43 protein-coding genes (1 of these 43 running past the window's edge) are annotated in these 48,815 nt (G+C 62.9%); 30 read left to right on the forward strand and 13 right to left on the reverse strand.

All coding sequences use genetic code 11. The annotated features are described in order from the left end of the window. The 21 genes from aroB to ABI582_RS05750 form a co-directional block, all read left to right on the forward strand. Positions 1-152, forward strand: the end of a protein-coding gene (gene aroB / locus ABI582_RS05650) for a 3-dehydroquinate synthase (protein ID WP_442118589.1). It extends 946 nt beyond the left edge of the window; only the last 152 of its 1,098 coding nucleotides appear in the window; its start codon lies beyond the left edge, outside the window; its stop codon occupies positions 150-152. 15 nt (positions 153-167) lie between these two features. Beyond that, entirely contained in the window at positions 168-1,772 is a 1,605-nt protein-coding gene (locus ABI582_RS05655; RefSeq protein ID WP_241799554.1) for an SPOR domain-containing protein, read from the forward strand. Between the two features lie 129 nt (positions 1,773-1,901). Continuing rightward, positions 1,902-2,126 carry a hypothetical protein gene (locus ABI582_RS05660; RefSeq protein ID WP_338745505.1) on the forward strand — a complete coding sequence of 75 codons (225 nt, stop codon included), beginning with the start codon at positions 1,902-1,904 and terminating at the stop codon, positions 2,124-2,126. Between the two features lie 19 nt (positions 2,127-2,145). Continuing rightward, entirely contained in the window at positions 2,146-6,591 is a 4,446-nt protein-coding gene (gene gltB / locus ABI582_RS05665; RefSeq protein ID WP_442118590.1) for a glutamate synthase large subunit, read from the forward strand. 123 nt (positions 6,592-6,714) lie between these two features. Beyond that, complete coding sequence (locus tag ABI582_RS05670; RefSeq protein ID WP_442118591.1) at positions 6,715-8,133, forward strand: FAD-dependent oxidoreductase; 1,419 nt, start codon at positions 6,715-6,717, stop codon at positions 8,131-8,133. 147 nt (positions 8,134-8,280) lie between these two features. Next, a complete protein-coding gene (locus ABI582_RS05675; RefSeq protein WP_442118592.1) occupies positions 8,281-9,783 on the forward strand; it encodes an amidase family protein in 1,503 nt (500 codons plus the stop codon). Between the two features lie 134 nt (positions 9,784-9,917). Next, positions 9,918-10,982: a uroporphyrinogen decarboxylase gene (hemE, locus tag ABI582_RS05680; RefSeq protein ID WP_442118593.1), complete on the forward strand. Its 1,065-nt coding sequence runs from the start codon at positions 9,918-9,920 to the stop codon at positions 10,980-10,982. Positions 10,983-11,180: 198 nt separating this feature from the next. Continuing rightward, positions 11,181-12,611: an N-acetylglucosamine-binding protein GbpA gene (gene gbpA / locus ABI582_RS05685; protein WP_442118594.1), complete on the forward strand. Its 1,431-nt coding sequence runs from the start codon at positions 11,181-11,183 to the stop codon at positions 12,609-12,611. A 51-nt stretch (positions 12,612-12,662) separates the two neighbouring features. Beyond that, positions 12,663-13,172 carry a cytochrome b gene (locus tag ABI582_RS05690; RefSeq protein WP_442118595.1) on the forward strand — a complete coding sequence of 170 codons (510 nt, stop codon included), beginning with the start codon at positions 12,663-12,665 and terminating at the stop codon, positions 13,170-13,172. Between the two features lie 86 nt (positions 13,173-13,258). Beyond that, the gene (locus tag ABI582_RS05695; RefSeq protein ID WP_442118596.1) at positions 13,259-13,675 is read left to right on the forward strand and encodes a type II secretion system protein N; all 417 of its coding nucleotides are present in this window, start codon (positions 13,259-13,261) and stop codon (positions 13,673-13,675) included. Beyond that, positions 13,672-15,513 carry a type II secretion system secretin GspD gene (gspD, locus tag ABI582_RS05700; RefSeq protein ID WP_442118597.1) on the forward strand — a complete coding sequence of 614 codons (1,842 nt, stop codon included), beginning with the start codon at positions 13,672-13,674 and terminating at the stop codon, positions 15,511-15,513. Before ABI582_RS05695 ends, gspD begins: the two co-directional genes overlap by 4 nt. After that, entirely contained in the window at positions 15,510-16,973 is a 1,464-nt protein-coding gene (gene gspE / locus ABI582_RS05705) for a type II secretion system ATPase GspE (RefSeq protein ID WP_442118598.1), read from the forward strand. Before gspD ends, gspE begins: the two co-directional genes overlap by 4 nt. Before the next feature lie 5 nt (positions 16,974-16,978). Then, positions 16,979-18,181: a type II secretion system inner membrane protein GspF gene (gspF, locus tag ABI582_RS05710; RefSeq protein ID WP_442118599.1), complete on the forward strand. Its 1,203-nt coding sequence runs from the start codon at positions 16,979-16,981 to the stop codon at positions 18,179-18,181. 2 nt (positions 18,182-18,183) lie between these two features. After that, entirely contained in the window at positions 18,184-18,630 is a 447-nt protein-coding gene (gene gspG / locus ABI582_RS05715) for a type II secretion system major pseudopilin GspG (protein ID WP_442118600.1), read from the forward strand. Beyond that, a complete protein-coding gene (locus ABI582_RS05720) occupies positions 18,627-19,076 on the forward strand; it encodes a prepilin-type N-terminal cleavage/methylation domain-containing protein (RefSeq protein ID WP_442118601.1) in 450 nt (149 codons plus the stop codon). The genes gspG and ABI582_RS05720 overlap by 4 nt, the downstream gene beginning before the upstream one ends. Then, a complete protein-coding gene (gene gspI, locus ABI582_RS05725; protein ID WP_442118602.1) occupies positions 19,057-19,431 on the forward strand; it encodes a type II secretion system minor pseudopilin GspI in 375 nt (124 codons plus the stop codon). Before ABI582_RS05720 ends, gspI begins: the two co-directional genes overlap by 20 nt. Continuing rightward, on the forward strand, positions 19,418-20,011 hold the full coding sequence (gene gspJ, locus ABI582_RS05730) for a type II secretion system minor pseudopilin GspJ (protein ID WP_442118603.1): 594 nt from the start codon (positions 19,418-19,420) through the stop codon (positions 20,009-20,011). Before gspI ends, gspJ begins: the two co-directional genes overlap by 14 nt. After that, entirely contained in the window at positions 20,008-20,862 is an 855-nt protein-coding gene (locus ABI582_RS05735) for a general secretion pathway protein GspK (protein WP_442118604.1), read from the forward strand. The genes gspJ and ABI582_RS05735 overlap by 4 nt, the downstream gene beginning before the upstream one ends. Further along, on the forward strand, positions 20,859-21,971 hold the full coding sequence (gene gspL / locus ABI582_RS05740) for a type II secretion system protein GspL (protein WP_442118605.1): 1,113 nt from the start codon (positions 20,859-20,861) through the stop codon (positions 21,969-21,971). The genes ABI582_RS05735 and gspL overlap by 4 nt, the downstream gene beginning before the upstream one ends. Further along, positions 21,968-22,438 carry a type II secretion system protein GspM gene (gene gspM, locus ABI582_RS05745; protein ID WP_442118606.1) on the forward strand — a complete coding sequence of 157 codons (471 nt, stop codon included), beginning with the start codon at positions 21,968-21,970 and terminating at the stop codon, positions 22,436-22,438. The genes gspL and gspM overlap by 4 nt, the downstream gene beginning before the upstream one ends. 70 nt (positions 22,439-22,508) lie before the next feature. Then, positions 22,509-22,856, forward strand: coding sequence for a YgiW/YdeI family stress tolerance OB fold protein (locus ABI582_RS05750; RefSeq protein WP_442118607.1), 348 nt, complete (start codon positions 22,509-22,511; stop codon positions 22,854-22,856). A 35-nt stretch (positions 22,857-22,891) separates the two neighbouring features. Here the strand turns inward: ABI582_RS05750 and ABI582_RS05755 are convergent, their stop codons facing one another. Continuing rightward, positions 22,892-24,079, reverse strand: coding sequence for an MFS transporter (locus tag ABI582_RS05755; protein ID WP_442118624.1), 1,188 nt, complete (start codon positions 24,077-24,079; stop codon positions 22,892-22,894). Between the two features lie 165 nt (positions 24,080-24,244). On the opposite strand from ABI582_RS05755, the gene ABI582_RS05760 reads away from it, so the two are divergent. From ABI582_RS05760 to ABI582_RS05775, 4 genes are all read left to right on the forward strand, one after another. Next, a complete protein-coding gene (locus ABI582_RS05760) occupies positions 24,245-25,144 on the forward strand; it encodes a LysR substrate-binding domain-containing protein (RefSeq protein ID WP_442118608.1) in 900 nt (299 codons plus the stop codon). A 76-nt stretch (positions 25,145-25,220) separates the two neighbouring features. Continuing rightward, complete coding sequence (locus ABI582_RS05765; protein ID WP_016502033.1) at positions 25,221-25,994, forward strand: ParA family protein; 774 nt, start codon at positions 25,221-25,223, stop codon at positions 25,992-25,994. A 68-nt stretch (positions 25,995-26,062) separates the two neighbouring features. Further along, entirely contained in the window at positions 26,063-26,371 is a 309-nt protein-coding gene (locus ABI582_RS05770; protein WP_016502032.1) for a type II toxin-antitoxin system HigB family toxin, read from the forward strand. Continuing rightward, positions 26,361-26,717, forward strand: a complete 357-nt coding sequence (locus tag ABI582_RS05775; RefSeq protein WP_016502031.1) for a helix-turn-helix domain-containing protein — start codon at positions 26,361-26,363, stop codon at positions 26,715-26,717. The genes ABI582_RS05770 and ABI582_RS05775 overlap by 11 nt, the downstream gene beginning before the upstream one ends. Positions 26,718-26,720: 3 nt before the next feature. Here ABI582_RS05775 and trxC read toward each other — a convergent pair whose 3' ends face one another. The 7 genes from trxC to betI all read right to left on the reverse strand — a co-directional run bounded on the left by trxC (position 26,721) and on the right by betI (position 38,085). Beyond that, the gene (gene trxC, locus ABI582_RS05780; RefSeq protein WP_198751706.1) at positions 26,721-27,155 is read right to left on the reverse strand and encodes a thioredoxin TrxC; all 435 of its coding nucleotides are present in this window, start codon (positions 27,153-27,155) and stop codon (positions 26,721-26,723) included. A 129-nt stretch (positions 27,156-27,284) separates the two neighbouring features. Next, positions 27,285-28,745, reverse strand: coding sequence for a protein adenylyltransferase SelO (gene selO, locus ABI582_RS05785; protein ID WP_442118609.1), 1,461 nt, complete (start codon positions 28,743-28,745; stop codon positions 27,285-27,287). A gap of 45 nt (positions 28,746-28,790) precedes the next feature. Beyond that, complete coding sequence (gene mscK, locus ABI582_RS05790) at positions 28,791-32,099, reverse strand: mechanosensitive channel MscK (protein WP_442118610.1); 3,309 nt, start codon at positions 32,097-32,099, stop codon at positions 28,791-28,793. Between the two features lie 35 nt (positions 32,100-32,134). Next, entirely contained in the window at positions 32,135-33,877 is a 1,743-nt protein-coding gene (locus ABI582_RS05795; protein WP_019473139.1) for a potassium/proton antiporter, read from the reverse strand. Positions 33,878-34,141: 264 nt separating this feature from the next. Beyond that, on the reverse strand, positions 34,142-35,839 hold the full coding sequence (gene betA / locus ABI582_RS05800; RefSeq protein ID WP_442118611.1) for a choline dehydrogenase: 1,698 nt from the start codon (positions 35,837-35,839) through the stop codon (positions 34,142-34,144). 77 nt (positions 35,840-35,916) lie between these two features. Beyond that, on the reverse strand, positions 35,917-37,389 hold the full coding sequence (betB, locus tag ABI582_RS05805) for a betaine-aldehyde dehydrogenase (protein WP_016502024.1): 1,473 nt from the start codon (positions 37,387-37,389) through the stop codon (positions 35,917-35,919). 39 nt (positions 37,390-37,428) lie between these two features. Next, a complete protein-coding gene (gene betI / locus ABI582_RS05810) occupies positions 37,429-38,085 on the reverse strand; it encodes a transcriptional regulator BetI (RefSeq protein WP_019473137.1) in 657 nt (218 codons plus the stop codon). A gap of 536 nt (positions 38,086-38,621) precedes the next feature. On the opposite strand from betI, the gene ABI582_RS05815 reads away from it, so the two are divergent. Next, positions 38,622-40,568 carry a BCCT family transporter gene (locus ABI582_RS05815; protein ID WP_229609090.1) on the forward strand — a complete coding sequence of 649 codons (1,947 nt, stop codon included), beginning with the start codon at positions 38,622-38,624 and terminating at the stop codon, positions 40,566-40,568. Between the two features lie 210 nt (positions 40,569-40,778). On the opposite strand, the gene ABI582_RS05820 is transcribed toward ABI582_RS05815, so the two are convergent. The 4 genes from ABI582_RS05820 to gpmI form a co-directional block, all read right to left on the reverse strand. Next, on the reverse strand, positions 40,779-41,546 hold the full coding sequence (locus ABI582_RS05820) for a divergent polysaccharide deacetylase family protein (RefSeq protein ID WP_442118612.1): 768 nt from the start codon (positions 41,544-41,546) through the stop codon (positions 40,779-40,781). 8 nt (positions 41,547-41,554) lie between these two features. Beyond that, positions 41,555-42,871 carry a S41 family peptidase gene (locus tag ABI582_RS05825; RefSeq protein WP_016502020.1) on the reverse strand — a complete coding sequence of 439 codons (1,317 nt, stop codon included), beginning with the start codon at positions 42,869-42,871 and terminating at the stop codon, positions 41,555-41,557. A gap of 78 nt (positions 42,872-42,949) precedes the next feature. Then, positions 42,950-44,257, reverse strand: a complete 1,308-nt coding sequence (locus ABI582_RS05830) for a murein hydrolase activator EnvC family protein (RefSeq protein ID WP_442118613.1) — start codon at positions 44,255-44,257, stop codon at positions 42,950-42,952. Positions 44,258-44,487: 230 nt separating this feature from the next. Next, positions 44,488-46,023 carry a 2,3-bisphosphoglycerate-independent phosphoglycerate mutase gene (gene gpmI, locus ABI582_RS05835; RefSeq protein WP_442118614.1) on the reverse strand — a complete coding sequence of 512 codons (1,536 nt, stop codon included), beginning with the start codon at positions 46,021-46,023 and terminating at the stop codon, positions 44,488-44,490. Positions 46,024-46,229: 206 nt separating this feature from the next. On the opposite strand from gpmI, the gene ABI582_RS05840 reads away from it, so the two are divergent. From ABI582_RS05840 to secB, 3 genes are read left to right on the forward strand one after another with little or no spacing between them, the layout of a single operon-like run. Continuing rightward, positions 46,230-46,643, forward strand: coding sequence for a rhodanese-like domain-containing protein (locus tag ABI582_RS05840; RefSeq protein ID WP_284353155.1), 414 nt, complete (start codon positions 46,230-46,232; stop codon positions 46,641-46,643). A 1-nt stretch (position 46,644) separates the two neighbouring features. Further along, positions 46,645-46,899 (forward strand): glutaredoxin 3, encoded by a 255-nt coding sequence (gene grxC, locus ABI582_RS05845; protein WP_003249204.1) that lies wholly within the window; start codon positions 46,645-46,647, stop codon positions 46,897-46,899. 39 nt (positions 46,900-46,938) lie between these two features. Then, positions 46,939-47,424 carry a protein-export chaperone SecB gene (secB, locus tag ABI582_RS05850; RefSeq protein ID WP_016489596.1) on the forward strand — a complete coding sequence of 162 codons (486 nt, stop codon included), beginning with the start codon at positions 46,939-46,941 and terminating at the stop codon, positions 47,422-47,424. 154 nt (positions 47,425-47,578) lie between these two features. Here secB and trmL read toward each other — a convergent pair whose 3' ends face one another. Further along, positions 47,579-48,040, reverse strand: a complete 462-nt coding sequence (gene trmL / locus ABI582_RS05855) for a tRNA (uridine(34)/cytosine(34)/5-carboxymethylaminomethyluridine(34)-2'-O)-methyltransferase TrmL (protein ID WP_442118615.1) — start codon at positions 48,038-48,040, stop codon at positions 47,579-47,581. Here trmL and ABI582_RS05860 point away from each other — a divergent pair. Then, on the forward strand, positions 48,039-48,476 hold the full coding sequence (locus tag ABI582_RS05860) for a hypothetical protein (protein WP_338745491.1): 438 nt from the start codon (positions 48,039-48,041) through the stop codon (positions 48,474-48,476). The genes trmL and ABI582_RS05860 overlap by 2 nt on opposite strands. Positions 48,477-48,815: the final 339 nt, after the last annotated feature.

A 48,815-nucleotide genomic window follows, 5' to 3' on the forward strand; every position in this document is an offset into this window, starting at 1 on the left:
ACATGGCGGTCGACAAGAAAGTGATCGACGGTCGCCTGCGTCTGGTGCTGTTGCGCCAGATGGGCGAGGCCGTTGTGACCGACGACTATCCGAAAGAGATTCTTCAGGCCACGCTGTCGGCGGATTACCGCGCGATCGTGGCCCAGCTTTGAGGTTGTGACAGCGCAATGACCAGTTTGCATGCCGATGAGGCCTTTCTCGACCATTACCAGTTGAGCCACGATCCGTTCGCGCCCCGTGTGCCCGGCTTCAAGTTCTTCCCGGCCCAGCGCAAGCCTGTGCTTGGCCAACTGCACCACCTGGCCCGCTACAGTCAGCTGATGCTGGTGGTCAGCGGCCCGCTGGGCAGCGGCAAGTCGCTGCTGCGCCAGGCCCTGGTGGCCAGCACCAACAAGCAGGCTGTGCAGAGTGTGGTGGTGTCTGCCCGCAGTGCCAGCGATGCTTCCAGCATGCTTGCGCAGGTCGCTCAGGACCTGGGTGTGGCCCAGCCCGAAGTGCAGGCGATCCTGTCCAAGGTGGTGCAGCTGGCACTGACCGGGCAGGAAGTGTATTTGCTGGTGGACGATGCGGAACAACTCGACGAGTCGGCACTCCAAGCGTTGCTGGAGTTGGCGGCGGGGGTACCGGAAGGGCGCCCGCACGTGTTCCTGTTCGGTGAGCCTTCACTGATTGCCGGGCTGGATGAGCTCAATGTCGAGGAAGAACGCTTCCACATCATCGAACTTGCCCCCTACAGTGAAGAAGAAACCCGCGAGTACCTGGAGCAGCGCCTGGAAGGGGCTGGCCGGGGCATCGAGGTGTTCAGCCGTGAACAGATCGTCGATATCCATGAACACTCCGACGGCTGGCCTGGCAACATCAACCAGGTCGCCCGTGACACTTTGATCGAAGCCATGATCGCCAGCCGTTCGACGGTCAAGCGACCATCCATGGGGTTCAAGATGCCTAAAAAACATGTGCTCGCGCTGTCCGCTGTGGTCGTGGTCGCTGTTGCGGCCGCGGTGTTGATGCCCAAGAAAGGCGACAAGCCACCGGCTGAGGCGCCGGCCGCCCAGGCCCAGTTGCCGCTTGGCGACGGCAAGCAGGGTGCCAATATCGAGTTCTCCGGCTCTTCCCAGCCGATGCCGCTGCCGCTGGTTGGCCAGTCCCAGCCAGTAATGCGCGAACCGCTGGCCCAGGCCGCGGGCATGGGTGAGGGTGAAGAAGGCAGCCCGGCGGGTGACACTGCCCTGCAGCCTGGCAACCCGCCGCCAACCGTAACCACCATTGCGCCGCCGCAAGGTGTGCCGGCTGGCCCGGCGCCTGCGCCTGCACAGCCTGTGGCCACTGCGCCGGTGCAGCCGGTTGCGCCTGCGCCGAAGCCTGTTGCAACCCAGCCTGCGAAGCCGGTTGCACCTGCCAAGCCTGCACCTGCGCCAACCCAGGTCGCCGTGGCCAAGCCTGCCGCCAAACCTGCCGAGAAACCCGCCGCCACTGGCAGTGGCAACAGCGGCTGGTACTCCGGGCAGAAACCGGGCAATTACGTTGTGCAAATCCTGGGTACCAGCTCCGAGGCCTCGGCCCAGGCGTTCGTAAAAGCCCAGGGTGGCGACTATCGCTACTTCAAGAAGAACCTGCAGGGCAAGCCGCTGTACGTAGTCACCTACGGCAGCTTCGCCAACCGCGATGCAGCGGTTGCGGCAATCAAGAACTTGCCAGAGAAGGTCCAGGCTGGTAAACCTTGGCCACGTACCGTCGGCAGCGTCCAACAAGAGCTGGCCACGGCCCGCTGATACCTTCCGGGCGGCATCACCCCGCCGCCCAGTTGCTGAGCGATTACTGACTTTCGAATAGCCTGCTGCGTTTCAACGCGGCAGGCTTTTCTGTCCCAGACTGCCGGCCACAAGCCCCTAGTTGCAGTCATGGCTGAAACGCTTCAGACTCGAGCCAAGCCGCTATCACGGCGCATGGCGCAAAAACATTCAAAATTGCGACATAAATTTTCAATGGTGAGACATGAAAATTTGTGGGCATCGCTGTCGCTGTGCAACAATGGTTTTCCATGGCCACCGCAAAAAAGCTGGCGTTTGATCGGCGTGGATGGTAAGTGGTTGTTAAAAAAGAGATTTGCCTCCGTTGAGAGGTGAACCTGGTGAGAATGTGTCTATGAAAACAGGTCTGTACCATCCCGAAGAATTCAAGGACAACTGTGGTTTTGGCCTGATCGCCCATATGACGGGCGAACCGAGCCACCACCTTCTGCAAACCGCCATGCAGGCGCTGACTTGCATGACCCACCGCGGCGGTATCAACGCCGACGGCAAGACCGGCGACGGTTGCGGTCTGCTCATGCAGAAGCCCGATCAATTCCTGCGAGCCGTGGCCCAGGAACACTTCGCCGTCGAACTGCCCAAGCAGTACGCCGTCGGCATGGTGTTCTTCAACCAGGACCCGGTCAAAGCCGAAGCTGCCCGCGCCAACATGGACCGCGAAATCCTCGCCGCTGGCCTGAAACTGGTCGGCTGGCGCAAGGTCCCGATCGACACCAGCGTACTCGGCCGCCTGGCCCTGGAGCGCCTGCCGCAGATCGAGCAGGTGTTCATCGGCGGTGAAGGCCTGAGTGACCAGGAGTTCGCCATCAAGCTGTTCAGTGCCCGTCGCCGTTCGTCGGTGGCTAACGCCCACGACAGCGACCACTACATCTGCAGCTTCTCGCACAAGACCATCATCTACAAAGGCCTGATGATGCCGCGCGATCTCGCGGCGTTTTATCCAGACCTGGATGACGAGCGCCTGCAAACCGCGATCTGCGTGTTCCACCAGCGCTTCTCCACCAACACCCTGCCGAAATGGCCGCTGGCGCAGCCGTTCCGCTTCCTCGCCCACAACGGCGAGATCAACACCATCACCGGCAACCGCAACTGGGCCATGGCCCGTCGCACCAAGTTCGCCAATGACCAGATCCCCGACCTCGAAGAGCTCGGCCCGCTGGTCAACCGCGTCGGTTCCGACTCGTCGAGCATGGACAACATGCTGGAGCTGATGGTGACCGGTGGCATCGACCTGTTCCGCGGCGTGCGCATGCTGGTACCGCCAGCCTGGCAGAACGTCGAGACCATGGACGCCGACCTGCGCGCCTTCTACGAATACAACTCCATGCACATGGAGCCGTGGGATGGCCCGGCCGGTATCGTCATGACCGAAGGCCGCCACGCGGTGTGCCTGCTCGACCGCAACGGCCTGCGCCCGGCGCGCTGGGTGACCACCACCAATGGCTACATCACCATCGCCTCGGAAATCGGCGTATGGGGTTACCAGCCTGAGGAAGTGCTGGCCAAGGGCCGTGTCGGCCCAGGCCAGATCCTTGCCGTGGACACTGAAACCGGCCAGATCCTCGACACCGACGCCATCGACAACCGCCTGAAGTCGCGCCACCCGTACAAGCGTTGGCTGCGTCAGCACGCCACCCGTATCCAGGCGACCTTGACCGACGACCAGGGCGCGGCCAGCTACGACGCTGACCAGCTCAAGCAATACATGAAGATGTTCCAGGTCACCTTCGAAGAGCGTGACCAGGTGCTGCGCCCGCTGGGTGAACAGGGCCAGGAAGCCGTTGGTTCGATGGGTGACGACACGCCGATGGCCGTGCTGTCGCAGCGTGTGCGTTCGCCTTTCGACTTCTTCCGCCAGCAGTTCGCCCAGGTGACCAACCCACCGATCGACCCGCTGCGCGAAGCCATCGTGATGTCGCTGGAGATCTGCCTGGGAGCCGAGCGCAATATCTTCCAGGAATCCCCGGAGCACGCTTCGCGGGTGATCCTCAGCTCGCCGGTCATTTCGCCCGCCAAGTGGCGTTCGCTGATGAACCTGGAGCGCGAAGGTTTCGACCGTCAGCTGATCGACCTCAACTATGAGCAGAGCGTCGGCCTGGAAGCGGCCATTCGCAACATCGCCGACCAGGCTGAAGAAGCCGTGCGCGCTGGCAAGACCCAGCTGGTGCTGAGCGACCGCTACATCGCCCCGGGCAAGCTGCCGGTGCACGCTTCGCTGGCCGTTGGCGCGGTACACCACCGCCTGACCGAACAGGGCCTGCGTTGCGACAGCAACATCCTGGTAGAAACCGCTACTGCCCGTGACCCGCATCACTTCGCCGTGCTGCTGGGCTTTGGTGCCTCGGCTGTCTACCCGTACCTGGCGTATGAAGTGCTGGCTGACCTGATTCGTACCGGCGAAGTGCTGGGCGACCTGGACGAAGTGTTCAAGTACTACCGCAAGGGCATCTCCAAGGGCCTGCTGAAGATCCTGTCGAAGATGGGTATCTCCACCATCGCCTCGTACCGTGGTGCTCAGCTGTTCGAAGCCATCGGCCTGGCCGAAGAAGTGGTCGGCCTGAGCTTCAAGGGCGTGTCCAGCCGAATCAAGGGCGCGCGTTTCGTAGACCTGGAAAGCGACCAGAAGCTGCTGGCGGCCGAAGCCTGGAGCGCGCGCAAGCCGATCCAGCAAGGTGGCCTGCTGAAGTTCGTCCACGGTGGCGAGTACCACGCCTACAACCCGGACGTGGTCAACACCCTGCAAGCCGCCGTGCAGCAGGGCGACTACGCCAAGTTCAAGGAATACACCACGCTGGTCGACCAGCGCCCGGTGTCGATGATCCGCGACCTGCTCAAGGTGAAAGTGGCCGACCAGCCACTGGCGCTGGAGCAGATCGAGCCGCTGGAGGCCATCCTCAAGCGTTTCGACTCCGCCGGTATCTCGCTGGGTGCACTGTCGCCAGAGGCTCACGAAGCGCTGGCCGAGGCCATGAACCGCCTGGGCGCGCGTTCCAACTCGGGTGAAGGCGGTGAAGACCCGTCCCGCTACGGCACCATCAAGAGCTCCAAGATCAAGCAGGTGGCCACCGGCCGCTTTGGTGTGACCCCGGAATACCTGGTCAACGCCGAAGTGCTGCAGATCAAGGTTGCCCAGGGCGCCAAGCCGGGTGAAGGCGGCCAGCTGCCGGGCGGCAAGGTCAACGGCCTGATCGCCAAGCTGCGTTATGCGGTACCGGGCGTGACCCTGATCTCGCCGCCGCCGCACCACGACATCTATTCGATCGAAGACCTGGCCCAGCTGATCTACGACCTCAAGCAGGTCAACCCGCAGGCCCTGGTATCGGTCAAGCTGGTGGCAGAAGCCGGCGTGGGCACCATCGCCGCTGGCGTGGCCAAGGCCTATGCCGACCTGATCACCATCTCCGGTTATGACGGTGGTACCGGTGCTTCGCCGCTGACCTCGATCAAGTACGCCGGCGCCCCGTGGGAACTGGGCCTGGCCGAAACCCACCAGACCCTGCGCGGCAACGACCTGCGCGGCAAGGTTCGGGTACAGACCGACGGCGGCCTGAAAACCGGCCTGGACGTGATCAAGGCGGCCATCCTCGGCGCCGAAAGCTTCGGCTTCGGCACCGCGCCAATGATCGCCCTGGGCTGCAAGTACCTGCGCATCTGCCACCTGAACAACTGCGCCACCGGCGTGGCCACCCAGAACGACAAGCTGCGCAAGGACCACTACATCGGCACCGTCGACATGGTGATCAACTTCTTCACCTTCGTCGCTGAAGAAACCCGTGAGTGGCTGGCCAAGCTGGGCGTGCGCAGCCTGGGCGAGCTGATCGGCCGTACCGACCTGTTCGAAATGCTGCCAGGCGATACCGAGCGCCAGCAGTACCTGGACCTCTCGCCGCTGCTGGGCAGCTCGCACATCCCGGCAGACAAGCCGCAGTTCTGCGAAGTCGACAAGAACCCGCCGTTCGACAAAGGCGAGCTGGCCGAGAAGATGGTGGACATGGCCCTGCCGGCGATCCGCGATCAGGCCGGTGGCGAGTTCAACCTCGACATCTGCAACTGCGACCGTTCCATCGGTGCCCGTATCTCTGGCGAAATCGCCAAGCTGTACGGCAACCAGGGCATGGCCGCCAACCCGATCACCTTCCGCTTCAAGGGTACTGCCGGCCAGAGCTTCGGCGTATGGAACGCCGGTGGCCTGAACCTGCACCTGCAAGGCGATGCCAACGACTACGTCGGCAAGGGCATGACCGGTGGCAAGGTCACCATCGTGCCGCCAGCCGGCAGCCCGTTCGAAACCCAGCACAGCGCCATCGTCGGCAACACCTGCCTGTACGGTGCCACTGGCGGCAAGCTGTTTGCCGCGGGCACTGCGGGCGAGCGCTTCGCTGTGCGTAACTCCGGCGCCCACGCTGTTGTCGAGGGCACTGGCGATCACTGCTGTGAGTACATGACCGGCGGCTTTGTCTGCGTCCTGGGCAAGACCGGTTACAACTTCGGTTCTGGCATGACTGGCGGCTTCGCCTACGTGCTCGACATGGACAATAGCTTCGTCGACAAGCTCAACCACGAGCTGGTGGAAATCCAGCGTATCAGTGGTGAAGCAATGGAGGCCTACCGCAGCCACCTGGCGCGCGTCCTTGGCGAGTATGTGGAAGAAACCGGCAGCGAGTGGGGGCGTGAGCTCTCGGAGAACCTGGACGACTACGTGCGGCGCTTCTGGCTGGTGAAGCCGAAGGCAGCCAACCTGAAGCAACTGTTGTCCAGCACCCGTGCCAACCCGCAGTAAAAACAGCTGCAAGTGGCAAGCCTCAAGCTGCACGTAAAGGCAGTACGAGGTTTGCCCGGCTTAAGTGATCGTCTTGCGGCTTGCAGCGTGTAGCTTGCAGCTGCTGTAAAGAGGTTTTGAAAAATGGCTGAACGTCTGAACAACGACTTCCAGTTCATCGAAGTGGGCCGCAAGGACCCGAAGAAAAAGCTGCTGCGCCAGCGCAAGAAGGAGTTCGTGGAAATCTACGAACCGTTCAAGCCGCAGCAGTCTGTTGACCAGGCGCACCGCTGCCTGGGCTGCGGTAACCCGTATTGCGAATGGAAGTGCCCGGTGCACAACTTCATCCCCAACTGGTTGAAGCTGGTGTCCGAAGGCAACATCCTGGCGGCGGCCGAGCTGTCGCACCAGACCAACACCCTGCCGGAAGTGTGCGGCCGCGTGTGCCCGCAAGACCGTCTGTGTGAAGGTGCCTGCACCCTGAACGACGGCTTCGGCGCGGTGACCATCGGCTCGGTGGAGAAGTACATCACCGACACCGCCTTCGCCATGGGCTGGCGCCCGGACATGTCCAAGGTCAAGCCAACCGGCAAGCGCGTCGCCATCATCGGTGCCGGCCCGGCTGGCCTGGGCTGCGCCGACGTGCTGGTACGCGCTGGGGTAACCCCGGTGGTCTTCGACAAGAACCCGGAAATCGGCGGCCTGCTGACCTTTGGCATCCCTGAGTTCAAGCTGGAAAAGACCGTGCTCAGCAACCGTCGTGAAGTGTTCACCGGCATGGGCATCGAGTTCCGCCTGAACACCGAGGTGGGCAGGGACGTGACCATGGAACAGCTGCTCGCCGAGTACGACGCAGTGTTCATGGGCATGGGTACCTACACCTACATGAAGGGCGGCTTCCCGGGCGAAGACCTGCCGGGCGTGCATGACGCACTGGACTTCCTGATCGCCAACGTCAACCGCAACCTGGGCTTCGAGAAGTCGCCGGAAGACTTCGTCGACATGCAGGGCAAGAAGGTAGTGGTACTGGGCGGTGGTGACACCGCGATGGACTGCAACCGCACCTCGATCCGCCAGGGCGCCAAAGCGGTGACCTGCGCCTATCGCCGTGACGAGGCCAACATGCCGGGTTCGCGCAAAGAGGTGAAAAACGCCAAGGAAGAGGGCGTGAAGTTCCTCTACAACCGCCAGCCTATCGCCATTGTCGGCGAGGACAAGGTTGAAGGCGTTAAGGTGGTCGAGACCCGTCTCGGCGAGCCGGATGCCCGTGGCCGCCGCAGCCCTGAGCCGATCCCGGGTTCCGAAGAGATCCTGCCGGCCGATGCCGTGGTGATCGCCTTCGGCTTCCGCCCAAGCCCGGCACCATGGTTCGAGCAGCATGGCATCCAGCTGGACAGCCAGGGCCGTGTGGTAGCGCCGGAGAAGGGCAAGTTCAAGCACCAGACCAGCAACCCGAAAGTGTTTGCCGGTGGCGACATGGTGCGTGGTTCGGACCTGGTGGTAACGGCCATCTTCGAAGGGCGTACGGCTGCCGAAGGTATCCTGGACTACCTGGAGGTATAACCTGCGGTCGGGCACTCGGGGTGCCCGATCGGAGTGGCAGGGAACCTCGTCTGCCTGCTCTCGCTAGCGCTGATTCTCAAGACTGGATCATTCCATGAGGAATGATCCGTTTTTATTTGAGGCAGCGATATGAAGCGAGTTGCAAGTGTGTTGATCGTCACCAGTTTTTGCTGGGCAAATGCCCTGAGCGCCATAGCTGCGCCCGACGCCTTCGATGGGCCGAGCTTTGAATCCTTTATTCCCCCCGATACAAACGACTTCTCCGACGCCGGGGAGTTGCAGGCGCGCATGACGGACGGCGCTGTCACATCAGTGCAATTGGTGGAGCGTGCTTTGGCACGTATCCGAGCGCTTGATCGGGCAGGGCCGCACCTTAACGCCGTGGTTGAAATCAATCCTGATGCAATGTCCATCGCCAGTACGCTGGATCGGGAGCGCGCCGAGGGCGTGTTGCGTGGCCCTCTGCATGGGCTTCCGGTGTTGCTGAAGGACAATCTCGACACGGCAGACTCAATGCAGACCAGTAGCGGCTCCCTGGCCTTGATCGGGCAACCTGCACTTGAAGATGCAGTTGTCGTCAAACGCCTGCGTCAGGCGGGGGCGGTGGTGCTGGGCAAAGCCAATGGTGGTGAGCTGGCCGGGTTCCGGGATTGGGGCATTCCCATGGGGTGGAGTGGGCGCGGGGGGCAGGTGCGTAACCCATGGGGCCTTGATTTGCCTGTCTGTGGTTCAAGCGCTGGCCCGGCAGCGGCCGTTGCGGCAGGGTTCGCCCCCCTGTCGGTAGGTACCGAGACCAACGGTTCGATTATTTGCCCGGCCCATGCAAATCTGGTGGTGGGTTTGCGCCCGACCCTCGGCTTGTTGAGCCAGGCGGGGTTGGTCCCCTTGTCCAGCTGGCAGGATACGCCTGGCCCGATAGCGAGGACGGTCACCGATATCGCCTTGTTGCTGGGCGCGATGCGAGAAGGACAAGAGAGCACGCCAATGACGGTCTCTGGACAAGCTGTCGATGTGGATTATCTGGCCAAGCTTGATATCAACGCGCTGTTGGGCAAGCGCCTGGGCTACCCACACCTTCTTCCTGACGGGGCTCTGACGATTGATCACCCGCATTTCAGTTGGTTGGCCAAAGTGCTGGAGGCAGCAGGTGCTACGTTGGTCCCCATCCACCTCGCTATTCCGGATCTGTTCGAAGAGCAGATGGCAGTCCTCAATCATGGGATCAAGCGAGAGCTTGGCAGCTACTTGCAGGGGCGCCCGGGGATGGGGGTGCAGACTTTGGCTGATGTCATCAATTACAACCAGGAAAACCCAGGCCCCGAGGGTTATGGGCAACAACTCCTTGAAGACGCCCAGGCACAAGAGCTGGACGACCCCGCCTACTGGCTGATCGCCAACAAGCTGCGCAATGAACCCCGTCAGTTGCTCGACAATGCCATGCGCCAGCATGTCCTGGACGCGTTGCTCGACCTGCCGAGTGGCGAGCTGCGTGGCGCAGGTGCTCAGGCCGGATACCCAGGGCTGAGTGTACCTGCCGGGGTCGACGAGGCCGGGCAACCCGTTGGGCTCTACTTCCTGGGCATGCCATGGACTGAAGCCTCGCTGCTGTCGATGGGTTTTGCCTTCGAACAAAGCCTGAGGTCGAAGTAAGGCCAAAGGTTTTCTCGGTTGTATACAAAAACTATTGATTCAGGGCATGGCTATAGAGAAAAGGCACGGCGAACGGCCGTGCCTTTTCTGTGTGCGTCTGAGAAAATGCCCGCACTATTTTTCCGGATGCCGACATGACTGCCCTGAAGAACGACCGTTTCCTGCGTGCACTGCTCAAGCAACCTGTAGACGTCACCCCGGTGTGGATGATGCGTCAGGCCGGGCGTTACCTGCCGGAGTACCGCGCCAGCCGTGCCAAGGCTGGCGACTTCATGAGCCTGTGCATGAACCCGCAGTTTGCCTGCGAGGTCACCCTGCAACCGCTCGACCGCTACCCGCTGGACGCGGCGATCCTGTTCTCGGACATCCTCACCATCCCTGACGCCATGGGCCTGGGCCTGTACTTCGAAACCGGCGAAGGCCCGCGTTTCAAGAAGGTCATCAGCACCCCGGCCGACATCGAAGCGCTGCCGATCCCCGACCCGCAGAAAGACCTGGGCTACGTGATGGACGCAGTCAGCACCATCCGCCGTGAGCTCAATGGCCGCGTGCCGTTGATCGGCTTCTCCGGCAGCCCGTGGACACTGGCCACCTACATGGTCGAAGGCGGCTCGTCGAAGGACTTCCGCAAGACCAAGGCCATGGCCTACGACAACCCGCAAGCCCTGCACCTGCTGCTGGACAAGCTGGCCCAGTCGGTAACGAGCTACCTGAACGGCCAGATCCTGGCCGGCGCCCAGGCTGTGCAGATTTTTGACACCTGGGGCGGCAACCTGTCCGCGGCGGCCTACCAGGAATTCTCCCTGGCCTACATGCGCAAGATCGTCAGTGGGCTGATCCGCGAGCACGAAGGGCGCAAGGTGCCGGTGATTTTGTTCACCAAGAACGGCGGCCTGTGGCTGGAAAGCATCGCCGACGCCGGGGCCGACGCGCTGGGCCTGGACTGGACCTGCGAGATCGGCGATGCGCGCCGCCGTGTGGGTGACAAAGTGGCGCTGCAAGGCAACATGGACCCGACCGTGCTGTACGCCAGGCCCGAGGCCATCCGCCAGGAAGTGGCGCGCATTCTGGCCAGCTATGGCAAGGGTACCGGCCACGTGTTCAACCTTGGCCACGGCATTACCCCGGAAGTCGACCCGGAGCATGCTGGCGTGTTCATCAACGCTGTGCATGAACTGTCGGCGCAGTACCACAACTGAGTGAGTCGCTTGAAAGGTCTGGGCCTGCAACGGGCTTCGGACCTTTGATGCGGTTGCGAGAAACTACGTTTTTATAGGGATGTCCCTACATCCTCCGTTCCAGCGCCTCTCTAGCATTCTTGTCGTCTCTGCCGCCACCGTCAATCTTGCACGGCCTGGGCTGGCGAAGAGCCTTGAATCGTGTCTGGAGATTGTTTTATGAAACAAGCAGTTCTTCGAAAAGGACTCCTGGCGAGCAGTCTCTACGCTGCCATCGCCGGCGCGGCGCTGGTGCCGCAGGTTGCCAATGCCCATGGTTACATTCAGGACCCACCCTCCCGTGATTTCCTGTGCAAACAGGGCACGAACACGGGGTGTGGGTCGGTCGACTGGCCGCCAAGTGCCGGCGAATTCCCGCAGGGCTTTCCGGGCAGTGGCCCTGCTGACGGCAAGCTCGTAGGTGGCTCCATCTTCCCTGTCCTGGATGAGCAGAGTGCCAGTCGCTGGCACCTGCTACCCCTCGACAAGCACGAAATCGAGTTCACGTGGGTGTATACCGCAGCCCACGTTACCCGAAAGTGGGAATACTTCATCACCAGGAATGACTGGAATCCGAACACGCCGCTGGCGCGCGCATCATTCGAAAGCACCCCGTTCTGCTCTTTCGAGGGGCATGGCAAACCAGCCAACGATCCTGCGCTTCCCAAGCAAGTCTGCGCGGTTCCCGGTGACCGCTCGGGGCATCACGTTATCCTTGGGGTATGGAGTGTCGGTGATACGCCGAATGCCTTCTACAAGGCCATCGATGTCGACATACAAGTCGACGGCGGGCCTGCGCCGGAGTGGCGCCAGGTCAGCAGCATCAATCCGCTTCGTGACCTGAAAGTCGGCGACAAGGTCAAGGCCAGGGCATTCGTCGGTGGTGCAGAGTCCGAACCGTACAGTGCTTCCATCAGCATTGATACCGTCGAGGAAGGTGTTGGACCGAACTGGTCTTACAAGCTGGCCAGGCAAATCAATGACACCCAGGAACTGGTGGCTGCCGGGCAGAAGGATGTAGACGGCAACATCGAACCGGTGCACGGGTCCAACATTATTTTCGCCAAGCAGGAAAGTGGTGTGACGGGCTACGAATTGGGCTTTGAAGGCAGCCCGCCCGACGCCTACATGCACCTGCATGGCCTGAAACCGGAGTATGCGCTAAAGAATGGTGAAGCCACCGTCGACTTTTCGGTAATGACCAACCGCAGCCTGGAGGTCACCGCCACGCTGTTCGACGCGACCAACAAGCAGGTCGGCTTCCAGCGCCAGCAGGTGGACTCGACCACCAGCCCGTTCGCTGTTCAGGTCAACAGTGATGATGGCCAACACACGCTGAAGATCGTGGGCAAGAATGCCGACGAGGATATTCTTCTGCAGGAGGATCGCCCCGTGAGGCTGGTGACTCAGGAAGATGCACGCTATCCGACCTTCCCGCAGGGCCTCGCGGACTACACGGCAGGGACCAAGGTCTACGCGAGGAATGGCTTCGGTGTCTACGAATGCAAGCCATTCCCGTACTCCGGGTATTGCTCTCAGTGGAGCGAAAGCGCCACCCAGTACGAACCCGGCACGGGCTCGCATTGGCAGGTGGCCTGGGACAGGCACTGATGAAAAAGGGGCGCCCTTGTCGGGCGTCCCTTTTCATGTGCAGACATAGTCATGAATATCGAAAAGTATTGCTGGCAGCAGGTGATGCTCCACTGGTTCTCGGCGCTCGTCATCATTTGGGCGCTGGGCAGCGGCTTCACCGTTTCGTTGCTGGACGTGGAACCGAGCACCTTTGAGCGGGTGGCGCAGGTCAACTCGGTGGTGGGTACCCTGTTTATCCCCGTGTTCCTCCTGCGCTGCTACTTTCGCATCGCCGTGCGGTTACCCCGGGACGTCAATGGCGAAGGCCTGGCAGCGCTCGTCGCTCATTTCACCCACCTGAGCCTGTATGGGCTGACAGCCGTGGTGCTGTTGTCGGGGATCTTGATGATGGACCGTGGCATCGACCTGGGCGGGTTCACCCTCCCGGCCATGCTCAGCGACGATTTCTGGCTGAGCCTGTGGTTTGACGTGCACGTATTCAGTTGCGCACTGCTGGCAGGCTTGGTGTTGCTGCATGTGGTGGCTGTTATCAAGCATGAACTGTTGGGGCGCCGCATTCTGCAAAGGATGTGGTTTTGAACCGGGCGAGGTATCGACCTCGCGCGGTGTGGCTAGCGTTGCCTGTATTGGTTGGGGCGTTTTTGCTGTGGCGGGAGGGCCAGGCAGTGGCCCATTGGCAGATGCAGGTTCCAGCGTTGGTCGCGCCAACGACCGTCGAAGCACAGCCACCCTTGGCAGTCGCTGCGCTTGCGCTGGCATTCGGTTTTCAGGCCGCGGATGCACAGGCGTCCACGCGCTCGGATATCACCCTCAAGGCCAGTTTCGTTTCAAGCCTCGGTGAAGCGCGTGCGCTTGTCTCCAGCAATGCCAAGGACGCGATCTACCGCGTCGGTGATCGTTTGCCCGGCGGCGGTGTGGTACGGCGTATCGAATCGCGCGCAATCACGCTCTGGGTTGATGGGCGGGAAGAAACCCTAGGCCTGGCCGCTGCTACTGGCACCTTGCTGCGATCGGTCAGCATGGCGACGTCCCCGCAACCACCGTTGACCCCTTCACTTCACCTCTTGCGGAGCCCACTATGACTCTCCGGCGAAAGCTGCGGCTGGCCTCGCTCAGCGTATCTCTTTCCCTTTCCTGTGTGCTTGCCCACGCGCAGGACCAGGCCACCTGGCAAATGGCGATGAGCGACGCAGACGTGCGCGATGTCGTGCGTGAAGTCGGTGCGATTCTCGATCAACCGATCATCCTCGACCCCCGTGTACATGGGCGTATAACCGTTTTATCCAACGAGCAGTTGGACCGCGATGGCATTCGCCGGCTGTTCTACTCGGTGCTCAACGCCCATGGCTTCGCCGCTGTGATCGACGACGAGCGCTTGCTGGTGTTACCGGCCAGCGAGGCCAAGGCTTGGGCCAGCCAGCAACTGGAGGCGATTCCGGCGGCCTTTGCCACGCGCGTCTTCGTTCTTCAGGGCAGCCTTGCTGCCGACCTGGCAGGGCTGCTGCGCCCTTTGGTGTCGAGCAATGGCTACATCGGGCCGTCCAGCTCGGCCAATGCCCTGGTGGTGACCGACTCGCAGGCTAACCTCGAGCGGCTGGCGGCGCTGGTCGCCCAACTCGACAGCGGCCAGCGCCACGACCACGAGGTGGTTGTGCTTCGCCATGGCCAGGCCAGCGAGCTGCTGCCTGTGGTGGAGGCGGCAGCGGGTGGGCCGGAAAGTGGTGTACGTGTACTGGCCGACACGCGCAGCAACCGGGTGCTGGTGCTCGGCCCTGCTCAGTCCCGGCAACGCCTGGCGCAGCTGATACGTACCCTTGACGTGCCAAAACCGCAGGCTTCGCAGAACTGGCGGGTGGTGCGGCTTCAGCACAGCAATGCCGAACAACTGGCCGAAGTGCTGGCTGAGGTTGGTGGGCACCTGAACGGCAAGCCGGGCACGGAGCGTAAAGGTTTTGACAGCCTGCCGGAGAAAGCGGCGGTAAAAGCCGATATCAACCAGAATGCTCTGGTTTTGATGGGCGAGCCGGAAGTGTTGAGCGGCCTCGAGAAGATCATCCAGCAGCTTGACCAACCACGTGCCCAGGTACTGATCCACGCGGCCATTGTCGAAGTCAGTGGCAACATCAGCGAAGCGCTCGGGCTGCAATGGGGAGTGGACCGCGGCAGCCTCAGGGGCGGCATCAGCTTCCCCGACAGCGGTGCTTCATTACCCGCACTGCTGGGCGGTGAGGCTCTGCCTGCCGGGGCAGCGCTGGCGATCGGTTCCGATCGGTTCGCTGCACTGGTCAGCGCGCTGGCCATCAACACCCATAGCAACCTGCTATCCACGCCAAGCCTGGTGACCCTGGACAACCAGGAAGCGCAGATCCTGGTCGGGCAGAACGTGCCGTTCAAGTCCGGCAGCTATGCCACCCCCGGCAGCGGCGCCGACAACCCCTTCACCACCATCGAGCGCAAGGATATCGGCATCAGCCTGAAGATCCGACCCTACATCAATGAAGGGCGCAGCCTGCGCCTGGAAGTCGAGCAGGAAAGCTCGGAGCTGGCGCCCAGCACGCTCGAGAACGACCTGATAACCAACAAGCGCACCCTGAAGAGCACCATCCTCGCCGCCGATGGTGAAATCATCGTGATCGGTGGCCTGATCAAAGACAGCGTGCGCGCCGAACAACGCAGTGTGCCGTTGCTCGGCAGCCTGCCTTTGATCGGTGGCTTGTTCCGTTGGCAGCGCGAGGTCGAGGAGAAAACCAACCTGATGGTATTCCTGCGTCCGACCATCCTGCGCAGCCAGCAGCAACTGACCGAAGTTGGCCAGCGCGCCTACCGGGATGTCCGGGCCCCCGGCGCCCCGTCGTTGCCGGATGATGTGCGAAACCTGTTTGACACGCCCACGTCGGGCACTGGCGGCGAGCGCCCATGAGCGAGCTGCTGCCTTTTGCTTTCGCCAGGCGCCATGGCGTGCTGTTCGACCAGCACGCCACGCCGCCCGCCCTGCTGATGCGCGAGGATGCTTCACTGGCGTCGCTGTCCGAGGCTTGCCGCCTGGTGGGTGCGACCTGGGCGCTGCGCTACGTGGATGCCGAGGGCTTCGCCGAGCGCCTGGCCAGGTGCTACAGCAACGCCCAGGACGCCGCACACACGGTGGTGCAGGGCATCGACGAGCACCTGGACCTCGCGCGCCTGGCCGAAGAACTGCCGCAGACCAGCGACCTGCTTGACCAGCAGGATGACGCGCCGATCATTCGTCTGCTCAACGCCCTGCTCAGCGAAGCGGTCAGGTCGCGGGCCTCGGACATTCACCTGGAAACCTTCGAGCAGCAGTTGCGCGTGCGCATGCGTATCGACGGCGTGATGCGCGAAGTGCTGTCGCCGCCACGCGCGCTGTCGGCGTTGTTGGTGTCACGAATCAAGGTCATGGCACGGCTGGACATCGCCCAAAAGCGCATCCCCCAGGATGGCCGCATCAGCCTGCGCCTGGCCGGTCATGAAGTGGATGTACGCGTCTCGACACTGCCGGCGGCCCATGATGAAAGGGTGGTCCTGCGCCTGCTGGACAAACAGGCGGTGCGCCTGGATGTGGAGCACATGCAGATGCAACCGCAGACCCGCTCGGACTTCCTGAAACTGTTGCAGAAACCTCACGGCATCTTGCTGGTCACCGGGCCCACCGGCTCTGGCAAGACCACCACCTTGTACACCGCGCTGTCGGTACTCAACCAGGTGACGCGCAATATTCTCACCGTCGAAGACCCGATCGAATATCACCTGCCCGGGATCGGCCAGACCCAGGTCAACGGCAAGGTCGACATGACCTTCGCCAGGGGCCTGCGCGCGATCCTGCGGCAGGACCCGGACGTGGTGATGGTAGGTGAGATCCGCGACCGCGAAACCGCCGAGATCGCCGTGCAGGCCTCGTTGACTGGTCATCTGGTGCTGTCGACGTTACACACCAACAGCGCCTTGGGCGCCATCACGCGGCTGGCCGATATGGGCGTGGATACCTGCCTGCTGGCGTCTTCGCTGTCGGGGGTAATGGCCCAGCGGCTGGTCCGTCGGCTGTGCCCGCACTGCAAGGTCGCTGTCGACATGGACGCGGTCACCGCCGGGTTGCTCGGCCAGCCGCGAAAGTTGCCGGCCCAGGTCTATCGTGCGCAAGGCTGCGAGCAGTGTCAGCACGGCTACAGTGGGCGCCTGGCCCTGCACGAACTGGTGCTGGTTTCGCCGCCGCTCGCTGAGGCGATCCACAGGCGTGCATCGCAGGCGCAGATGCTCGAACACGTTCGCCAGACCACACCAAGCCTGTTCGAGCATGGCGTTCATCGCGTCTGCCAAGGACAGACCAGCGTCGAAGAGTTGCTGCGCGTGGCGGGGCAGGAATGAGCGGCATGCGGTTCAGGTACCACGCCCAGCCCAGCCATGGCGCAAGGCAGCGCGGCACGCTGGAAGCTGCCAGCGCTCGACAGGCTCGCCAGCTGCTGCGCGAGCGTGGCTTGCAGGTGCTGTCGATAAGGCCGGTGCGCTGGCGCTGGCCTGACGCCTGGCTACCCGGCAAGCGGCTCGGAGCGACTCAGCTGGCGATCATCACCCGCCAGCTGGCCACGTTGCTGCACGCTGGCATGCCTTTGTGCGATGCCTTGCAGGCGGTCGCCTCACAGACCGAGCAGCGCGGGGTCAGCCAGTTGTTGCGCGCGGTGAACGAGCAGGTAACCCAGGGGCACACGCTGGCTGATGCCCTGGGCCGATACCCACAGGCCTTCCCCATGGTGTACCGGGCCACAGTGGCGGCCGCCGAACGTTCGGGCTACCTGCCGGATGTGTTCGAACGCCTGGCCGACCATGGCGAGCGCCAGCAGGCGCTGCGCCAGAAGGTCCAGCTGGCGATGGTCTACCCGATGATCCTGTTGCTGGTGTCGTTGCTGGTGGTGGGATTCTTGCTGGGTTACGTGGTGCCCGACGTCGTCCAGGCATTTGCCAGGGACCAGGCGCAGCTACCGTTCGCGACGCGGTTGCTGATCGGCCTGAGCGAGTTCACCGGGCGCTTCGGGCTGCTCGTCATTGCGGCATTGCTGGCCTGTGTGCTGGCGACCCGCTGGGCGCTGCGCCAGCCCGCCAGGCGCGCGCGCTGGGACGCGCTGGCCCTGCGCCTGCCGATGTGGGGCGCTTTCATCCGTGCCAGCGATGCCGCGCGCTTCGTTGCCACCCTGGCCACTCTCGGGCGCAGCGGCGTGGCGCTGGTGGATGCCATGCACATTGGTGCCGCGGTCACCAGCAACCTGGCCTTGCGCGAACGCCTGGGCAGCGCCGCCCGGGAGCTGGCCGAAGGCGCCAGCCTGGCCACAAGCCTGGCACGTTGTGCGGCGCTGCCGCCGTTGACCTTGCACATGATCGCCAGCGGCGAAAGGGCCGGCGAGCTCGACGCCATGCTCGAACGTGCCGCAGACCTGCAGGAGAAACACCTCGCCTCGCGCATCTCCTTGCTGGTCAGTCTGTGCGAACCGTTGATGCTGCTGGTCATGGGCGCAATCGTGCTGTTCATCGTGCTGGCGATTCTGTTGCCCATACTCAACCTTAACCAACTGGTCACCTGAACATGTCCCCTCGCGCCTCTCGTCGCCGCCAAGGCGGTTTCACCCTTATCGAAATCATGGTGGTCGTCATCATCCTGGGCGTGCTCGGCGGGTTGGTATTGCCCAACGTCATGAGCCGTCCGGACCACGCAAAGGCGACGGCGGTGCGCACCGACCTGCAATCGATTTCCACCGCGCTGGAAATCTACCGGCTCGACAACGGCCGCTACCCCACCACCGCGCAAGGGCTGGAAGCGCTAGTGACACGCCCGACGCAAGCACCGCTGCCAAGGCTGTGGAGTGCCCAGGGCTACCTCAAGAGCATGCCATTAGACCCTTGGGGCACCCACTACCAGTACCTGAGCCCCGGCGCACGTTCCAACCAGGGCTTCGACCTGTACTCTTTCGGTGCCGACAGCCAGCCGGGGGGCGAGGGCCTGGACGCCGATATCGGCAACTGGTCCCCATGAGGGCGCGGCATGTTCGCGGTTTCACCCTGCTCGAGCTGCTGCTGGTCCTGGCGGTGCTAGGGGTGGTGATCGGCATGGCCGGCCTTGCGCCGGCGCGTAATCCCCAGCGCTTGGCGGTGCAGGAGGCGCAGTTGTTTCTGCAGTTCTTCGAGCATGTCCGTGAGCAGGCCGTGCTGCAAGGGCAGACCCTTGCTATCCAGCTCGATGAGCACGGCTATCGTCTGTCGAGACTGACCCAGCAGGGCTGGCATGCGAGTGGCAAGGTGCAGTCGAGCGAGCTTCTGTTGCGCCTGAAACTGGATGATGCGCAGGCCTCGGACGACCTGGCCCGGCTGGTGCTGGCCGGCGACGAGGAGCATGCACCGTTCACCTTGTATTTCAGCCAGGCCGGCGAACCCCTGGCCTGTGTCTTCAGCGATGGGCTCAATGCGCAACTCGGCTGCTGAGCGGGGCTTCACCTTGCTCGAGGTGATGGTGGCGCTGGCGATCTTCGCAGTGCTCGCGGCCGCTGCGAGCTTGGCCATGCAGCATGTACTGCAGCAGTCGCACCAGCTGCGCGACCGGTTGTATGCCAGTTGGGTGGTCGACAACCACCTGGCGCAAATGCGGCTTCTGCCCACGCCAGGGCCGGGGCAACGCACGCTCACCATCGACTTTGCTCAACAGCGCTGGCACCTGGAAGAGCGGCGCCAACGTGTGTCGGGCATGTTGCTGGTCGAGGTACGGGGCGCCCTTGCCGCAAAGGGTGAGGTACTGCATCAGGCCAATGGCTGGCTGGAGCTTGCCCATGAACCTCACTGACTTGCCAGGCAAGCGCAAGCAACGCGGTTTCACCCTGGTCGAATTACTGCTGGCCGTAGCGATTTTCGCCGTGTTGGCCGCAGGTTCCGCACGACTGTTCGATGCGCTGGTGCGTACCGACCAGGCCCGGCAGGTTGAGGCCAATGAGATTCGCAGCCTGGCCAGAGCCATGGGCCTGTTGCAGCGCGATGCCTTGCAAGGTGTATTTCCCCCGGTGCTCAAGCAGCACGACTATGCCCTGACATTGCAGATGCATCGGTTGAGCTGGCTGTCGAGCAACGGTCATGACAGCCACCTGCAGCCACGCAGCGACTTGCGCCTGACCCAATACTGGCTTGAAAACGGCGCGCTCTGGCGCCAGCGTTCCACGCTTGCGAGGGGTGAAGGGCGTGCGCAACGTCTGCTTGAGGGGGTTACCGCCCTGCGTTGGCGTGTGTACGTGCCGGGGCAGGGGTGGCAGGCCGATTGGCCTGGAGCCACGGCCGTGGACGTACCGCCCGCCGCTATCGAAATCACGCTGTCCACCTTGCGGGTGCAGCAGGTTCGTCGCGTACTGCCAATGGCAGGGATGCGGCTGTGAGTGCGAATCGGCAACAAGGTTTCGCGCTGATAACCATCCTGCTGATCATGGCGCTGGTGGTAATGCTGGTTGCCGGCATGTTGCGCAGTCACCAGTTGCTGATCGCCAGTGTTTCCCATCAGACCGAAGCATCGCGTGGTCTGCAATTGCTGATGTCCGCAGAACAACGGGCGCTGAGGTCTTTACGAGAGCGACTGCCCCAGGACATGCGGGTAATTCATCGTGGACAACCCTGGGCCCAGGCGCAGGTGTTCACGTTGGACGAGGTACACATGCGGATGCGTGTCGAGGACCTGGCGGCACGTTTCAACTTGGGTGCACTCACCCGCAACCGTAAGCCGGACCCGGTGCTGCTCGAACGCTGGCAGCGCTTGTGCCGCGCCCTTGGCGTGGAGCCGCCGGGCCTCGAAGCGCTGTACGGCCAGCCTTTATTCGACGTCAGCCAGTTACGCGACCTGCCAGGCGTGGATGCCCAGGTGCTGGAGCGCCTCAGGGCTTGGGTGACAGTGCTACCTGCGCAGGCCGGGTTGAACGTCAACACTGCCGATGGGCGTGTACTTGCTGCACTGGAAGGTGTGACGCCGGCTGTCGCCCAGCGGCTGGCAGAGGCGCGCCCCGAGGACGGCCATGCCAGCGTTCAGGCGTTTCTCGCAGACCCCTTGCTCGATGGCCGGGTCACCACGGGGCGCGGCCTGGGGGTAAGCAGCCGGTGGTTTGGCATGACCCTGCAGGCAGAGCTCGGAGCGTGGCACATGTACTTATACAGCGAAGTGGAGATGGATGTTGCCACGCAACGACTACGGGTGCTTCGGCGCGCGTTTTCCAGAGTACGACAGGCAGGTGTCGAATGAGTGAGTATGCAATCTATCTACTGCCCGAAGGGGTTGGGGCTGTGCAAGCTAGCTGGCCTGTCCTGATCCGCCAGCCTGATGGCTCGACGTACCGGGGTCGGCTGGATGCCTTGACGGCGCTGGCCGGGCAGCGCGTGACCCTGTTGCTGCCGATGGAGCTGTTCGGGTATTGCCAGACCGGACCGCTCCCTGGGCGCCGGCCTGGTCGAGATACCTTGGCCTTTGCGGTGGAGGAACGGCTCGCCACGCCCCTGGAGGAACTTCACCTGGCCTTCGGTGCGGCCGATGACACCACGTCGCGCCCCTGTCTGGCGATCGATCAGGCTTGCCTTGCGCAGCTGCTTAGCTGGCTCAGCGCGCAGGCCATCGAGCCCCTGGCAGTGCTGGTCGATGCTGACCTGCTGACATCGGCGGGTCCCACGGCGTTGTGGCTGGAAGGGCGTTGGCTGCTGGGCGGTAAACACCAACAGCGCCTGGCGACCAGCCCGGCGGGCGCTGCGGTGCTGGCCGCATCATTACCCGGTATGACGTGGCTGGCTGAGCCTGGTCAGGCATTTCCCGGGCTTGCCGTCCAGCCGGTGACACAGGCGTTTGCAATGCTCTGGGAGGGCCGGGCGCAGGCCATCGACTTGCGCCAAGGGGCTTTCGCGCCGGTACGCAAAGGTTGCGTACCTTGGCAGGGGCTGTTGGCCGGATGCCTGCTGGCCGGGTTGTTGTTGTGCCTGGCTGATTATTGGCGCGTCGGCTGGCTCCAACGCCAAGCCATGCAGTTGCAGCAAGACAACCTGCAAACCTTCCAGCGCTGGGCGCCTGGGCACCCACCGCGTGCCGATCTGGCACGCCAGGTAAGCGAACTGGCGCAACGGCCGATGCCGGCTACGGCGATGCAGCGCCTGGCGTCATTGAGCGAGCCTCTGGTGGAAAGCGGCGGCCTGTGGATCGAGCGTGCCGAGCGCATTGCCAATCAAGGGTGGCGCGTCGAGGTGATCGCCCAAGGGTTCGATGACCTTGAGCGGCTGCGTGAGCGCTTGCCCGGCCTGCAGGTCGGGCAGGCGCAGCAAGATGCGCAGCGGGTCAGGGCGACCCTGGTATGGGAGGCGGGGCAATGAAGGCAAGCAAGCGTGATCGGTTGGGCCGGGAGTGGCGGCAAATCCCGGCAAGCCGGCGCATGGTCATCAAGGCCGCTGCCTGGGGCCTGGCGCTGGTCGTAGTCTGGCAGGGTGTCTGGCTGCCGGGCCAGCAACGCCTGGAGCAGGCTGCTGCACGTTTGCACCAGGAGCGTGTGCTGGCCCGGCACTTGTTGAGCTTGTCGGGCACTTCTGCAGCCGCACAACATCCCGGCCCGGGGTTGACCGCCGCACGCCTGAGCGAGCGGGCACAGACGGGCAATGTGCAGATTGTCGACCTGCACAGCAACGGCGAACAGATTGCAATGAGCGTGCAAGGGTCGCCGCAAACCGTGATGGGTTGGGTGCACGGGTTGGAGCAGGATGGCGCGCAACTGAGCGAAATACGTTTGCAGGTTGTCGACGACCAGCTACAGGCGCGCATTGGCCTGGTGCTTGATGAGGGGTGACGGCCATTAAGCTTGGCTTCAGCCGATGTTGCTAGCCTGTGCTCATCGAAACCCTTGTAGGAGCTCAAGCATGAAAGCACGTTATCTCGCCCTGATCCTTGCCCCGCTGTTCAGCACCGCCGCACTGGCTGCGACCTATACCGGCCCCGGCGCCCAGTCGGTCACCACCGTGGCCGCTGCCAACAATGCTGCCGATGACACGCCGGTGGTGCTGACAGGCTTCGTGACCAAGAAGATCAACAACGATGACAGGTACGAGTTCAAGGACAACACCGGCACCATTACCGTCGAGATCGATGACGAAGACCTGCCGCCGACGCCGTTCAACGACAAGACCAAGGTGAAGCTGACCGGTGAGGTGGAAAAGCACCTGATGAGCCGGGAAGTGGATGTAGATATTGTCGAGATCATCAACTGATCTGATGGCCCAATCGCCGGCAAGCAGCCCCATGCTCAGGCTGTCTTGGGTGGTAACTTGCTCAGGTGCAGCGCCACCAGCAATGCCACCGCCAGCAAACTGCCAATGAACAGCCCGATGCCGTTCCAGCCCCACTGGTGCCAGAACACCCCGCCCGCCGTACCGGCCACGCTGGACCCTGCGTAATAGCTGAACAGGTACAGCGACGAAGCCTGCCCCTTGGCCTTCAGCGCCCGGCGGCCGATCCAGCTGCTGGCCACCGAGTGCGCGCCAAAGAAGCCGAAGGTGAACACCAGCATGCCCACGATCACCATCGCCAGCGGGCTGGCCAAGGTCATCAACAAACCACCCGCCATTACCACGATACTGGCCCAGAACACCTTGCGCCGACCCAGCTTGTCCGCCAGCGCGCCGACTTGCGCCGAGCTGTAGATGCCAGACAGGTAGACCACCGACAGCAAGCCGACCAGCGCCTGGTTCATGTGGTAAGGCTCGGCCAGCAAGCGGTAGCCGATGTAGTTGAACAGGGTGACGAAGGCGCCCATCAGCAGGAAGGCCTCGAGGAACAGCCAAGGCAGGCCGGCATCCTTGAAGTGCATGACAAAGCCGTCCAGCAGGCTGCGCGGGCTCATCATCTGCGGGCGGAAGTTGCGCGATTCGGGTAGCACCTTCCAGAACACCAGTGCGGCGACCAGGGCCAGGCCACCGATGGTCAGCATGGCCGTGTGCCAGCTGACGAAGTCGATCAGCACGCCGGTGATCAGCCGGCCGCTCATGCCGCCAATGGCGTTGCCGCCGATGTACAGGCCCATGGCCAGGCCGATGTGCTGTGGGTGGATTTCTTCGCTCAGGTAGGTCATGGCCACAGCAGCCAAGCCGCTCAGTGACAGGCCAACCAGGGCGCGCGTGGCCAGTACCAGTTCCCAGCTTGGCATCACCGCGCTGGCCAGGGTTGAGAGGGCGGCGCACACCAGGGCAAAGACCATCAACGGCTTGCGCCCGATGCGGTCAGAAATGGGGCCGGTGATCAACAGGCCGAACGCCAGCATGGCGGTGGACACCGACAGCACCAGGCTGCTCTGGGCCGCGTTGATGGAAAACTCCTTCGACAGCAGCGGCATCATCGGCTGCACGCAGTACAGCAGGGCGAAGGTGGCAAAGCCGCCGCTGAACAGGGCCAGCACGGTCTTCATGAAGGCGGGGGTGCCTTTTTCGATCCACATTTCGTTCAGTAGAGCAGGTTCTGGCTCGGCGGGAAGGGGGGCTACAGCAGTTTTCACGGACGGGTACCTCTGGCGCAATGAAAAAAGCATATAGCTGGCTAATGATTAGATCCAATATATTGTTCGACCTATTTAAGACGTTTTTCGAATCATTTGGAGCTGATCATGGAACTGCGTCATCTGCGTTACTTCATCGCCGTGGCCGAAGAGCTGCACTTTGGCCGCGCGGCCCAGCAGCTGGGCATTTCCCAACCACCCCTGAGCCAGCAGATCCAGGCGCTGGAGCAGGAACTGGGAGCGCGGTTGTTCGAGCGCACCAACCGTCGGGTCGAGCTGAGCGAGGCGGGGCGGCTGTTCCTTGAAGAGGCCCGCCAAGTGCTGTCGCAGGTGGAGAAGGCCGCAGATGTGGCCCGGCGGGCGCAGCTGGGTGAGCTGGGCGAAATGAAGATCGGCTTTACCTCGTCTGCGCCATTCACCTCCAAGATCCCCAAGGCCATCCATGCCTTCCGCCAGCGCTTCCCGGCGGTGCACCTGAACCTCAAGGAAATGAGCAGCCGCGATGTGGCCGAAGGGGTGTTCGACGAGTCCATCGAAGTGGGGCTGATGCGGCCGATGCCGTTGCCGGAAGGGTTGGTGGCCACCGAGTTGTTCCGCGAGCCGCTGGTGGCGGTGATCAACGCCTCGCATCCGCTGGCTGAAGGCACTGAGCAAGGGGTGTACATGGCGGCGTTGGCCCACGAGCCGTTCGTATTCTTCCCGCGCAGTTATGGCAGCGGCCTGCATGCCCAGTTGCTCAGCTTGGCGCGGCAGGCAGGCTTCAGCCCGCACTTTGCCCAGGAGGCCGGGGAGGCGATGACCATCATCGGCCTGGTGTCGGCGGGGCTGGGGGTGTCGGTGTTGCCGGCGTCGTTCCAGCGCATGCGCATCGAAGGCGTGGTGTACCGCACGCTGCTGGATGAGGGGGCGATGTCGGCGGTGTGGCTGGTGCAGCGCGAGCGCGGCAATTCGGTGATGGCCAAGGCCTTTGCCGAGCTGTTGACAGGGCAGGTGGTCGGCCAGGGGTAATGCAGGCCAAATGGCGCTGGCCATTGCCGCAGTGCCGCCACATACTCGGGCATTCGTTGAAACACGGAGGTCAATCATGCGGCGCGTGGTGTTCAATCAGAAAGGTGGCGTGGGCAAGTCGAGCATCGCCTGCAACCTGGCGGCGGTCAGTGCCAATGAAGGCTATCGGACCTTATTGATCGACCTGGATGCCCAGGCCAACTCGACCCAGTACCTCACCGGCCTGACCGGCGAGGACATCCCCATGGGTATCGCCGACTTTTTCAAGCAAAGCCTGTCCAGCGGGCCGTTCAGCAAGAAGAACAAGGTCGACATCTACGAAACCCCGTTCGACAACTTGCACGTGGTCACGGCCACTGCCGAGTTGGCGGATTTGCAGCCCAAGCTCGAGGCCAAGCACAAGATCAACAAGCTGCGTAAGTTGCTCGACGAACTGGACGAGGACTACGAGCGTATCTACATCGATACCCCGCCGGCGCTTAACTTCTACGCGGTTTCCGCGTTGATCGCCGCTGATCGTGTGCTGATCCCCTTTGACTGCGACAGCTTCTCGCGCCAGGCCCTGTACGGCCTGCTGGCCGAGATCGAAGACCTCAAGGAAGACCACAACGAAGACCTGATGGTCGAAGGCATCGTGGTCAACCAGTTCCAGTCTCGTGCCAGCCTGCCGCAGCAAATGCTCGACGAGCTGCTGGCCGAAGGCCTGCCGGTGCTACCGGTGTACCTGGGCAGCTCGGTGAAGATGCGCGAATCGCACCACGCCAGCCTGCCGCTGATTCACCTGGAACCGCGGCACAAACTGACCCAGCAGTTTGTCGAGTTGCACGATTTGCTTGAGCGCAGCGAATAGCGCCTGCCTGACGCTTGCACTGTATCCAAGTCCCAAGCATAATCTCCCAAAACGGGAGATTTGCTTGGATGCGCGTCATTGCCAAAAGCAGCTTGGTGAAGTTCTGGGAATTGCCTGGGCATGAAGATGCCAAAGCGGCCTTGGAAAGCTGGCACGATATGGCGCTCAAAGCTATCTGGCGAACGCCACAGGATGTAAAAGATCAGATTGGCAACGCCAGCATCTGCGGCAAGAACCGCGTGGTTTTCAACATCGGGGGGAACAAGTATCGGCTTGTGGTCGAGATGCAGTATCGAGCCGGTATTGCCTGGGTGAAGTTCGTAGGTACGCACAAGCGCTACGACGAGATTGACGTGGAGACAGTCTGTGAATATTAAGCCGATCCGCAATGATGACGACCTTCGAGCCGCGTTCCAGCGGCTCGAGGCCATTTTCCAGGCAGAAGCGGGCACGCCAGAAGCTGATGAAATGGAGGTGCTTGTGACACTGATTGAAGTGTACGAAAACAAGCACTATCCCATTCATCCCGCCAATCCCATTGAGGCCATCAAGTTCTGCATGGATCAGCAGGGCCTTACCCCACGTGATCTTGAGCCATATATCGGCCCAAGCGGCCGAGTATCGGAAGTATTGAATGGGAAGCGTGGGCTAAGCCTTTCGATGATCAAGCGCCTGCATGATGGCCTTCGTATTCCCTATGAGTCGCTACTGGCAAATGCCTGAGAATTAGACCCCTTGGCTACGCACCCACTCCAGCAACGACTGTAGTGGAAACGCCCCGGCTTGGCGGCTGATTTCTCGCCCGTTCTTGAACAGCAGCAAGCTGGGGATCGAGCGGATGCCCAGTTGCCCGGCGAGGTTGCGGTTGGCTTCGCTGTCGAGTTTGGCCAGGCGGCAGCGGCCGGCAAGTTGGCGGGCAGCCTGTTCGAAGGTGGGGGCGAAGGATTTGCAAGGGCCGCACCAGTCGGCCCAGATGTCGACCAGCAGCGGCAGGTCGCCTTTGATCTGGCTGGCGTAGCTGGCTTCGGTGAGCTCGAAGGGGGTGCTCAGCAGCACGTCCTGTTTGCAGCGGCCGCATTTCGGTGCATCGCCCAGGCGCTCGGCGGGCAGGCGGTTCAGGCCGTTGCAGTGGGGGCAGGGGATTACCAGTGGGTCGGACATTTCATCTCCTTGGGATTTTTGGGGCTGCTGTGCAGCCCATCGCGACGCAAGGCCGCTCCTACAGGGGAATGCGTGCTTTTTGTAGGAGCGGCCTTGTGTCGCGAAAGGGCCGCGCAGCGGCCCCAGGTTTCAGGAAGAGCAGCTGATTTCCAGGTGCTTGCCCCATTCCGGCGGCCGCTCGGCGTAGGCCTGCATCCCGGGCTGTGCTTCGAAGGGGCTGGTCAGTACCTGGTGCAATCGCCGCACTTCACTGTAGTCCCCCGCTTCAGCCGCTTCGATGGCTTTCTGCGCCAGGTAGTTGCGCAGCACATACAGCGGGTTCACCGCATGCATCCGTTCACGGCGGCCTTCGGCATTGCCGGGTTCACGTTCACTGCGGGCCAGGTAGTCAGCACCCCACTCATCGAAGCCAGCCAGGTCGATGAAGTCGTCGCGCACCACCTTCAGCGCATCGGCCACCGGCTGCTCACCGAGTTTTCGGAAGAACAGGCTGTAGTCCACGCCACCACGCTGCATGCACTGCAGCAGGCGCTCCACCAGTGCCATGTCGTCGTCCTCGGCAGTGGTCAGGCCCAGACGCCGGCGCATCAGGTCCAGGTAGTGGGCCTGGTACAGCGGCAGGAACAGCCCCAACGCTTCCTTCAACGGCTCAACCTCGATCACGGTGGTCAGTGCCTGGGCCAGCGCGCTGAGGTTCCAGTGGGCGATGGGCACCTGGTTGGCGTAGCTGTAGCGGCCACGGTCGTCGGAGTGGTTGCAGATGAAGTTGGCGTCGAAGTCGTCGAGGAAGGCGTAAGGGCCGAAGTCGAAGGTGATGCCCAGGATCGACATGTTGTCGGTGTTCATCACCCCGTGGCAGAAGCCATAGGCTTGCCAGCGGGCGATCAGTTCGGCGTTGCGCTCGACGATGGTGTGGAACATGGCCAGGTACGGTTGTTCGGCGTCACAACATTCGGGGTAGTGCTGCTCCAGGACATGATCGATCAGCACGCGTTGCTGCTCGGGCTGCTTGGTGTAGTAGAAATACTCGAAATGGCCGAAACGCACGTGGCTCTGCGCCAGGCGGGTGAGCATGGCGGCGCTTTCACGGGTTTCGCGCCACACCGCGGTGCTGGAGCCGATCACGCACAGCGCCCGGCTGCTGGGGATGCCGAGGGCGTGCAGGGCTTCGGAGCCAAGGAATTCGCGGATCGACGAGCGCAGCACGGCACGGCCGTCGCCCATGCGTGAATACGGGGTCTGGCCGGCGCCCTTGAGGTGCAGGTCCCAGTGCTCGCCTTTGTCGTTGAGCACTTCGGCCAGCAGCAGGCCGCGGCCATCGCCCAGCCGTGGGTTGTACGAGCCAAACTGGTGGCCGGAATAGACCATCGCCCGTGGGTCGGCTTCTTCCCACAGCTTGTGGCCGCTGAACAGCTCGGCGAAAACCGGCAGGTCGGCCTGGGCGGGGTCCAGGTCGAGCAAGGCCATGGCCGACTCGCTGGCTACCACCAGGCGCGGGTCTGCAATGGGCTCGGGCAGCACCTGGGTGGAGAACGCATCGCCCAGGCGGGCGAAGCGGTTGTCGAAGGTGAGTTGGTCGAGGGCTTTCACGGGCTGCTCCTGAGATTCAGCACAGAATAAAGCATTCGAGCCCACTCAGGCCTGTGCAGTGCCATCCGGTTTAGGTTGCTCCAGCGGAATCAGCTGCTGCTTGCCGCCCTTCTGGTCCATCAGGAACACCTCGACCTGGCGTACCGAGATCTTGATGTTGTGGGCCTTGAACTCGCGGTTGATGTAGCGGTTGATCTCGTCCAGCGTCGGGTTGCGGTCGCCCAAGTCGCGCACGTGCATGCGCAACTCGTGGTCCAGCGAGCTTTCACCAAAGTTGAGGAAGTACACGATCGGCTCCGGGTCCTTGAGCACGCGCGGGTTTTCGTGTGCGCCCTTGAGCAGCAGGTCCCGTACCAGGTCCAGGTCCGAGCCGTAGTCGATGCCCAGCTTCAGCGTTACCCGGGTGACCGTGTCGGTCAGCGACCAGTTGATCAGCTGGCCGGTGATGAAAGTCTTGTTGGGGACGATGATGTCCTTGCGGTCGAAGTCGGTGATGGTGGTGGCACGGATGCGAATCTTGCTCACCGTGCCGGACAGGTTGCCGATGGTGATGGTGTCGCCAATCCGTACCGGGCGCTCGAACAGGATCATGATGCCGGAGATGAAGTTGGCGAAGATTTCCTGCATGCCGAAGCCCAGGCCCACCGACAACGCGGCCACCAGCCATTGCAGCTTGTCCCAGCTTACCCCCAGGGTCGACAGGGTACTGACGATACCGATGCCGACAATGGTGTACGACAGCAGCGTGGTGGTGGCGTAGGCGCTGCCTTGGGCCAGGTTCAGGCGTGACAGCACCAGCACTTCCAGCAGGCCCGGCAAGTTGCCGGCCAGGGCGAAGGTGATGCCGACGATCACCAGCGCACCCAGCAGGTCGCCAAGGCTGATCGGCACCATGCTGGCGGCGGCCCCGGTGCCGCTGGTGTATTCGTACAGGACGAAATTGTTGAGGTAGGCGAACACCGAGATCAGGTCTGCCCACACCCAGTACAGGCCGGCGATGAAGCCGCCGAGCAGGGCCAGGCGGATCAGGCGCAGCGACTGCTGGTTGACCTGCTCGATGTCCAGCGTCGGCTCTTCGGTGATGACTTCGCCATCCAGCCCTTCCTTGGCCGCTGCCCGTTTGCTGAGTGCGCGCTGGTAGGCCAGGCGCCGTGCCGCCACCGAAAGGCCACGCACGAAGGCGGCCTCGATCACCAGCCAGAACAGCAGCAGGTACAGGGTGTAGATCAGCCGGTCGGTGAGCTTCAGCGCGGTGTAGTAGTAGCCGAAGCACACGGCGACGAACAGGGCGATGGGCAGTGCAGTGAACGCTACGCCCACGGCCCTGCGGAACAGCGAGGTGTCGCGGTGCGCGGGGCTGCTTAGCAGCAGGCGGCTGAGCAGCCAGGCCATCAGTGCGTAGCAGGTCAGCACCACGCCGATACCCAGCACGTCGTCGGCCAGCGCCGAAGGCTGGTGCTCGGCCACCGCCACCACGCCGACCAGCGCCAGCACCACGGTGCCCAGGCGGCGTACCCAGCCACGCAGGAACTCGACCTGCGGCTTGTGCCAGCGGAAGTGGATTTCGGCCACGCCACCGGGGGCCAGGATGCGGTAGGCGGTGTAGAACACCAGCCAGGCCTGGGCCAGTTGCCAGAGGGCGGCGCCCAGGTTGGCGTTTTGCCCGCGGGCGTCGATCTGCAGGGCGTAGCTGCACAGCGCCAGGCCAAGGCTGACCGGCATCGCCAGGAGGATGTTGATAAGGATCGCCTGGGGCGTGTGCCACTGGCTGTCACGGCGGAAGTGGCCGATGTCCTGGTGCACCTTGCCCAGCCGTTGATACAGGTACTTGCGCCGCCACAACAGCGCGCCGATCACCAGCAACAGCGGCAGGAACAGCAGCGGGCGCTGGCTCAGGCCGTCGGCCAGCTCTTTCAGGCCCGAGCCCCACGGCAGGTTGGCGATCTGGTCGGCCAGGCGCTCGGGTACATAGCTCAGCCAGTCCCAGTCCAGCGGCTTGTTGCTGGGAATCCAGAACATCTGCTCGTCTAGGGTGGTCCGCAGGTTCTGTGCAGTGCCCAGCAGTTGCTTCTGGTTCAGCTGCAAGGTGATCGATTCGTTGAGCAGTGCCGACAGTTCGCGGTTCAGCCGCTCCAGCAGGTCACTGCGGGTAATCGCCACGTCCAGCAAGGCCTTGCGCAGCTGCGGGTTCACGTCTTCCTGCGCCTGGGCGGCCAGCAGCTTGTCGACGTAGGTGACCGGGCTGCTCATCTGTTCGCGTTGCTGGTTGACCTCGAACTGGTACAGGCGGGTGTCGGCGATCTGGTCGGCCAGGTCGCGGTCGACTTTCAGGTGCGGCAGGGTCTGCTTCTGCTTGTAGAGGATCTTCGACAGCAGCAGGCTGCCCTTGAGCACGTTGATCTGTTCGTCCAGCGCCTGATCGGCCTGGGTCAGGCTGTCCAGCTGCTGCTTGGTCCGCAGGTTCTGCTGGGTCAGCTCGTTGAGGCGGTCGGTGCTTTTCAGCAGGTAGTCTGAGAGCTTGAGGTTGATCGCGCTTTCGGTGGCCAGCAGGCTGCTGCCACCGGCCTTCTGGGCCTCGATCGACTGCTGGGTGACCGCTTCCTGGGACTGGGCCAGGCGCTTGCCGTTGATCAGGGTCTGCAGGTCCTGGATTTCCTGCTCCAGGCGCGCGGCGCGCTCGATCAGCAAATCATGACGAGCATTGCCCAGGTCTTGCAGCAGGCTGTTGCCGGCCAGTTCCTGGCGGCGCAACAGGGTCAGCGCGTTGAGCGAGGCGAGTTCGGCATTGAACTGGTTGCGCTGGTCGGCGTTGATCGACTTGCCGCCGTCCTTGCCGGTTTTAAGGATGTTGTTGATCTGCTGGGCGCGGGCCTGGCTATTGCTGATTTCGGCCTGGGCGCGTTCCGGGCGGGTTTGCGAATTGATGATCAGGCTGTTGGCTTCAGACAGCGCCTTCTGCAACTCGCCCTGCTGGGTGTTGCGTTCGCTGAGCATTTGCTCGAGCTGTGGCACGCTGAGGGCGGCGTAGCGTTGAGCGACAGGCTGCGCCTTGCTTTCCTTGAGCCTGGCCAGTTCCTTCTGGCTGTCACTGGTTTCCTTGGGCGCACTGGTCAGCTGCTGCTTGAGCGCGGCGAGCTTCCTTTCGTTGTCTTCCTTGCTGGCAAGCAGGCTCAACGTCTGTTCGAGCACTTGCTGCAGGGCCTTCTGGTCAGCCTCGGGCAGTTTGCGCTCGGCGATCTTGTCGAGGCTGTTCTGGATGCTGGCGGTGGTCGGGGCCTCTGCTGCGGTGGCCGCAAAGGAAAGGGACAGGCACAGCCCGAGAAGGGCTGTGCGAAGGTACACGCGCAGGGACATAGGCAGACTACTTGTGGATCCGGCAGAAACGAAGTTTAGAGGAACAATCCTGGTCCGGGTCGCGTTCCTTCGGGGAATCTGACGCCCACTTTCTGGATCTTGTTCCCGTCCATGGTTGCCACGGTCCAGATCGTGCCATGCCAATCGACCTGGTCACCTACTACTGGAGCGCCTCCGACCTTCTGTCGGATGAACTGCGCCAGCGGCATTTTCGCGTCCAGGCCATCGAGTTTCAGGCCGTAAAGTGCTGCCACCGCACCCAGTTCGGCATCGCCTTCGAGCACGAAGTCGCCAAAGAACCGCAGGTCCAGGCCACGCTGTGGTGCCTGGCTGAACAGCTTGCCCAGCGCCGGCAGGTTATGCTCGTGGCCGATCACGCAAAGCATGTCGCCCACTTCCAACACGGTACTGCCGGACGGGTGCAGCAGTTGCTCGCCACGGAACAGGGCGGCAATCCGCGTGCCTTCGGGCATTTTCAGCTCGCGCAGGGCGGCACCGATGCACCATTTTTCGGCGCCCAGGCGATACACGAACATTTCCCACTCGCTGGTGATGTGCACTTCCAGGGCTGAGCGGGAGATCGGCGCCGGGTCTGGCGGCACGGTCACTTTCAGCAGTTTGGCCATCCACGGCAGGCTGGTGCCTTGCACCAGCAGTGACACCAGCACGATGAAGAACGCCAGGTTGAAGAACAGCTGGGCGTCCGGCAGGCCGGCCATCAGCGGGAACACCGCCAGAATGATCGGTACCGCGCCGCGCAGGCCTACCCAGGAGATAAAGCCCTTTTCACGGCCATGGAAGGCCTTGAACGGCAGCAATGCAGCGACCACCGACAGCGGCCGCGCCACCAGAATCATCCACAATGCCAGGCCTAGCGCGGGCAAGGCGATGGGCAGCAAGTCGTGGGGCGTGACCAGCAGCCCCAGCACCAGGAACATGCCGATCTGGGCCAGCCAGGCCATGCCGTCGAGCATGTGCAGGATGCCGTGGCGGCTGCGGATGGGCTTGTTGCCCAGCACCAGGCCGCACAGGTACACGGCGAGGAAGCCGCTACCGTGCAGGGCGTTGGTCAGCGAAAACACCACCAGGCCGCCGGCTACCACGAGGATCGGGTACAGGCCACCGGCCAGGTTGATGCGGTTGACCAGCTGCAGCATCACCCAGCCGCCACCCAGGCCCAGCAGCCCGCCAATGCCGAATTCGCGCAACAGGTGGCCCAGCAGGCCCCAGTGCAGGCCGGTCTGGCCGCTGGCGATCATGTCGATCAGGGTGACCGTGAGGAACACCGCCATTGGGTCGTTGCTGCCCGACTCGATCTCGAGGGTGGCGGTAACCCGCTCGTTCAAGCCTTTGCCGCCCAGCAGCGAGAACACCGCAGCGGCGTCGGTGGAGCCGACGATGGCGCCGATCAGCAGGCCCTGGATCAGGCTCAGGTTGAACAGCCAGGCTGCAACCAGGCCGGTGAGGGCGGTGGTGATCATCACCCCGACCGTGGCCAGCGACAGCGCCGGCCACAGCGCCACGCGGAAGCTTGCTACCCGCGTGCGCAGGCCACCGTCCAGCAGGATCACAGCCAGTGCCAGGTTGCCCACCAGGTAGGCGGTCGGGTAGTTGTTGAAGATGATACCGCCACCATCGACACCGGCGACCATGCCGACGGCGAGGATGATGACCAGAATAGGGATGCCCAGGCGCGATGACAGGGAACTGACCAGGATACTTGCGCCCACCAGCAATGCGCCGATCAAGAACAGGCTGTTGATGGTGCTTGCATCCAAAGGCAGGTACTCCGGGACAGCGCGGGGAAATAGGACTAGATAGCATGCTGCTAGCAGGTCGCGTGCCAATCGATTCTAACCTGATGAATTGGCAGCATGTAAAGCGTTTCTGCAGATGTAGAAAAGGCACCGCGGTGGGTGCCTTTTCCTGTGTTGCCTGGGCGGGCCTCTTCGCAGCGCAAGGCTGCTCCTACAGGGGAATGCGCATTCCTGTAGGAGCAGCCTTGTGCTGCGAATGGGCCGCACAGCGGCCCCGGGGTTTTATCAGGCCTGCTTCACTTCACGCATCGGCTTGCCTTTCACCGGCGCATCACCTGCCACATAGTACTTGGCAGTGCTGCGCGGCAGCGGCTTGCGGCCACGGATCTTGTCCGAGATCTTCTCGGCAATCATGATCGTGGTGGCGTTGAGGTTGCCGGTGATGATCAGCGGCATGATCGAGGCATCGACCACACGCAGGCCTTTCATGCCATGCACGCGGCCTTCGCCGTCAACCACTGCCATGTCGTCGGTGCCCATCTTGCACGAGCAGGACGGGTGGAAGGCGGTTTCGGCGTGCTCGCGGATGAACTTGTCCAGCTGCTCGTCGGTTTGCACGTCGGCGCCCGGGCTGATCTCGCGGCCACGGTACGGGTCCAGCGCTGGCTGGGCCATGATTTCGCGGGTCAGGCGGATTCCGTCACGGAATTCCTGCCAGTCCTGCTCGGTGGACATGTAGTTGAACAGGATGCTCGGGTGCTGGCGCGGGTTTTTCGACTTGGCCTGGATGCGACCACGGGCAGGCGAGCGCATGGAACCCATGTGCGCCTGGAAGCCGTGTTCCTTCACGCCGTTGGAGCCGTTGTAGTTAATGGCCACCGGCAGGAAGTGGTACTGAATGTTCGGCCACTTGAATTCAGGGCGGGTACGGATGAAACCGCCAGCCTCGAACTGGTTGCTGGCGCCGATGCCGGTGCCGTTGAACAGCCACTCGGCACCGATGGCCGGCTGGTTCCACCACAGCAGCGATGGGTACAGCGATACCGGCTGGGTGCAGGCGTACTGCAGGTACAACTCCAGGTGGTCCTGCAGGTTTTCACCAACACCCGGCAGGTCGTGTACAACCGGGATGTCGAGGCTTTCCAGCAGGTGACGCGGGCCGACGCCGGAGCGCTGCAGCAGCTGCGGCGAAGCGATGGCGCCGGAGCTGACGATCACTTCCTTGCGGGCACGGGCTTCAACACGCTCTTCGCTGTCGCCGACCAGGTAGGTCACGCCAACGGCGCGCTTGCCGTCGAACAGTACGCGGTCGCTCAGGGCGTGGGTGACGATGGTCAGGTTCGGGCGCTTCTTGGCCTGGTCCAGGTAGCCACGGGCGGTGCTGGAGCGGCGGCCGTTCTTGGTGACCGAACGGTCCATCGGGCCGAAGCCTTCCTGCTGGTAGCCGTTGAGGTCTTCGGTGCGCGGGTAACCAGCCTGCACGCCGGCCTCGACCATGGCGTGGAACAGCGGGTTGTTGCCGGCCTTTGGCGTGGCAACGCTGACCGGGCCTTCACCACCGTGGTAATCGTTCGGGCCGATGTCACGGGTTTCGGCTTTACGGAAGTACGGCAGGCAATCCAGGTAGGTCCAGTCTTCCAGGCCTGGCAGCTCTGCCCAGCCGTCGAAGTCCATGGCGTTGCCGCGGATGTAGCACATGCCGTTGATCAGCGACGAGCCACCCAGGCCCTTGCCACGGCCACATTCCATGCGGCGGCCGTCCATGTGCGGCTCCGGGTCGGTCTCGTACGCCCAGTTGTAGCGGCGGCCTTGCAGCGGGAAGGCCAGGGCGGCTGGCATCTGGGTGCGGAAGTCGAAGCGGTAGTCGGGGCCACCGGCTTCCAGCAGCAGTACGGTGACGCCGGCGTCTTCGGTCAGGCGGGTGGCCAGGGTGTTACCGGCCGAACCGGCACCGACGATGATGTAATCGAATTCTTGGGACATGAAAGTACCCTCGTGTTGGCGGTGATCAGGGAGCGGGAACGCCCGTGCACAGCGGCACGGGCGTGGCTAGACAGGGCTTAGAAAACCGAGTTGTAGCCGCCCAGCTCGACCTGGACCGACTTGATGCGAGTGTATTGAGCCAGCGAGCTGACGCCGTTCTCACGGCCGACGCCCGACTGCTTGTAGCCACCGACCGGCATTTCGGCCGGCGATTCACCCCAGGCGTTGATCCAGCAGATGCCGGCTTCCAGCTTGTGGATGATGCGGTGGGCGCGGGTGATGTCGTTGGTGCACACACCGGCGGCCAGGCCGTACTCGGTGTCGTTGGCACGACGGATCACTTCTTCTTCGGTCTCGTAGGACAGGATGCTCATGACCGGGCCGAAGATCTCTTCCTTGACGATGGTCATGTCGTCGGTGCAGTCGGTGAACACGGTCGGGGCCACGAAGGCGCCCTTGGCGAAGTCACCTTCGGTCAGACGCTCGCCGCCGCACAGTACGCGGGCACCTTCTTCTTTACCCTTGGCGATGTAGCCCAGCACGTTTTCCATGTGGGCGAAGCTGACCAGCGGGCCGAAGTTGGTGTTTTCGTCTTCCGGGTTGCCAACGCGGATGCGGGCAACACGCTCGGCGATCTTGGCTTCGAAAGCAGCTTTCATTTCAGCCGGGATGAACACGCGGGTGCCGTTGGTGCACACCTGGCCCGAGCTGTAGAAGTTGGCCATCATGGCGATGTCGGCGGCCTTGTCCAGGTCGGCGTCGGCGCAGATGATCAGTGGCGACTTGCCGCCCAGTTCCATGGTGACTTCCTTCAGCGAGGAGCTGGAGGCGCTGGCCATGACTTTCTTGCCGGTGGTGGTGCCGCCGGTGAAGGAGACTTTTTCGATGCGCGGGTGCTCGGTCAGCCAGGTGCCGACTTCGCGGCCGCTGCCGGTCAGCACGTTGAACACGCCATTTGGCAGGCCGGCTTCGGTGTAGATCTCGGCCAGTTTCAGGGTGGTCAGCGAGGTGACTTCCGACGGCTTGAAGATCATCGCGTTGCCGGCGGCCAGGGCCGGGGCGGATTTCCACAGGGCGATCTGGATCGGGTAGTTCCAGGCGCCGATACCCACGGTCACGCCCAGCGGCTCGCGGCGGGTGTAGACGAAGGACGATTCGCGCAGCGGGATCTGCTCGCCTTCGATGGCCGGTACCAGGCCTGCATAGTATTCCAGCACGTCGGCGCCGGTGACGATGTCGACATAGCGGGTTTCGGAGTATGACTTGCCGGTGTCCAGGGTTTCCAGCTGGGCCAGCTCATCGTTGCGCTCGCGCAGGATGTCAACGGCGCGGCGCAGGATGCGCGAACGCTGCATGGCGGTCATCGCAGCCCAGACTTTCTGGCCACGCTCGGCGCTTTCGACAGCTTTCTCGACGTCAGCCTCGGTGGCACGTTGCACGTGGGCGAGGACTTCGCCGGTAGCCGGGTTGATGGCTTCGAAAGTGGCATCGCTGCCAGCGTCGACGTAAGCGCCATCAATGTAGAGTTTTTGCGTTCCGAAACGGGCCATAGTGTCCTCGCAAGTGCAGTGTGTGGTTTGGCTTGCGCGTCACGCTCCTGCTGGGTTGGCAAGGGCCGTGCGTGCTGGTTCAGCGGCCTGGTCGTTTGTGCCCAGGGTGTGCTGTTTAGCCAGTTGTAGATCCATGTATTCGTAAGCAATCCGTATCGCCTGGTCGGTGTCGAATGCATCACCCGACAGGGCGCCACGCAGCCACAGGCCGTCGATCAGGGCTGCCAGGCCGCGGGCTGCCTTACGCGCATGGTAGAGCGGCAGGGCGCGGCGGAACTGGCAGCACAGGTTGGAATACAAGCGGTGGTCGTTGATCCGCTGCAACCTGTGCAAATCGGGCTGGTGCATGCTGGAAGCCCAGAAGGCCAACCAGGTTTTCATTGCCGGGCCGTTCACCTGGCTGGCATCGAAGTTGCCCTCGATGATCACTTTCAGGTGAGCGCGCGGGCTGTCGTCCGTCAGGGCCTGACGGCGTGCTCTGACGCCTTCGTTGAGCATGCTCATGATGTAACCCATCGTCGCTGCTATCAGGCCGTTCTTGTCCCGAAAGTAGTGACTGATGATGCCGTTCGACACACCGGCCAAACGGGCAATCAGCGCAATGCTGGCGTCCCCCAGACCGACCTGATCGACCGCCTGCAACGTGGCTTCGATCAACTGCTGGCGGCGGATGGGTTGCATACCGACCTTGGGCATCTTGCTATCTCCTCAGGCCTGCGAGCAGACGACGGGCGGCTGACTCGGCGAAGGCCAGTCTATTTTGTTTTGATTGAACGTTCAATCAATAAAGAATAAGCTCTGCGACAATTTGTGCCATTGACAGTTTTTCAGGCGGTCGAGAAGGCACGGATTGACACCCCAGGAAATCGTGTAACCCCCGGAATACAAGGCGTTGACGGGCATGAGCGATGCGAAATGCAGATTCTGCCGTACGGCCACGTGCCCTGCGACAGGCCCTTGGAGCGGGCGGGGTGATCTGTGACGAATGCGCGCACCTCTGCGGATGCGTGGGCATTTTCTGCAGGCCACCTGTCTGTTTTTTTGCAACGTATCGATTCGGGATCACGGTTTCCAGGGTGCTTTTATAACACCTGACGCAGTGGGGATATTCCACCAATTGCTCGGGAAAGAATGATTAGCCTCCACAAAGCCGTACTGCCCGGAGCATTCGTGCAATGAGTTCTGCCTCACTTACCAAGCCCCCCGCCGAGAGGGTACGGGTCAACCGCGTAGTGTTCTTCACCTCCGCGCTGATGATCCTTGTTCTGACTGCCTTGCTGATCGCTGTACCCGATACTGCCGGCCAGGTGCTGGGCGTGGCCCAGAAATGGCTGACGCGTACCTTTGGCTGGTACTACATGCTGGTGATCTGTGGTTACCTGCTGTTCGTCGTCTACCTGGCCTTCTCCGATTACGGCAAGCTCAAGCTGGGTGGCAAGGACGACCAGCCTGACTTCAGCTACGGCGCCTGGGCCGGCATGCTGTTCTCTTCCGGCATCGGCATTTCGCTGCTGTACTTCGGCGCTTCCGAGCCGCTGGACCACTACTTCAACCCACCAGAAGGTACCCCGGCCAGCCTCGAAGCTGCGCGCCAGGGCCTGCAGCTGACCTTCCTGCACTGGGGCCTGCATGGCTGGGCGATCTACGCCCTGGTCGGCCTGGCCGTGGGTTACTTTGCCTACCGTCACAACCAGCCGCTGGCACTGCGCTCGGCGCTGTACCCGCTGGTGGGTGAGCGTTGGGTCAAGGGTGCTGCCGGCAACGCGGTGGACATCTTCGGCATGTTCGTGACCCTGCTGGGCCTGGTGACCAACCTGGGGATCGGCTCGATGCAGGTGTCCTCGGGGCTTGAATACCTGTTCGGCATGGAGCACAGCCAGACCAACCTGCTGGTGGTGATCCTGGTCATGGCCGGCGTGGCTACCGTAGCGGCGGTATCGGGCGTGGAAAACGGCATTCGCCGGCTGTCCAACCTGAACATCCTGCTGTTCAGCGGCCTGCTGCTGTTCGTGCTGCTGGCGGGCAACACCCTGCACCTGTTCAACGGTTTTGTGCAGAACGTTGGCGACTACCTCAACGGCATCGTGCTGAAAACCTTCGACCTGTACGTGTACGAAGGCGAAGCCGGCAAGTCCGAGCGCTGGCTGGGCCTGTGGACCGTGTTCTACTGGGCCTGGTGGATCTCCTGGGGCCCGTTCGTCGGCATGTTCATTGCCCGTATCTCCAAGGGCCGTACCGTGCGCCAACTGGTCAGCGGCGTACTGTTGATCCCGCTAGGCTTCACCTTGGCCTGGCTGTCGATCTTCGGCAACACCGCACTGGACCTGGTGATCAACCAGGGGGCGGTGGAGCTGGGCAAGACCGCGCTGGAACAGCCGTCAATGTCGATCTACCAGCTGCTGGAATACTTCCCGGCGGCGAAGATCGTGATTGGTGTGGCGGTATTTGTCGGCTTTGTGCTGTTCCTTACCCCGGCCGACTCCGGTGCGGTGATGATGGCCAACCTGTCGTGCAAAGGCGGCAAGGTCGATGAAGACGCCCCGCACTGGATGGTGGTGTTCTGGTCGGTGGTCATCACCCTGGTCACCATCGGCCTGCTGTTTGCCGGCAACTTCGAAGCCATGCAGACCATGGTCGTGCTGGCGGGCCTGCCGTTCTCGGTGGTGCTGGTGCTGTTCATGTTCGGCCTGTACAAGGCAATGAAGCAGGACGTTGCAGTAGAAAGCGAACGCGCCGAGCTGGCCGCCCGTGGCCGTCGCGGTTTCAGCGAGCGCCTGACCCAGCTGGAGCTGCAGCCGACCCAGGCTGTGGTGCAGCGCTTCATGGACAAGCAGGTCAGCCCGGCGCTGAAAGAAGCGGCCGCGCAGTTGCAGACCCTGGGCTTCGAGGTGGAAACCCGCGTTGGCCAGTCGCGCAACATGATGGGCCTGCGGGTGATGATGGACGAGGGTAACCCGTTCGTTTACGAAGTGAGCCTGGACGGCTACATGGCCGCGCCGAGCGAGGCGCCGGTTGAAGGCGAACCGGAAGTGCGTCAGCGCTACTACCGCGCCGAGGTGTACCTGCACGACGGCAGCCAGGAGTATGACCTGATGGGCTTTGCGCCGGAGCAGATCGTGCGTGATGTGCTGGATCAGTTCGAAAGCCACCGCCAGTTGCTGGGGCGTGTGTACAGCTGATTGCAGTTGATGCAAACAAAACCCCGCTCACTGAGCGGGGTTTTTTTATACCTTGAAGGTTGCGCGGCCGATTGTAGGAGCGGCCTTGTGTCGCGAAAGGGGCGCGCAGCGGCCCAAAGGTTTCAGCATTGATGCAGACATTGCCGGGGCTGCTTCGCAGCCCTTTCGCGACACGAGGCCGCTCCTACAAAGAGCGCGGAGGTGCTGAAATCAGCGATTGGTGTAGCGGCCATTCTTGCCATGCCCAGGCATCGCCTGGTTGCTGCGCACGGCGATCATCTGGCTGAGCCTGATCAGTTCGATGCCCTGGGCCTTGAGCTGCGGCAGTGCCCGTTCCAGCACTTCGAGGGTTTGTGGGTAAGGATGCCCGATCAATACTGCAGACCCTTGCTTGCGCGCCAGGGTGATGCCTTGCTGCAACTGCCCGGTGATCGCCTCGGTAGTGCGCACATCGTCGAGGAACACATCCCGCGAAACGTGGGCCAGGCCGATGCGCTGGGCCTCGGCTGCGGCCACGGTGGCGGCGCTGGTGCGGCTGTCGACGAAGAACAGGTGGCGTTGCTGCAGTTCACCCATCAACCAGGCCATGGGTTCGCGCTGCGCCGTCATGCGGCTGCCCATGTGGTTGTTGATGCCGGCCGCGTAGGGCACCTTCGCCAAGGCCGCCTCCAGGCGGCGGGCCAGTTCCTCGATGGCGATGTCCGGGTGCCAGGCATAGGGCCCGGTGGCCGGGTCCATGGGCATGTGCAGGATCACCGTCTTGCCGGCCTTGTGGGCCTGGCGGGCGAAGTCGCTGGCATGCGGGGTGTCGGGCATGATCGCCATGGTCACCGGCCCAGGCAGGGCCAGGGTTCGGCTGTCACGGTCGGGGCTTTGGCCCAGGTCGTCGATGATGATGCTCATGTAGGCCTTGCCGGCCGGCGCCGCTTGCGCGACCCCGGCCAACAGGCAGAACAACAGACACAGCAGGTAACGCATCGTGTGGATCATTTGCCCGAGGTGATGTTCAGCCCTTTGAGCAGGCTCAGGGCCTGGCTCAGCTGGAAGTCATCGTCCTGCGGGCGTTCCTTGCGCTTGCTGCTGCCGGTCGGGCGGTCGGCGCCGCCGTTGCCGTTGCCCAAGTGCCCCTGCAGGTCGGCTTCCTTGAAGTTTTCGGTGTCGACTTCGGCGGTGAGCTTGGCCGGGCGCACTTCGATGTCCGGGACGATGCCCTGGGCCTGGATCGAGCGGCCGTTGGGGGTGTAGTACAGCGCGGTGGTGAGTTTCAGGGCGCGGTCGTTGGCCAGCGGCAGCACGGTTTGCACCGAGCCTTTGCCGAAGCTGTCGGTACCCATCAGCACGGCGCGCTTCTGGTCCTGCAGGGCACCGGCGACGATCTCGGAGGCCGAGGCACTGCCGCCGTTGATCAGCACCACCAGTGGCACGCCTTCGCTGGCGTCGGCCGGGTCGGCCGAGAAGCGCAGTTCGGAGTTGGCGATGCGGCCCTTGGTGTAGACGATCAGGCCCTTGGTCAGGAAGTGGTCGGCCACTTCCACTGCCGACTGCAATACGCCGCCCGGGTTGTTGCGCAGGTCCAGCACTACGCCGCGCAACTTCTTGCCGTTGTCCTTGCGCAACTTGGCCAGCGCCTTGCCCACTTCGTCGCCGGTCTTGACCTGGAACTGGGTGATGCGGATGTAGCCGTAGTCGTTCTCCAGCAACTGGCTCTTCACGCTCTTGACCTGGATGACCGCGCGGGCCAGGGTCACGTCGAACGGATTGCCGCCGTCGCGCACCAGGGTCAGGGTGATCTTCTCGCCGATCTTGCCGCGCATCTTGTCGACCGCTTCGGTCATGGTCTGGCCACGGGTCGGGGCGCCATTGATCTTGACGATCAGGTCGCCCGCCTGCACACCGGCACGCGAAGCCGGGGTGTCGTCGATGGGCGAGACCACCTTGATGAACCCGTCTTCCTGGCCCACTTCGATGCCCAGCCCGCCGAACTCGCCGCTGGTGCTTTCCTGCAGCTCCTGGAAGTCCTCGGGGCCGAGGTAGGCGGAGTGCGGGTCGAGGTTGCTGAGCATGCCCTTGATGGCGTTTTCCAGCAGGGTCTTGTCATCCACCGGTTCGACGTAGGCAGCCTTGATGCGGTCCATGACCTCGGCGAAGGTGCGCAGCTCTTCCAGCGGCAGCGGCGCCTTGGCGGTCACCTCGGTGGCTGGCACTGCGGCGGCCTTGGCCGGCTCTGCGGCGGTGGCCAGGGGCGCGCCGACCGCCAGGGCGATGGACAGGGCCAGCTGGGTGAGACGAGGCGAGTGCAGCATGTCGAACGAACTCCTGATCCTGTAAGCGCTCCCTGGGGAGCATCGGCGCAGCATTCAGGCTACGCCGTAGAAATTTGACTAGCCCCGGCACCACTGCGAAGGGTCGGTAGGCCGACCCTGCTGGCGGATGGCGAAGTACAAGCCTGCCGCGTCCTGGCCACCGCTGTCGCCAACGGTGGAAATGGCTTCACCGGCCTTGACGATATCACCGGCGCTCTTGAGCAGGCTCTGGTTGTGGCCGTACAGGCTCAGGTAACCGTTGCCATGGTCGAGAATGACCAGAAGCCCGGCGCCGCGCAACCAGTCGGCAAACACCACGCGCCCGCCGTGCACCGCACGTACCTGGGTGCCCGGGTTGGCGCTGATCATCACCCCGTCCCACTTGGCACGGGCGTCGCTGCCGCGGGCATCACCGAAGCGTGCCAGCAATCGACCGTTCACGGGCCATGGAAGTTTTCCCCGCGCTGAAGAAAATGCGCCGCCGTAGCTTGCGCCGTCGGTGGAAACCATTGGGCCGAGGGTGGTGCGGGCCTTTTTCGGTGGTTCCACGGGCTCCTGGGCCTGCTTGCGGGCGGCGGCGGCGGCCAGGGCTTCCTGCTGGCGGCGTTTTTCCGCTTCCTGCTGGGCCAGCAAGGCTTTCTTGCGGGCTTCTTCCGCTTCGCGGGCCTGTCGGGCCAGGGTTTCCTCGATGGTCTTGAGGACTTTGGCCAGGTCGGCCTGGTCCTGCTCGCGGGCCTGCAACTTCTGGTCGCGATCCTTCATGTCGCCATTTAGCTTGGCCAGCACCTGCTGGCGCTTGCCTCGCTCGGTTTCCAGGGCCTGGCGGCGGCTGTCGAGGTCGGCGCGCTGGGCCAGCAACTGTTGCTGCTGGCCCGCAATGTCCTGCTCGACGTTGGCCAACTGGCGCAAGGTCTCGTTGAAGGTGCGCAATTGCTCCAGGCGCGCCTTGCTCAGGTAATCGTAGTAGGTGAGGGTGCGCGCGAACTTCTCGGGGTTCTGCTGGTTGAGCAGCAGCTTGAGGTATTCCTCGCGGCCGTTGTTCTGGTAGGCCGAACGGGCCTGAATGGCGATCAGTCGCTGTTGTTCAACGCGGGCGCTCTGGAGTTTTTTTTTCTCGGTTTCAAGGCGCTCCAGATCGCCCTCGGTCTTTTTTAGCTCTTGCTGTAGAGCCTCCACCTGTTTTTCGAGATCGCCGATGTCGGTCTCGGTGGCTTTGAGGTCCTTTTGCACACCGGCCTTTTCTTCCTGGAGCTTGCCCAGCGTCTTCTTGAGCTCGGCAATGTCCTGGCGGGTGGCGTCCAGTTGCTGCTGGGTCTGCGCACGCTCATCGGCGAAGGCCGGGCTGAGCAGGCAAGACAGGGCGAGTAGGATCAGGGCGCGAAGCATGGGGTTTGGCGTACCAAGGATGGAGACTGGCCTAGTATGCCCGCCCGGGCAGGCAAAAAAAACGCCTCACTGCGGGAGCAGGGGGGCGTTGGTCTGGAATTCATGTGCAATCGGGGCCGCTTCGCGGCCCTTCGCGGGCATGCCCGCTCCCACAAAAGCAGCGAGTGCAGCCGGTTCTGTGGGAGCGGGCGTGCCCGCGAAGGGTCGCGAAGCGGCCCCAATACACCGAATCAGGCGTCGACCAGAATCGACGTACCGGTCATTTCCACCGGCTTTTCCAGCCCCAGCAGCTTCAGCATGGTCGGCGCCACGTCGGCCAGCACGCCGCCATCGCGGACCTTGACGTTGCGCTTGCCCACATAAATGAACGGCACCGGCTCGGTGGTGTGCGCGGTGTGCGCCTGGCCGGTGCATTCGTCTTCCATCTGCTCGACGTTGCCGTGGTCGGCGGTAATCAGCGCTTCGCCGTCTACCTTTTCCAGCGCTTCGACAATGCGCCCTACACAGGTATCCAGCGCTTCGACTGCCTTGACCGCCGCCTCGAACACGCCCGTGTGGCCAACCATGTCGCCGTTGGCGTAGTTGACCACGATCACGTCGTAACGCTGCTGCTCGATGGCTTCGACAATGCGGTCGGTCACTTCTGGTGCGTTCATTTCCGGCTGCAGGTCGTAGGTGGCAACCTTCGGCGACGGGATCAGGATGCGTTCTTCGCCTTCGAACGGCTCTTCACGCCCGCCCGAGAAGAAGAAGGTAACGTGGGCGTACTTCTCGGTCTCGGCGATGCGCAGCTGGGTCTTGCCGTTCTTGGCCAGGTACTCGCCCAGCACATTGTTCAGGCTGGACGGTGCAAAGGCTGCGGGGGCCGGGATCTTGGCCGAGTACTGGGTCAGGCCGATGTAGGCCGCCAGTTTTGGCAGGCGGGCACGCGGGAACTCGTTGAAGTCGGCTTCGACGAACGCACGCGACAGCTCGCGGGCGCGGTCGGCGCGGAAGTTCATGAAGATCACGGCATCGCCATCTTCGACCTTGACCGCTTCACCAATGCGCGTGGCCTTGACGAACTCGTCGCTCTCGTCACGGGCGTAGGCCGCTTCCAGGCCGGCCTGGGCGGTGTCGGCGGTGTACTCGGCGGCGCTGTCGACGATCAGGTTGTAGGCGGCACTGACACGGTCCCAGCGGTTGTCGCGGTCCATGGCAAAGTAGCGGCCGATCAGGGTGGCGATGCGGCCCTTGCCCAGCTTGGCGAAAGTGCCGTCGAGCAGTTCGATGGACGACTGTGCGCTGCGTGGCGGGGTGTCGCGGCCGTCGAGGAAGGCGTGCAGGTAGATTTTTTCTGCACCGCGCTGCGCAGCCAGTTCGGCCATGGCCACCAGGTGGTCCTGGTGGCTGTGCACGCCACCATCGGACAGCAGGCCGAGGATGTGCACGGCCTTGCCGGCACTGGCGGCCTTGTCCACGGCAGCGGTGAGCACCGGGTTCTCGAAGAACTCGCCATCGCGGATGGCTTTGGTGACGCGGGTGAAGTCCTGGTAGACGACGCGGCCGGCCCCCAGGTTCATGTGACCGACTTCGGAGTTGCCCATCTGCCCGTCCGGCAGGCCGACATCCATGCCCGAGCCGGAGATGAGGCCATGCGGCTGGGTGGCGCGCAGGCGATCATAGACCGGCGTATTGGCGGCAAAGATAGCGTTGTGTTCGGGGATTTCGCTGTGGCCGAAGCCATCCAGGATAATCAGGACCAGGGGTTTGGGCGTGCTCGTCATCAATCAAACTCACGGTTGTTCAAAGATGATAAAGACACGCATTTTAGGGCAAATACGCCACCTGCGGCGAATATTCGTCCTGTTCCCTGACCAGCGCGGCCAATGCGGCAACATGAAGGTACCTTTGCGGCCGGCCCGTCGGGCTTTGGTGGTACTGGGGGGCTGTGTATACTGGCCGGCATTTTCAATCGCCTGGAACACCGCTGATGGTTGCTCACCTGATTCAATTCGCGACAGATCACTACATCCTGGTTGCGATCTTCGTTGTTCTGCTGGTACTGCTGCTGCTCAATGAAATCCGCCGTGGCGGCCAGAGCCTGAGCAATGGCCAACTGACCGCCCTGGTCAATGCCGACAAGGGCCTGGTCCTCGACATCCGTACTGCCAAGGAATACGCCGCCGGCCACATCGTCGGTGCGATCAACATTCCGCAGGACAAGCTGGCCGCCCGCATGAGCGAGCTGGACAAGCACAAAGAGAAGACCCTGATCGTCGTCGACGCAATGGGCCAGCAGTCCGGCACCCACTGCCGCGAACTGCTCAAGGCTGGTTACACCGCCGCCAAACTGAGCGGTGGCGTTTCCAGCTGGAAAGCCGATAACCTGCCCCTGGTGAAGTGATATGAAGCCCGTCATCGTCTATTCCAGCGACTACTGCCCCTACTGCATGCGCGCCAAGTACCTGCTCGAGAGCAAGGGCGTGGCCTTCGAAGAAATCAAGGTCGACGGCAAGCCGCAGGTTCGTGCCGAGATGAGCCAGAAGGCTGGCCGTACGTCGGTGCCGCAGATCTGGATCGGCAGCACCCATGTCGGTGGATGCGATGACCTCTATGCCCTGGAGCGCGCCGGCAAGCTCGACGCGCTGCTGGCGGCCTGATTTGCACTGCATTCAAAAACATTAGGATAAGGACCTGCCATGACTGACCAACAGACCAACGGCGCTGCTGCAGAAGACAACAGCCCTCAGTTCTCCCTGCAGCGCATCTATGTGCGCGACCTGTCGTTCGAGGCCCCAAAAAGCCCGCAGATCTTCCGCCAGACCTGGGAGCCGAGCGTTGCGCTGGACCTGAACACCAAGCAGAAAGCCCTGGAAGGTGACTTCCACGAAGTGGTGCTGACCCTGTCGGTAACCGTCAAGAACGGTGACGAAGTGGCTTTCATTGCTGAAGTGCAGCAGGCCGGTATCTTCCTGATCGCCAACCTGGATGCGGCTTCGATGAGCCACACCCTGGGTGCGTTCTGCCCGAACATCCTGTTCCCGTACGCCCGTGAGACCCTGGACAGCCTGGTGACCCGCGGTTCGTTCCCGGCCCTGATGCTGTCGCCGGTCAACTTCGACGCCCTGTACGCGCAAGAAATGCAGCGCATGCAGGAAGCCGGCGAAGTGCCGACCGTTCAGTAATCACTGCCGGTATCAAGAAAGCGCCTCTCGGGGCGCTTTTTTGTTGCCTGTTCCGGCCTCTTCGCGGGGCAAGCCCGCTCCCACATTGAACTGTGTACGCCAAACCCTTGTGGGAGCGGGCTTGCCCCGCGAAGAGGCCGGCCCTGCCAATGCATCAGCTACCGGCAAACCCGTTCTGCCGCCAGGCCTCATACACCGTCACCGCCACGGTATTGGACAGGTTCAGGCTACGGCACCCCGGCCGCATCGGCAGGCGCAGGCGTTGTTCGGCCGGCAGGCTGTCCAGCACCTCGGCCGGCAACCCGCGGCTCTCTGGCCCGAACAGGAAGGCGTCGCCCGGCTGATAGACCACTTCATGGAACGGGTGCGAGCCCTTGGTGGTAAAGGCGAACAGCCGTGGATTACCCAGGCTTGCCAGGCATCCGGCCAGGCTCTCGTGGCGCTTGAGCGTGGCATACTCATGGTAATCCAGCCCCGCGCGACGCAGGCGCTTGTCATCCAGTTCGAAGCTGATGGGTTCGATCAGGTGCAGGTCGCAGCCGCTGTTGGCGCACAGACGAATGATGTTGCCGGTATTCGGCGGAATTTCTGGTTGAAAAAGGATGACGTGAAACATGCACGGCTCCAAGCGTGAAGATGACGGGCATTCTACCCCTGAACCGGACGTGCGTTCGAAGGCCTTCCCACGGGTAATGCTGTCACTGGCGATTGTCGGTCTGATGGTAGGGCTGATGATCGGCCGCCTGACCGCGCCCGACGAGCGTGAGTTGCAACAGGTGGAGGTGGTGCAGGATGGCCTGACGCTGTGGTTCAACGAAGAGCCCAAGCTGCATGGCGAGAATGTGGAAGGCACGGTTGCGCTGCTGTTCCAGGCTCAGGGTAAGGCCCAGCAAGGGCAATTGAGCCTGCAAGGCAAACCGGTCAGCTGGCGGGTGCAGAAGAGTGACGAAGGGTTGCTGCTGACGGTGATTGCCGCGCGTCCCCTGCACGGCGAGTGGGCCGGTGCAGAGGACGATGGGCGTTGGCGGGTGCAGGTGACACTGCACGAATAAAAGAGGGGATGTCCCGGCCTGCCTGTACCAGGGTCCCCAAAAGGGGTTACTGCGTATAAAGGGGGGATGACCCGGCCTGCCTGTACCGAGGTCCCCAAAACGGGCGGTGCTGCGAATAAAAGAGGGGTTCACCCGGCCTGCCTGTACCAGGGCCCCCGAAACTGGGTATGTATTAGCTATTGCAGGGGGCGTGCCAATTTTGCAAAGCCCGTGAATGTTGGGCTTTGAGGGGGATTTGGCCGGGTTTTGAGGGGATTTGTGCCTTCCAGAGGTGCATCGGGCACAGGATCGGTGCATCGGGGCTGAAATAGCTGGGGCCGCTTTGCGGCCCTTTCGCGG

Origin of the sequence: Pseudomonas sp. SAS7, assembly GCF_052112345.1 — a bacterium.
GTDB lineage: Bacteria > Pseudomonadota > Gammaproteobacteria > Pseudomonadales > Pseudomonadaceae > Aquipseudomonas > Aquipseudomonas putida_Q.

Coding starts and splice junctions, on each gene's coding strand:
- ABI582_RS05655 (WP_241799554.1), top strand. CDS start 168: ATGACCAGTTTGCATGCCGATGAGGCCTTTCTCGACCATTACCAGTTG.
- ABI582_RS05660 (WP_338745505.1), top strand. CDS start 1,902: ATGGCTGAAACGCTTCAGACTCGAGCCAAGCCGCTATCACGGCGCATG.
- gltB (WP_442118590.1), top strand. CDS start 2,146: ATGAAAACAGGTCTGTACCATCCCGAAGAATTCAAGGACAACTGTGGT.
- ABI582_RS05670 (WP_442118591.1), top strand. CDS start 6,715: ATGGCTGAACGTCTGAACAACGACTTCCAGTTCATCGAAGTGGGCCGC.
- hemE (WP_442118593.1), top strand. CDS start 9,918: ATGACTGCCCTGAAGAACGACCGTTTCCTGCGTGCACTGCTCAAGCAA.
- gbpA (WP_442118594.1), top strand. CDS start 11,181: ATGAAACAAGCAGTTCTTCGAAAAGGACTCCTGGCGAGCAGTCTCTAC.
- ABI582_RS05690 (WP_442118595.1), top strand. CDS start 12,663: ATGAATATCGAAAAGTATTGCTGGCAGCAGGTGATGCTCCACTGGTTC.
- gspD (WP_442118597.1), top strand. CDS start 13,672: ATGACTCTCCGGCGAAAGCTGCGGCTGGCCTCGCTCAGCGTATCTCTT.
- gspE (WP_442118598.1), top strand. CDS start 15,510: ATGAGCGAGCTGCTGCCTTTTGCTTTCGCCAGGCGCCATGGCGTGCTG.
- gspF (WP_442118599.1), top strand. CDS start 16,979: ATGCGGTTCAGGTACCACGCCCAGCCCAGCCATGGCGCAAGGCAGCGC.
- gspG (WP_442118600.1), top strand. CDS start 18,184: ATGTCCCCTCGCGCCTCTCGTCGCCGCCAAGGCGGTTTCACCCTTATC.
- ABI582_RS05720 (WP_442118601.1), top strand. CDS start 18,627: ATGAGGGCGCGGCATGTTCGCGGTTTCACCCTGCTCGAGCTGCTGCTG.
- gspI (WP_442118602.1), top strand. CDS start 19,057: ATGCGCAACTCGGCTGCTGAGCGGGGCTTCACCTTGCTCGAGGTGATG.
- gspJ (WP_442118603.1), top strand. CDS start 19,418: ATGAACCTCACTGACTTGCCAGGCAAGCGCAAGCAACGCGGTTTCACC.
- gspL (WP_442118605.1), top strand. CDS start 20,859: ATGAGTGAGTATGCAATCTATCTACTGCCCGAAGGGGTTGGGGCTGTG.
- gspM (WP_442118606.1), top strand. CDS start 21,968: ATGAAGGCAAGCAAGCGTGATCGGTTGGGCCGGGAGTGGCGGCAAATC.
- ABI582_RS05750 (WP_442118607.1), top strand. CDS start 22,509: ATGAAAGCACGTTATCTCGCCCTGATCCTTGCCCCGCTGTTCAGCACC.
- ABI582_RS05755 (WP_442118624.1), bottom strand. CDS start 24,079: ATGTGGATCGAAAAAGGCACCCCCGCCTTCATGAAGACCGTGCTGGCC.
- ABI582_RS05760 (WP_442118608.1), top strand. CDS start 24,245: ATGGAACTGCGTCATCTGCGTTACTTCATCGCCGTGGCCGAAGAGCTG.
- ABI582_RS05765 (WP_016502033.1), top strand. CDS start 25,221: ATGCGGCGCGTGGTGTTCAATCAGAAAGGTGGCGTGGGCAAGTCGAGC.
- ABI582_RS05770 (WP_016502032.1), top strand. CDS start 26,063: ATGCGCGTCATTGCCAAAAGCAGCTTGGTGAAGTTCTGGGAATTGCCT.
- trxC (WP_198751706.1), bottom strand. CDS start 27,155: ATGTCCGACCCACTGGTAATCCCCTGCCCCCACTGCAACGGCCTGAAC.
- mscK (WP_442118610.1), bottom strand. CDS start 32,099: ATGTCCCTGCGCGTGTACCTTCGCACAGCCCTTCTCGGGCTGTGCCTG.
- betA (WP_442118611.1), bottom strand. CDS start 35,839: ATGTCCCAAGAATTCGATTACATCATCGTCGGTGCCGGTTCGGCCGGT.
- betB (WP_016502024.1), bottom strand. CDS start 37,389: ATGGCCCGTTTCGGAACGCAAAAACTCTACATTGATGGCGCTTACGTC.
- betI (WP_019473137.1), bottom strand. CDS start 38,085: ATGCCCAAGGTCGGTATGCAACCCATCCGCCGCCAGCAGTTGATCGAA.
- ABI582_RS05820 (WP_442118612.1), bottom strand. CDS start 41,546: ATGCGTTACCTGCTGTGTCTGTTGTTCTGCCTGTTGGCCGGGGTCGCG.
- ABI582_RS05825 (WP_016502020.1), bottom strand. CDS start 42,871: ATGCTGCACTCGCCTCGTCTCACCCAGCTGGCCCTGTCCATCGCCCTG.
- ABI582_RS05830 (WP_442118613.1), bottom strand. CDS start 44,257: ATGCTTCGCGCCCTGATCCTACTCGCCCTGTCTTGCCTGCTCAGCCCG.
- gpmI (WP_442118614.1), bottom strand. CDS start 46,023: ATGACGAGCACGCCCAAACCCCTGGTCCTGATTATCCTGGATGGCTTC.
- ABI582_RS05840 (WP_284353155.1), top strand. CDS start 46,230: ATGGTTGCTCACCTGATTCAATTCGCGACAGATCACTACATCCTGGTT.
- grxC (WP_003249204.1), top strand. CDS start 46,645: ATGAAGCCCGTCATCGTCTATTCCAGCGACTACTGCCCCTACTGCATG.
- secB (WP_016489596.1), top strand. CDS start 46,939: ATGACTGACCAACAGACCAACGGCGCTGCTGCAGAAGACAACAGCCCT.
- ABI582_RS05860 (WP_338745491.1), top strand. CDS start 48,039: ATGCACGGCTCCAAGCGTGAAGATGACGGGCATTCTACCCCTGAACCG.
- trmL (WP_442118615.1), bottom strand. CDS start 48,040: ATGTTTCACGTCATCCTTTTTCAACCAGAAATTCCGCCGAATACCGGC.